The following is a 46,749-nucleotide window of genomic DNA, read 5'->3' as shown; positions in this document are numbered from 1 at the left end:
TGATAAAAAATAAATACGCCGATGTGGCTCAATTGGCAGAGCAGCTGATTTGTAATCAGCAGGTTAACGGTTCGAGTCCGTTCATCGGCTTTCTTGGAAAGAGGAAGTCATTAAGAAAAGCCAAAGATTCAGAAGTCATGAATGATGATTTTGGTGAATCATGGAAAGGCAGTTCACTTTCTAAGTTATAATGGGCAGATTCCCGAGTGGCCAAAGGGGGCAGACTGTAAATCTGTTGGCACCGCCTTCGAAGGTTCGAATCCTTCTCTGCCCAGTATTGCAAACAAGCAAGAAAAGAAATATAATAGAATAACAGCGCGGGGTGGAGCAGTCTGGAAGCTCGCCGGGCTCATAACCCGGAGGTCATAGGTTCAAATCCTATTCCCGCAACTCAATGCCCAGTTAGCTCAGTTGGTAGAGCAGAGGACTGAAAATCCTCGTGTCTCTGGTTCGATTCCGGAACTGGGCATTTGTTATGTGAAACTGTAGATGTTACCCGGTAATGTCTACAGTTTTTCTTTTATCATTTTTATTGTTTTAGAAATGTTTAGAAAAATTAGTTTATATGTTTTGGAGGCGTTGTTAATGTATTTTTTGTATATTTTACTTTGCTAGTTACTTATTAGCATTTATGTTATAATCAAAGTTATGAGTAAAGAGAGTTTATATAGTAAATTAATTGAATATAGCAAAAATGGAAGATATCCATTGCATATGCCAGGACACAAGCGACAGAGAAAATTATTTGATTTTAATAAAGCGTTTGTTGGTGATGAAGATTTTTTTAATAAGCCAGTTGATAACTCGGTTAACGAGTTAAATGAAGATAAAGAAATAAGTGTATATGTTAATAACCAATATGATCCCTTTGATATAGACATAACAGAAATAAATGGTTTTGATGATTTGCATCATCCTGAGGGAATAATAAAAGCTGCTATGGAAAATGCTTCAGATTTTTTTGGAACAAGGGCTACATTTTTTCTTGTTAATGGAAGTTCATGTGGAATTTTATCTGCAATTACCGCGGTTACAAATATAGGCGATACTATTATTTTAGGGAGAAACTGTCACAAATCAGCTTATAATGCTGTTCAGCTAAGAGATTTGAATGTTGAATATGTGTATCCTGAAATAGTTGAAGGGTTTAATATAAGTGGTGGTTATAAACCGGAAGAAATTGAACAAAAATTTGTCGAAGCAGAAAAGAAAAATATAAAAGTTAAAGCTGTTGTAATAACAAGTCCAACTTATGAGGGTATAGTTTCTGATATTAAAAAAATTGCAGAAATTGTTCACGGACACAATAGCATTCTTATTGTTGATGAAGCACATGGTGCTCATATGATTTTAAGTGATGAGTTTCCTACTTCGGCTTACAAATTAGGGGCTGATATTGTTATAGAAAGTGCACACAAAACGCTTCCTGCAATGACACAGACAGCCTTTTTACATATGCATGGGGACAAAGTTTCAGTAAAAGATGTTCAGAGGATGTTATCAGTTTATCAGTCAAGTAGTCCATCTTATGTACTTATGTCCAGCCTTGACAAATGTATAAGAGAGTTACCAACAAAAGGGCAAAAAGATGCTAACGAAATGTTAATAACTCTAAAGAAATTCCATAATAGAGTTAAAAATCTTAAAGTATTAAAAGTGTTAGATCGTAGTATTATAGGAAAAAACAGTGTGTATGATTTTGATATTTCTAAAATTGTTATTTTTCTTAATATGAAGTTGAGGAGTATAGAAAAAGATAATGTAGAATTAAATATTACAAAACTAAATAATACCGTATCAAGCAATACCGTATTAAGTGATACTGTATTAAACAATACCCTATTAAGTAATACAGTATCAGATAAAGCAGAAATAAATAATGCTAAATTAGATAACGCCAAAACAAATAATACTGAATTAAATACCGATAAAATAAATGAAACTTATGATGGAAAATATCTTGAGAGCATTTTAAGAGAAAAATATAATTTCGAAATAGAAATGTGTTCCAAAGATTATGTAATCGGTATGACTTCTATATGTGATAACATGGATGAGATATTAAGACTTGCTGATAATTTAGTGGAAATAGATAATTATATAGCTGATAAAATTAAAGATAAAAGTTTGTTAGAGCAAACAAATACTGAAATTTTATTAGAAAAAACGGAGCAGGTAATGACAATATATGAGGCATTATTATGCAAAAAAGAAAAAATAGATGTTTATAATGCTGTAGGTCGGATAAGTGCAGGATATGTGTATATTTATCCGCCTGAGATACCAATTATTGTACCAGGGGATTTAATTACAAATCAAATGTTGAAAAAAATAATGGAATATAAAATGTCTAATTTAAATATAAAGGGAATTGATAATGAAAAAATTATTGTTATCAAAAGATAAATTTTTTATATTTACATTAATTATTAATTTATGTAAATATTTGATTATTTATTATAAATATTTAATTAATCATTATGAATAATTGATTAGTTACTGTAAATGATTAATTACTTATTATGAACATATAGTAGATACTAAAGGTTAGATAATGAATGTGAAAAATTCTATTATTATAATTATTAGGAATGGTATGGATTATAGTATGCCTGTAAGTTGGAGGAGATATGTCAAAAATATTTTTTGTATTGGGAAAAAGTTGTAGTGGAAAAGATACAATTTTTAGATATTTGAAAAATAATAAGGAATTAAATTTAAAAACAATTGTTGGTTACACAACAAGACCAATGAGAGAAGGGGAACAGGAGGGTGTGGAATACCATTTTGTTAGTAGGGAAAAACTTGCTGAATATAGAAAACAGGGAAAAATTATTGAGTGCAGAGATTATGATACTGTGTACGGAGTGTGGAGTTATTTCACATTAGATGACGGTCAAATTAATTTGGGTGCGGATAATTACATTTATATAGGAACTTTGGAGTCTTACAATGCCATGGTTAAGTATTATGGAAAAGATGTGGTGGTACCTATATATGTAGAAGTAGAAAATGGTGAAAGATTAGAGCGTGCCATAAAAAGAGAGCGCTTGGAGAAAGAGCCAAAATACGCTGAACTTTGTAGAAGATTTCTTGCAGATGAGGAAGATTTTAAGGAAGAAAACATCAAAAATGCCGGTATTGAAAGAAGATACATGAATGATGATTTAGACAGATGTATTGCCGAGATTGTGGAAACAATTAATAAATTATGATATGATAAAAGTTAGGTTTGTGAATAATAAAGTCTTTGTTTGTAAGTTAAAGATTTTAGAGTTTATGTGAAAGAAAGACCGTAATCTGTAAGTTAGAGAATTTTAAAGTTTACGGGAAAAAAGACCGTAATCTGTAAGTTAAAAGATTTTAGAGTTTACAGGAAAAAAGACTGCAATTTGCAGGTTAAAAGATTAGTAGTTTATAAAGTATTAAATTTTGTTGGATATAAAGGATAGTATGGAGTCAGAAAGAATTTTAGGACAAAACCATATAGTAAAACACTTTGAAAATGCCATAAAGATGGGAAAGATTTCTCATGCTTACATTGTTAATGGGGAAAAAGGCACAGGTAAGATGCAGCTTGCAGTGGATTTTGCAAAAGCATTGCAATGTGAGGAGTTTAACGGCAAAGCATGTGGGCATTGTAAGTCGTGTAAGCAGACAGATTCCAAGAATCAGCCGGACATAAAGTATGTTACTTATGAGAAATCCGGAATTGGTGTTGACGAAATAAGAGAACAAATTAATGATGATATAGATATTAAGCCATATAGTAGCAGGTACAAAATATATATTGTTGATGAAAGTGAAAAAATGACTGTGCAGGCACAGAATGCATTGCTTAAAACAATAGAGGAGCCTCCTGAATATGCAATAATAATTTTGTTGACTACAAATGCAGACACATTTTTGCCAACAATTTTGTCAAGATGTGTAGTTCTGAATATTAGACCGGTGAAAGAGGAATTAATTAAAAACAAGTTAATGTCGGAATATGGCATTGGTGCTTATGAGGCATCGGTGGCAGCAGTTTTTAGTGGAGGTAACCCTGGAAAGGCAGTTGAACTGGCAACATCAGAAGATTTTAAGGATTTGAAAAATCATGTTGTTGGGGCATTGTTGTCGCTGGAAAAAGGTGGCATGGATATAATATCAAATAATGTAAAGGAAGCAGCATCTTTTAAGAAGCAGATTGATGAATATTTCAGTCTAATTAGAATATGGTTCAGAGATGTTTTATTATATAAGGCTTCAAAAAGTGATGATAAACTGGTATTTCAGGATGACTATAAGTTAATAGAAGAAATGTCAGAAAAAATAGATTATTATGGTATAAATATTATTTTACAACAGTTAGATAAGGCTCAGAGTAGAATAAAATCAAATGTTAATTTTGATGTAACAATGGAAGTCTTATTTTTAGCAATAAAAGAAAGGATGAATGATGGTAAAGGTAATAGGAGTTAGATTTAGACAGGCGGGAAAAATTTATAATTTTGATCCGCTGGATTTTAAAATAGAAGTTGGCAATCATGTAATTGTTGAGACAGCAAGAGGTATTGAATACGGAAAAGTTGTACAGAGTGTGCAGGAAAAAAACGAAGAAGACGTTATTATGCCTCTTAAACCTGTCATAAGAGTGGCAACTGAGGAAGATGACAAGATTGCCAAGCAAAATAAAGATAAGGAAAAGAAGGCCTTCTTTATTTGTAAAGAGAAGATTAAAAAACATGGTCTTGAAATGAAATTAATAGATACAGAATATACTTTTGATAATAATAAAGTATTGTTTTATTTTACTGCTGATGGACGAATTGACTTTAGAGAATTGGTTAAGGATTTAGCATCAGTGTTCAAAACAAGAATTGAACTTAGACAGGTTGGTGTAAGAGATGAGACAAAAATGCTTGGTGGTATTGGAATTTGTGGAAGACCACTTTGCTGTAGCACATATTTGTCAGAATTTATTCCGGTGTCAATAAAAATGGCGAAGGAACAGAATTTATCTCTTAATCCTACCAAAATATCAGGAATATGTGGAAGACTGATGTGTTGCCTGAAAAATGAGCAGGAAGCATACGAATATTTGAATTCTAACTTACCAAATGTAGGTGAAACAGTTAAAACTTTTGATGGTTTAAAAGGAGAAGTTAAGAGTGTTAATGTTTTACGTCAGAAAGTTAAAATTGTTATTGAGCAAAATGACGAAAGAGAAGAACGTGAATATTCTGTTAATGAATTGAAATTTAAGCCAAAGAAAAAGAAATTTGAGTTAGCTTCTGATGAGTTAAAAGAATTAAAAGGTTTAGAAGATATGGAAGCTTCAAAGTTAGATTAGAAAAATCAAAAGGATAATTATGAATTTAGAAAAAGAAAATAATCTGTTTTTAAAAGAAGGGGAAAGGATAGATGACCTGGAGAGAAACGGATATAAAATAATTCAGGACAGAAAGCGCTTTTGTTTTGGCATGGATGCAGTTCTTTTGTCAGGCTTTGCCCAGGTTAAAGAAAACGAAAAAGTTTTGGATATGGGAACAGGCACAGGAATTATCCCAATATTGCTTGAGGCAAAAACTGTGGGTGAAGATTTTTATGCTTTGGAAATCCAGCAGGACAGTGCTGATATGGCAAAGAGAAGTGTAATTCTTAATCATTTAGAAGAAAAAGTACACATTGTTCAGGGTGACATAAAAGAGGCGTCGGTTATATTTAAGCCGGCTTCTTTTGATGTAGTAACATGCAACCCACCTTATATGACAGAAAATCATGGGATTGAGAATTTTGAAGAGCCTAAGGCAATTGCAAGACATGAAATTAAATGTACTCTTGAGGATGTTATAAGAGAGGCTGCCAAGGTTTTAAAACCCGGTGGAAGATTTTATATGGTTCACAGACCAAGACGTTTGGTAGAAATTATGAATCTTATGAGTGTGTACAAAATTGAACCTAAACGACTTAGAATGGTACATCCTTTTAAGGATAAAGACGCAAACATGCTTTTAATTGAAGGACATAGAGGACGCAAGTCCATGATGAAAGTGGAAGCACCACTAATTGTTTACAAAGAACAGGGTGTGTATACAGACGAAATTTTAGAAATATATGGAAAAAGGTAAATTATGGCAGGAAAGTTATTTTTATGTGCGACACCAATAGGAAATCTGGAAGATATTACTTATAGAGTAGTTAGAACACTAAAAGAGGTTGATTTAATTGGTGCAGAGGATACAAGAAACAGTATAAAATTGTTAAATCATTTTGATATAAAAACGCCAATGACAAGTTATCATGAATTTAATAAATATGATAAAGCAAAGGTGTTGGTTCAGGATATGTTACAGGGAAAAAACATTGCATTAATAACTGATGCAGGAACTCCGGGAATATCTGATCCTGGGGAAGAACTTGTAAGACAGTGCTATGAAGCAGGAATAGAAGTAACTTCTCTTCCAGGAGCTGCAGCATGCATAACAGCACTTACAATGTCAGGTCAGAAAACAAGACGTTTCGTTTTTGAAGCTTTTTTGCCAAAGGATAAAAAAGAAAAGCAGCAGGTACTTGAAAGTTTAAAAAATGAAGTGCGAACTACTATTATTTACGAAGCACCTCATCGTTTAGTTAAAACTTTAAAGGAACTGGAAAAAACAATAGGCAACAGACCGCTGACTATTTGTAGAGAGTTGACAAAGAAATACGAGGAAGCTTTTCAGACAACTATCAGTGAGGCAATTGAATATTATGACAGCAGGGAGCCCAAAGGAGAGTATGTTTTAGTAATTGCAGGAAAGCCAATGGAAGAAATTCAGGCTGAAAAAAGAGAACAGTGGGAATTAATGACCATTGAGGAACACGTTCAATTCTATATGAATCAGGATATAGACAAAAAGACTGCAATGAAAATGGTTGCAAAGGACAGGGGTGTTTCAAAAAGAGACATTTATAATGAGCTTATTAAATAATAAAAATTTATTAAGCAACGAAAGTTTGTGGAGGAGATGGATCTGACTGATTTATATTCCCATTAAAAAGTGCGTAAATTTTAAACTTTTAAAACAGATTAACAAACCTCTATGGGGGCTTTATTTAAGTGAACCTTTTTTCTGAAGGCCAAAGAAAAAAGGCGCACTATTATTTTGGGAAAACAATAAAATATGGTCAAAAAAGGTACTGTGCCCTAACGATTATAAATCGTTAGAACGACAGCCCCTTTTTGGGGGGGGTGTGCGACCTGTTGTCGCTATATGAATTGATTTCTAATTAACAAAGATAATTTTTTAATGATTTTGTAATTTCATCACAATTGTCGTTAGCATGAATGTTAAGTTGTAAAGGTTTTGACAAATCAAAGGCGAATATCCCCATAATTGATTTTGCATCAACATAATTGCGTCCTGATACCAAGTCAAAATCATTTTCATATTTAACAATATCATTAACGAAAGACTTAACTTTCTCGATTGAGTTCAAGTTAACTGTAACTGTTTTCATTGCAAATACCTCCTTTAAAAACTGTCACTACTTGAATGGCACAGTTTCATCCCTCATTCGACATACAATACTAATGCCTAAAACAAATTAAGTCAAGAAAAAGAAAAGGGCAAAAATAACCAAAGTTTATACATTAATATATGAAAAAAATATCGTATTTTTATAGAAAAACCGGAAAGGTTTCCAATAACCTGTAAAAAAATTAGACAAAGTAATTTAATCGCTTTTATAAAATAGCAAAATGTACTATATTTTAGGCAAATATCACTGTTGAAAAAAATTTCGTTCATATAAGAAAAAAATCCTTAATATTATGTATAAATAGGCAAAAAGAGCGGAAAATGTTAAATTATATTTGGACTTTTATGATTATAGTTGGTGTGGTTTATGGTGTGATAACAGGTAATATTGATAAGGTTGGCAACGGAGCAGTAATGTGGGCTGAGGAAGCTGTGAAAATATCAATAACAATGTTGGGAATAATGAGCATGTGGATGGGCTTTATGAATATAGCTGAGAAATCAGGCTTAGTCAAAAAATGTGAAAAAGTAATTAATCCACTTATAAATTGGTTGTTTCCCAATTTGCCATGTAACCATAGTGCAAGACCACACATAATTACAAACATAATTGCAAATGTTTTAGGTTTGGGCTGGGCGGCAACACCGGCTGGCTTAAAAGCTATGGAAGAATTAGCAAAAAATCCAATACCACAAAAGGGAAAAATAATAGAAAGTCATATTTCCACCAACGAGATGTGTACATTTTTAGTATTAAATATCTCATCATTACAATTAATTCCTGTTAGTATGATAGCATACAGAAGCCAGTATAATTCCCACAACCCGGGAGCTATTGTTGCACCGGCAATTATTGCAACCACAATAAGTACCCTGGCAGGAGTGAGTTTTTGCAAAATCATGTGCAGGAGCGTAAGAAAATAAATAATATTAGTGTTTGACACTATAAAGCCATTAGTATAGAATGAGTGTGTCAATAAAGTAAAAACAGTTATGGTCTGGATATATTTTAATTAATTACAATTAAAAAATATTACATAAATTTAATGGTTGTATGTGAATATTAAAATTATTTAGTTTAAGGGAAGTCCGGTGAGAATCCGGCACAGTCTTTCTCTACTGTATAAGGGACGAAATAAGCATTATGTCACGGATGATTTCTGAATTATTTTATATTGACAAAAGGAGGATAAAATGAACAAAGTAACAAAGAAGATTTTAACTTTGTTAATGGCAGTAACATTAGTTGTTGGTATGTTTACTACAACATATGCCGATGAAACAAAGAAAATTAACGTAACATTTACTATTGAAAGATTTACAATTGGACAGGGCTTTTTAGTTGAACCGGTTACAGTTCAGGTAAACGAAGGGGCAGCAGCTAAGGATGTTTTAGAAGAAGTTGCCAAGGAAAAGAATTTAACAATTAATTTATCATCTTATGGATATTACATTGATTCAATCAGTTATGCAGATACAGGCGTTATTAATATTCCTGAAAGTATTCAGAAGATGCCAAGTATTGATGTTGACTATGGTTATGGAAATCAGCATTATGATGCTCCAACAAATACAAGTACAAATGCGTTATTTACAGATGACCAGAAGTTAGGTTCAGGTTCATATAGTAGCTTAGCAGGTTGGATGTATACAGTTAATAATGTTGCACCTGATGTGGCAATGGATTCACATCCTGTAAAAGATGGAGATGTTATCAGACTTCAGTTTAGCGTTTATGCAGGTGGAGCTGATTTAGGTTTTGTAAGTTACTATGAAAATATCGAAAGTGCGAAACTTCCAAATAAAGATGCACTTACTAAATTAGTAGCTAATACACCAGACAACCCTCAGGTAGCAGCAAAGGCAGAAGCTATTAAGGTTCTTGCAAATTATGATGCAACTCAGGAAGATGTAGATGCTGCATACACAAACTTAGAAAAAGTGCAGGTAACTACAACAACACAAAAGACAACTTTAAAAAAAGCAAGCATTAAGTCTTTAAAGAATGTTAAGGGTAAAAAGGTTAAAATTAAAATTAATAAGGTAACAGGTGCAAAAGGTTATCAGATTAAATATGCAACAAATAAAAAATTCAAAAACTGTAAATACAAAAACACAAAGAAAACAACATATACACTTACTAAGCTAAAGAAAAAATCAAAATGCTATGTAAAGGTTAGAGCTTACAAAAAGTCAGGAAACCAGAAAGTATATGGTAAATGGAGTAGTCCAAAATCAGTTAAGATTAAAAAATAGCAGGAAGATTGTCGCAGTAGATTTTTTAGAAATTTGCTGCGATAATTTTTAATGTAATAAGAAATTCTTTCAGAATTTCTTATTACATTAAAACGTTCCATTAGGAATGCACCCTGGGGCGAAAGGAAAAATGTTGCGCGGCAACACGCACTTGGTGCGAAGAATGCCGCAAGCAACATTCTTTTATAATAGAAATCTCAACAAAGATAAAGGTGTAGAAGATGAGAGAAAAAGTTTTAAGTACAATAAAAAAATTAATATTTATATTTTTAATAATGTTGTGTGTTGTATCACAATCTACTTCTACACAATGTAAAACAGTATTAAATAAGAAACAAACGGAAAGCTATTTACAGAAAATTTCCAAATATGAAATGTCTACAATTCAAAATCCCCAGTACGGAAGTGTAGGTGGCGAATGGTTGATAATTGGATTGGCACGTTTTGAAAAAGTTCCATCATCTTATGTAGAAATTTATTTAAACAATTTAAAAGAATATGTGAAAAAGTGCGATGGAGTTTTATCAACAAGAAAATATACAGAGTATTCGAGAGTTGTTTTAGCTTTAACTTCATTAGGTATTGATCCTAAAAATTTTGAAGGCTATGACTTATTAAAATCTTTGGCAGAATTTGATAATGTAAACAAGCTTGGAATCAATGGACCAACTTATGCATTAATAGCTTTAGACAGTGGAGATTATGCAATTCCTGAACCGGCAAAAAGTTATGATGGAAAAGTTACAACAAGAGAAAAATTGGTTGGTTTACTTGTAAATGCACAAAACGACGATGGCGGTTGGTCATATATGGGTGGCAAGTCAGATGTTGATGTGACAGCCATGGTAATGCAGGCGTTGGCAAATTATAAGAAACAAAGTAAGGTGGAAAAAGCATTAGAAAAAGGAATTGAATACCTGTCCAAAAAGCAGAATAAAACAGGGGCTTATTCCACATCTAATAGTGAAAACTGTGAAAGTACAGCACAGGTTTTAACAGCAATGTCAATGCTTAATATTAGCGTAAAAGACAGTAGATTTATAAAAAATAGAAATACAGTATTAGACGGTTTGTTGCAATTTTATTCAAATGGTGCCTTTAAGCACACTAAGGATACTTTTGTAAATCAAATGGCAACAGAACAGGGCATGTATGGACTTGTTGCGTACTACAGGAATTTAGATGACGACAGTAATCTGTATGATATGGGTGATGCCAAAAAGAATAATAATTATGGCACAGATAAGAAAACTAATAAAAAATCTTATGGAAAAAAGGGCAGTAAAACATCAGAAAATAAAAAGAACAATAGCCTAGGTAATACTACAGACAATAGCACAGGTAGCAAGTCAAAGAGTAATAGTGTAAGTTCCGGAAATAGCAAAAAATCAAATGCATCAGTGAATTCAAATAAGAATATTTCAGGCACAAATAGTGATACGAAAAACAAGTCAAAAAATAGTAAAAGCAAAAAAAGTAGCAACAATAAAGATAACAATAGCAAAATTAGTAATATAGAAGATTCAGGAAATACAGCAGAATCCGTAAATGTATCAGAGAATGAAGCCCACAAAGCTATAAATCAGAAACAGAAAGAAAAATCCGTAAAAAATTGTATAATACTAATTTTAATAATTGCTGCATTAGCGACAGCTACAGGTATAGGAATTTTTGTAAGAAAGAAAAAGAAAACTACTAAGCTAACAATGGTTGCATTATTTTTGTTAGTTACAGTAACAATGTCAGGTTGTGGTAAAAGTAATGCACCACAAAAGGAAGCCGGAAACTGCACCATTTTGGTAGAGTGTTCAACAATTTATGACAACATAAAAGATTTAGACAAAGGGTTGAAAAATCATATACCAAAAGACGGCATTATATTAAAAAGTCAGAAAGTAAAATTTTATGAAAGAGATACTGTTTACGATGTTCTAAAAAGACAGCTTGATAAAAACAGCATTCTTATGGAGGCATCTTTTACGGGAAAAAGTGCGTATGTAGAGGGCATTGATAATATTTATGAGTTCTCCTGCGGGAAGAAATCAGGTTGGATGTACAGTGTAAATGACAAATATCCACAGGTAAGTTGTAGTGAGTACACTGTAAAAGATGGCGATGTAATAAAGTGGCGATACACATGTGATTTAGGCGAGGATGTAAAATAGTGACAGATGAATTTTCAAGATACCACCCAGTTGTAAATTTAATATTTTATTTACTTGTATTAGGAACAACAATGTTTCAAATGAGTGTAGGGTTAGTTTTTATTTCTCTTTTTTCGGCAGTAGTCTATTTTTTTATGCTGAAAAAAACAGAGGGATTAAAGTATTGCGCAGTAGTTGTAGGTATAATTATTGTCTCTGCAATTATAAACCCATTGTTTTCTCATAAAGGTGGAACGTTGTTGTTTTATCTGTTTACGGGAAATCCTGTAACTTTGGAATCTATTATTTACGGATTAATATCTGCAATTATAATAGGGGCAATGTTGTTGTGGTTTTCAACTTTTAATCAGGTAATGGGAGTGGAAAGAATTTTAGGTGCAATAGGAAAAGTGCTACCAAACGTGTCTCTTTTAATAACCATGATAATGAGATTTATACCCCAGTATATAAGGCACCAACGTAAAGTTTCAATGGTAAATAAAGTCAATAAAAGAAATTATGGCGAGAAAATAAATCTTTTAAATAGAGAAAAAACTGAAAAAGAAAATGTTATAGAAGCATGCAAAAAACAAAAAAAGAAAAATGGTATAGATAAGATAATTGATAACATAAAAGAAGGCAGCAGAACTTTCTCAATAACCACCACCTGGGCGTTGGAAAATTCAATTTACACAGCGGACTCCATGAAAGCAAGGGGTTTTGGAACAGGAAGAAGAACAAATTACAGCAATTATAAATTTCAAAAAAGAGATTATTTGCTAATAGGCTGGCTGGTTATTTTATGGTTGGTTGTTGTTTTTTCATTAGAGAGAGAAAAAGTTTACACATACTATTATCCTTTTATACAAGTAAAGAATAATGTGGTTGTGTATTTGATATACGGTTTGTTGTGCTTGACACCTGTATTAATTAACGTAAAGGAGGAAATAAGATGGCTCATATTGAAATCAAGAATTTAAGTTTTAAATACAAGACGTCAGAAAAAAATAGTTTGTCAGATGTTTCCTTTACAATTAATAAGGGGGATTTTGTTGTATTATGTGGAAAATCAGGTTGTGGAAAAACAACATTGCTTAGATGTTTAAAGCCTAATATTATGCCGGCTGGAAAAACTGAAGGCGAAATATTGTTAGAGAGTAGAAACATAGAAAGTTTAACTGACAGAGAGCAGGCAAAAAAAATAGGTTTTGTAATGCAAAATCCTGAATATCAGATTGTCACGGACAAAGTTTGGCATGAACTGGCATTTGGCTTGGAGAGTATGGGTGAAAAGAACGAAATTATAAGAAGTAAAGTGGCAGAAATTGCTGAATATTTTGGCATAACTGACTTGTATAATGAGAATACAGACAATCTTTCCGGGGGTCAGAAGCAGCTTGTAAACCTTGCAGCTGTAATGATAATGAATCCTGAAATTTTGGTGTTGGATGAACCGACATCTCAATTAGATCCAATTGCAGCAGAACGGTTTATGGATATTGTAAGCAAAATTAACGAAGATTTTGGAATTACAGTTATTATTTCAGAACATAGACTGGATTATCTTCTTAAATATGCAAACAAATTAGTTGTTATGGAAGATGGCAAGTTAGTACAGTGCGGTTGTCCACAGGAGGTTTTAAGGGAAGCGTTGAATATGGAAGTAAGTCCTTTAATGCCAATACCAAGTAGGATTTTTAATGGGCATAAGGGCGCAGGACAAATTCCTATATCCACGAAAGAGGGAAGAAGCTGGCTTATAAATTATATAAGTGACAGTAAAGATGAGTCATTTTTTTCAAAAAGAAATTTTGCTGAAGAAAAATCCAGTGAATATAAATCTTACAAAAAAGATGAAAATTTGAGTGAATGTAAATCTTATAAAAAAGATGGAGATTCAAATGAAAGGAAATCTTTAAATTGGGGATGCCCTACATCATATAAAAATGAAAAGAATATGAGTGTAGTTAACGTGAAAGACGTGTGGTTTAGATACGAAAAAACCAGCAGAGATATTATAAAAGGTCTAAATCTGCATATAAATAAAGGAGAAATATTCTCAATTATTGGTGGTAACGGAACAGGAAAAACAACTACAACAATGTTGCTTAGTGGTATTCTTAAACCTTACAGGGGCAAAATCAAGGTGAAGGGTAAAATAGGATTCTTGCCACAGGACGTGCAAATTCTCTTTGAACAGGAATCTGTAATGGAAGAATTGAAAAAAGTGGACAAGTCATTGATTGAAAAAATGAACTTGCAAAAGCTTCTAAATATGCACCCTTATGATTTAAGTGGTGGGGAGCAGCAGAAGGTTGCCTTGGCTAAAGTCCTTGGAGAAAAGCCGGCTGTTTTGTTACTGGATGAGCCTACAAAGGGAATCGACAATATTTACAAAGAACAACTGGGAATTCTATTAAGGGATTTGGCTGAAAATGGAAAAACAATTATTTTAGTAAGCCACGATTTAGATTTTTGTGGAGAGTATTCAGACAGATGTGGCTTGTTTGCTCAGGGAAGTTTAATTAGTGAGGACACTGCCAGAGAATTTTTTCTGAACAATAGATTTTATACTACTACAATTGCAAAATTAGCAAGGGGGATTATTGATGGTGCATACAAAATGGAGGACATGTTATGATAAGACATTATTACATAGTATCCATACTTATAATTGTGGCGGCAATGGGAATTTTTGTGTGGTCATTTGAAAAAAGAAAACCCAAAACAAGAGAAATAGTAACCCTTAGTGTTCTAACAGGCATGGCGATTGTGGGTAGGGTTATATTTTTTATGACACCACAATTTAAACCATGCGCAGCCATAATAATAATTACAGGAATTATGCTGGGTAAACAATCAGGATTTTTATGTGGCTGTTTAACTGCGTTTATTTCAGACTTCTTTTTCGGTCAGGGACCATGGACCCCTTGGCAGATGATTGCTTTTGGTTTAATAGGTGTACTTTCGGCAATTGTATTTAGTGGAAAAAGACAAAAGCATGCAGAAAAAAGAGTTCTAATTAGTATATATGGTTTTTTTGTAACATTTGTACTGTACGGACTAATTCTTGATACGGCCACAGTTGTTATGTACACAGACAAGCCAAGATTGTCTACGTTTCTGGCAACTTACGGTGCAGGTATATTTTTTAACTTTGTACATGGTTTATCCACTTTTGTTTTTCTAATGATTTTGTCTCAGGAAATGTTTAGAAAAATAAAAAGAATAAAAGTTAAATTCGATATGTTTAGTTAGGTAGTATATAAAAATATTTTAAATTGGCAATTTAAATAAAAGTTTAATTTAACATATATGATAAATATGTTATAATGAGCTGTAAAAAATAATAAGAAGAGAGGTATAAATTGTGCTTAAAGCAGAAAATTTATCACTTTATGTAGATGATGAAGGGGAAGAAAAGTGTCTCCTTAATGATATTTCATTTCAGGTTGATGATGGGGAAATGCTTGTTATTACAGGTCCAAACGGAGGTGGAAAGTCCACTTTAGCCAAAACATTAATGGGTATTAACCATTTGAATAGTGGAAAAATTATATTAGACGGTGAGGATATAACAGATTTTGACATTAATCATAGGGCAAATGCAGGAATTGGCTATGCATTTCAGCAACCACCAAGATTTAAAGGTATGACAGTTTTAAGACTTTTAAAACTTGCGTCAGGAGAAAATCTTTCAGATGAAGAATGTTGTAATCTATTGAAAGCCGTTGGTCTTTGTGCAAAGGATTATATTCACAGACAGATAGACGGAACACTTTCAGGTGGAGAGATGAAGAGAATTGAGATTGCATCTGTTCTGGCTAAGGAACACTCACTTTGCATTTTCGATGAACCGGAGGCAGGAATTGATTTGTGGAGTTTCTCAATGCTTATACACAAGTTTGAAGAAATCCATACAGAGAAAAAACAAAGTCTTATTGTAATTTCACATCAGGAAAAAATTATTAATATGGCAGATAAAATCATGATTATTGATAATGGAAAGATAAAAAAAATAGGCACTAAAGATGAGGTTCTACCATATCTTACCGGTGTGCAGGAATGTCATAAATGTGCAGAAGAATTGGAGGGAAGAGCGTAATGGTGAAGCTTAACAATGTAACTGAAGAAGTTTTAAATGTTATTAACGATAATGAATTTAGCCAAAGCGGTGCCTTCAATCTTAGAGAAAATGGCGTATCTATTTGTCATGGAGACAGTGAACACATTAAGATTAGAAAAAAAGAAGACAATCCGGGAATAAACATTTATATTGACGGAAAAACAAACGGTGAATCAGTATATATACCGGTGGTTGTTAGTGTTTCAGGTATGATTGATCTTGTTTATAATGATTTTTACATTGAAGATGGGGCAAACGTAAACATAATTGCCGGCTGTGGAATTCATAATAGTGGTTGCAATGAAAGCAGACATGATGGTATTCATACTTTCCACGTTGGAAAAAATGCAAATGTACGCTACGTGGAGAAACACTATGGCGAAGGTAATGGAACAGGCGCAAGAGTTTTAAATCCTGTTACAAATATCATTGTGGGAGATAATTCTGTTTTTACTTTGGATACAGCGCAGATTGAGGGTGTAGATTCAACTGTTAGAGAGACAAATGTTGAACTTGGAAAAGAAGCCAAGCTATATGTAACTGAGCGTCTTATGACAAGTGGTGAGCAGAAGGCAGAGTCAAATATTGAAGTTCAGCTTAACGGCGAAAACAGTTCGGCACAGATAGTTTCAAGATCCGTTGGAAAAGGAAATTCAGTACAGACATTCCATCCAAATGCCATTGGAAATAACAAATGTCAGGCCCATATACAGTGTGATTCAATTATTATGGACAAGGCTGAGGTTGGTTCAATACCGGAAATTAGAGCAAAAAACATAGATGCGGCAATTATTCATGAAGCTGCAATAGGAAGAATTAATGATGAACAGCTTCTTAAGTTAAGAACATTAGGTTTAACAGAGGAAGAGGCTGAAGCAGTTATTATACAAAACTTTTTAAATTAAAAAATATAGTGTCAAAAGGTCATAACCCAAATTGTGTAAAAACAGGTGGAGTTATGACCTTTTAATGTTGTAGTTTTGATTACAGAGATTGTTATGTGTTACGTACTTTTATAAACCCACAAAAAACTTAAATTTATTAGTTGAATTTACTAAAATAAGGTGTTATTATGATTCAGGTTGTAAAATAAATTTTACATAACTATATTCTAAATACATAGAAAAGAGGTCGTGAAAATGGAAGAATATGGATATCTATGGCAACTTGCTTTAATATTAGCAAGCACTAAACTTTTTGGTTTGGTAACAAAGAGATTCAAAATGCCACAAGTAGTAGGCGCGTTATTAGCAGGACTTATTTTAGGACCGGCAATTTTAGGTAACTTGTTAAATGGTGTTATGGTTGGGGGACACGATTTAGGTGCTTTAACATTATATCAGACATCATTTATTGATCATATGGCAGAAATAGGCGTAATTGTTCTTATGTTCTGTGCAGGTCTTGAAACTGATATTAACGAATTAAAAAAATGCGGTTTAGCGTCATTTGTAATAGCAGTTGTAGGCGTAATCGTACCATTAATTGGTGGTGGATTATTTACATATTGGTTCTTAGAAGCAGGCTGGATTGAACCTGCAAAGGCTTCATCATTATTTATGCAGGCTGTTTTCGTAGGTGTAATTCTTACTGCAACATCAGTTAGTATTACAGTTGAAACATTGCAGGAAATGGGCAAGTTAAAAACAGCTTCAGGTAATGCAATTTTAGGTGCAGCCATTATTGATGATATTTTAGGTATTATTGCACTTACAATTGTAATCAGTTTAGGTGGAGAAAGCGGAAAGGGTGCAGAAACAACACCACTTGGAATGGTATTATTAAAGATAGTATTATTCTTTGTATTTGTTGCTGTATTCGGATTTATTGTTTACAAATTATACAAGAAATGGTGTGAACATGACGGAAAAGGAATGCACAGACATGCTATTATGGCGTTTGTAATCTGTCTTCTTATGTCATTTGCAGCAGAATATTTCTTTGGTGTTGCAGATATTACAGGTGCCTTCTTTGCAGGTGTAATTATTTCAATGACACAGAAAGATCAGTTTATTGCATCAAAATTTGATGTTGTAGCATATATGCTTTTAAGCCCAATCTTCTTTGCAAGTATTGGCCTTAAGGTAGATGGTAAGGCAGTTGCAAGTATGGGAATTTTAATTGTTGTATATGCAATTGTATTAACAATTATTGCCATTATTACAAAGATTGTTGGTTGTGGACTTGGTGCAAAAGTATGTGGATATAAAAATTACCAGTGCCTAAGAATTGGTGTCGGTATGGTATCCAGAGGTGAAGTTGCATTAATCGTTGCAAACAAAGGTATCGAGGCAGGACTTATGAGTTCTGAACTTGTAGCACCTGTAATTATCGTTGTTATTGCAACAACAATCATTACACCTATTGTACTTAAACCTGTATTTTTGAAGACAGGTCAGGATGTTGTAAAAGAAAGTAAGTTAGTCGAAAACATTGAGAACAGAGATAAGTACAACAGACCAATAGAAGGCTAAAATATTTAATAAATACAAGTTATATACCTCTTTATCGGATGCCCGGTAAAGAGGTTTTCCTTTTTTGTTCTCGAATAAAATTTCTATGCATAGATTTATAAAAAAGACAGGGTTTCGTATGGAGATTTTAGTTAAACTATCTTCTTTTATAATTCCGGGAGTAATGCTTTTTATTACAATATACGGAATTAAAAGTAAGAGAAATATATATGATGATTTTGTTTCGGGAGCAGCAGATGGGTTAAAAACAGTGGTAAAAGTTTTGCCAACGTTAATTGGACTTATGGTTGCTGTAGGTGTTTTAAGTGAATCCGGCTTTATGGAATTTTTAGGAAAATGGTTGGGAAAAATAACTAATCCTTTAGGTTTTCCGGGAGAACTTATGCCGGTTACAATTGTAAAAATATTCTCTTCATCGGCAGCAACGGGTATGGTTCTTGATATTTTTAAAAGATATGGCCCTGATTCATATCTTGGTATAGTTACTTCATTAATGATGAGTTGTACGGAAACTATATTTTATACAATGTCTGTATATTACATAACTGCAAAAGTAACGAAAACAAGATGGACTTTGCCTGGTGCAATTTTGGCAACAATTGCTGGAACAATTGCCAGTGTAATACTTGCAAAATTAATGTAAATACTATATATTTTGATTAGATATTTGTCAGAAAAATAAAATATATAGGAGGCAAAAATGATTTATACAGTTACATTTAATCCATCTATTGACTACATTGTTTCAGTGGATGATTTAAAGTTAGGATTGGTAAACAGAACATCAGAAGAGCTTTTGTTCCCGGGTGGAAAGGGAATTAATGTATCAATGGTTTTAAGTAATCTTGGGTTTGAAAATACAGCTCTTGGATTTTTAGCAGGATTTACAGGTGAAGCTATTGAAAGCATGTTAAAGAGCAACAGAGTAAATGCTGATTTTATACAGGTTGCAGAAGGCATTACAAGAATTAACGTTAAGATTCGTGCTCAGCAGGAAAGCGAAATTAACGGTATGGGACCTGCAATTAAGAAAGAAAACATTGACGAATTATATAAGAAATTAGATCAGTTGCAGGATGGTGATATTTTAGTTTTAGCGGGAAGTATCCCAAGTGTTATGCCGGAAACAATGTACAGTGACATTATGGAATATTTACAGAACAAGGATGTTAAGATTGTTGTTGATGCAACTAAGGATTTATTACTTAACGTTCTTAAATATAAACCATTCTTTGTTAAGCCAAACAATCATGAATTAGGTGAAATTTATGGTGTTGAATTAAAGACAAGAGAAGATGTTGTTCCGTATGCAAAGAAGATGCAGGAAGAAGGCGCAAGAAACGTTCTTGTATCAATGGCTGGCGAAGGTGCTGTATTAGTTGCTGAAGATGGACAGGTTTACAAGAGTCCATGTCCAAAGGGCAAGGTTAAAAATTCTGTAGGTGCAGGAGACTCAATGGTAGCCGGATTTATTGCAGGTTATTTAGAAACAGGCGACTATAAGGAAGCACTTAGAAAAGGTTTATTAACAGGTAGTGCAAGTGCATTTAGTGATAATTTAGCAACTAAGGAAGAAGTTGAAGAATTAGGCAAGACTTTCCAGTTAGACTAAGTATTAAACAGAATTAGAGAGTCTGATTAATAAAATAATTAATAAATAAAATCACTCTGAAGTATAATATTTTAGTTTATGGGTGAAATTTAATTAAACTAAAGCTTGGTAAAATTTAATATATTAATTTATAAAATGAGCAGAAACTCTAATTAGAAGTTGGGTGTGTTGACATTCAACTATAATTTGGAATTTCTGCTTATTTGCTTATGTAATGTTAATAATAATATTCTAACCACTTCTCAACTACATCAAAGCTTGTAGGTCCAATAGTTAGAAAACTATTATGAAATCTTTTTGTATCGAATTCTACTCCAAATTTTTTCGTGAATTTATTCTTTAGATTAATAATTTCTAAATAGCCAACATAGTATTGCAAATAATTTGCAGGCTCTTCAATTACAGCCTCGTAAATTGAATTACAGGCATTGTCATCAAAAATACTATAAGTTGACAGAAACTTTTTTGTGCCCTTACGGTTCCAACCTTCATAGTTAATTCCAATATCACAAAGAGAATAGAGAGCCAATGAGTATGAAGTGTTACAACTTAAAGCTCTGGCAACAATAGAGTCTTTGTATTGATATTTATAGGAAAAAATTTCCGTATAAGTTGCCCAACCTTCGGAATAGCCACCAAAATTTAATATGTGCCTAATGGGAGAAGGATTAGTTGAGGCAAAAAAATTGTTTTGATACATATGTCCCGGTATTCCTTCGTGTGCTAAAGTGGCATAAAGATTTTGCCCTTTATTCTTTTTTGAATTATTAATATAAATATTGTTTTTGTTCTTACTGTCAATTGCCGGTGACAAATAAAAAGCAGGACTTAAGTGTTTTTCTAAGGTTTTATCAACATACTTAATATTAAAAGAGTAATTTTGTTTTATTTGAAAATCCCCGGAACTTTTTTTCGTAAGTTCTTTTAAAATATCTTTTGGAGATTTAGCCACTGACAAACGTTCAGCAGCGTCCAACTTCTTATCTAATGAAGGACTTATGCTGTACAAAGAATAGAGACTTTTCATATCCTTTGTTATCTGTTCCTGAATCATTGCTTTTATCTCTAATATGTTTCTGTTACTACCGGTATAGGTTTTAACCAGATACTCGTAATAATTTTTGCCGTTTGGCAAATTACATAGACCACCTTGGTTTTTACAATAGCCCTGCTTCATTAGAGAGGAGAGAGTACTAATAATGAGATTGTAACCTGAGATTACACTGTTTTGTAAATATTTTTTATTTTGTGCAATAAAAGCCTGTTTTTGTGACCCACTTAAAAAAGAACATTCATTGATTTTTTGTACAAAAGATTTGTGTAGAAGGTTATTTTCAGGGACTTTGTCACCAACAAAATCCTGACATTGGTTAATTATGTTTTTGCAACAAAATGAGCTGATAAACACATTTTCCTTTGCTTTCAGTTTTTGAAAATCACAAATGTCCTTAAAGTAGTCGTAAACCTGGGACAAAAGCTTTAAATATGTGGTAATGTCCTGCTTGTTTTTAAAAGTATATTCAGAAAAAAGTATGGGAAGTTGGGACTGAAGACCTGTTGTGGGACTTAATATTTCTGAGCATAAGCATAAATCAGCAAAATCAAGCTGATTATTAAAATAACCGGCTAAGGTATCGTATGTTATTTTCTGTTTAACAGATAATTGATTATAATTGAATTTTTTTAAAATATTAATTTGGTTTATGTAGAATTTCTGACTATCCATCATGGATTGATAACTGTATTCTCCGAGAGTTGGTTCTTTCACATTAATATTCCATTTTTCCGGGTGTTCCAAATAAAAATGCAAACTTAAGTAGTCATTAGACAGATTAATTTTAAAAAGCTGATTAGTATACAAGTCAAAATTATACTGATCCTGATTTTTGTAATGGGGTGTTGAATCCGCATAATCGTTACTTGGGGAATGATTATAAAAAGCTGCAAAAAAGTAAGTTATGAAGATAAAAGTAACTAAACCAATAATAAAAACAGCTAAAAATTTTTTTGATTTTAACATTGAGTTTATATTTTTCATTTGAGGCTCACCGAAAAACTAATTATTATAGAATATGGAAAGTCGCGTAAAATTATGATATTTTAGAATAGTATGATAAAATATCATTTAGTAAAGGGAAGAAAGAGGTGGATTATGTCAATTTTAATGTTACATCCAGTATTTAAGGATGCCATTTGGGGCGGTAAACTATTAAAAAACTTTGGATACGAAGAAGCCGGGGATAATGCAGGCGAGTGTTGGGGAATCAGTGCTCATCAAAACGGAGACTGCACAGTTGCAAATGGAGAATTTGCAGGCAAAAAGCTTTCATGGTGTTATGAAAATCATAGAGAATTGTTTGGAAACATAAAAGAAGATGTTTTTCCTTTATTAATTAAAATAATTGGAGCAGAGGATGATTTAAGTATACAGGTTCATCCTAACAACGAATATGCAGCAGAACATGAAAACGGTGCATTAGGAAAAACAGAATGTTGGTATATTTTAGATTGCAAAGAAGATGCTACTATTGTTATTGGTCACAATGCCAAGGACAAAGCAGAGTTAGAAGACATGATTAGAAACAAAAAATGGAACGACTTAATCCGAGTTATTCCAATTAAGAAGGGAGATTTCTTCCAGATTAATCCGGGATGTCTTCATGCTATAAAAGGTGGAACTTTATTAATAGAAACACAGCAAAGCAGTGATGTTACTTACAGAGTTTATGACTATGACAGACTTCAGAATGGTAAGCCAAGGGAACTTCACGTTCAGCAGAGTATTGACTGCATTACTGCACCACATGTTGACTATAACGAAGAAAAAGTTGTAGAAAAACATGATGGCATGACTAGCGAAAAATTAGTTACATGCCCATATTACACATTGGAAAAATGGGACGTTGATGGAGAATATGAATTCAAGATGGACAAGCCATTTTTAAACGTAAGTGTAATTGACGGTAAGGGAGAAGCTGACGGAATTAAAGTTAAGAAGGGGGATCACTTTATAGTTCCTGCAACAATGGACAGTTGCGGTTTTTCAGGAAAAATGACAGTAATGGTATCTTACTGCTAAAGAAAAAAGAAAGTTGGGGAATATATGTTATCAGAAAGAGGACTTCAGATAATTGAAAAGTTAATAGATAACAATCGTGTGTCGATTACATCAAAGACTCTTGCATTATATCTAGGGGTGTCAGAAAGAAGTGTAAAAACTTACATTAAGGAAGTGTCTGATTTTTGCGAAGAACACAAGATGATATTAGAAAGAAAGCCGGGCATAGGTTTTGTTGCTAATTTTACAGACGAGCAAATCAGTCAGATTAATGAATTAAAGAGAGACAAGAAAATCGTAATGTCTAAACGCCAGAGAATGGGATATATTATGTATATTCTTTTAAGTGGCTGGGACACATATACGTTATCATTATTTTCAGAGGAATTAAATGTCAGCAAAAAAATGATTGGTGACGACATTAATTCCATATCAAAAGAATTAAAAAAATACGGAATCAAAATTAACAGAGTGGCAGGACATGGTGTTTTTATAACAGGAGATGAATTTTCCATTAGAAAAGCCATGAAAACATGCTGCACATACGCAATCGGAAGCAAGGTAATAGAGGAAACTTACGATTACCGAATGAACATAGAAGAAGAGGAACTTTGGATAAATAACTTTGGAAAAGATAATTTTGAAAAATCAATAGAAGTTATTCATGCGGTAGAAGAAAAGTTTGACGTGGCATATACGGACTATAGTTTCAGAATGTTGGCAGAATATTTGTCTATTCAGTTGTTCAGAACAAGAATGGGAAATGTAATAACTGAGGACATTTATATTCCTGAAACATTTAATAGAAATGAGAGTCTTGTAAATATGGTTGTGGAACATTTTGAACAGCTAGGAAAAGTAAATCTAAACGAATATGAGAAGCAGTATATTGATATTTTATTTGCTTCAGCAGCAGTGCAAACTGCGGAAAATGCAAATAAAGTCCACATGATTTCAGAATTTGAAGAAAAAAATAAAGAAATCTGCGAGGAAATGCTGGAATATCTTTCAGAAATTTTGAATATAAATCTTTTAGACAATGAATTATTAAGGACAAGTTTGGAAGGTTTTATACCGGCATCAATTGTTAGAACAGCTTATGGAATTGAAGTTAAGAATCCGTTCTTATCAGATATAAGGGAAATGTATTCGGGAATTTTCGCCACATGTTTTACATTAGGAAAATTCTATGAGGAATACAGTAAATCCATACCTACAGATCATGAAATATCATTTATTGCCCTATATTTAGGTGGTGCTTTGCACAGAAATGTTAAAAATGTGAAAGCTGTTTTAATTGGAACAAGCGGTATTGCAGCAGCAAATATTGTCGCCAGAAAAATAGAAAGTAAAATATCTGATATTAAGATTGTAGCCATACTTTCATCAGGCAAAATAGATTGTATTGACGATTATGAATTTGATATTGTATTATCAATGCTTCCAAACTTCAAATACAATGACAAAGTTGTTTATATTTCACCAATTGTAAGTAAAACTGACGAGAAAAATATAAAGGATGCCTGCTTTGAGACTCTGTCACATCCGAAGCTTGAAAAAGATAATTTTACGGATATGATAGACAAAGATCATATTCTTTACGTTGAGGAGAAGGTCGATAGAGATTTTGTCTTAAAAGCAGCCTGTAAACAATTAGTAAACGAGGGATATGTTACTAAAGAGTTTTACAATGATGTTCTAAAAAGAGAAAACATTGAGCCTACTGCAATTGGTAACGGCGTAGCAATTCCTCATGGAATGCCGGGAAATGTTATTAAGCCAAAAGTATATGTTATTAGTTTAAAGCATCCACTTAATTGGGGTGGGAAAATGGTAAACGTTATGTTTTTACTTGCATTAAACTTCAATAACGTAACAACAACAAAGGCATTTTTCTCAGATTTTGCACGAATTGTCGGTTCGGAAGAGAAACTTGAGAAGTTCAAAAAATTAGACAATGTTCAAAAAATGGAGCAAAATCTTAAAGAAGAGTTGCATTGGAAGTAAAAAATATAAGACAATTAAAAATGTTTCAATCCCAGTGGATAAAAAGCTTATTGAAAATTGCACTAACTTTAGTGCAATTTTCTTTTTTTGCGACAATTGAAAAAAAATAAATATGTAGCTAGAATAAAATCACGCAGAGGTGATAACTTAAAGAGAAGGAGGACAAAATTTTGGCTAAAGAACTTATGAACGAAGCAATCGTAATGTTCGATGTTGAAGCTAATAGTGCTGAGGAGGTAATCAGACTTATAGCTGATGCAATGGACAAGGACGACAGACTTATTGACAAGGAAGGATATGTAGCGGACGTTTTGGCTAGAGAGGCAAGCTCAAGTACAGCAGTAGGTTTCTCAGTTGCTACACCTCATTCAAAGTCAGTACATGTTAAGGAACCATCACTTGCATTTGTTCGTCTTGCTAAACCAATGAAGTGGGATGATTCAGAAGAAGTTGATATGGTATTCCAGATAGGTGTTCCATCACCAGGACAGGGTGACAGACATCTTGAAATTTTAGCTGGTTTGTTTAGAAAAGTTATGCATGATGACTTTAGAGAACAGCTTGCTAATGCAAAAACAGCCGATGAGGTTATTAATCTTATAGGCGCAGTTTAAAACCTAAATAGGTAAAAGATTATGTGATAGGAGAAAAGTTATGAAAGAATTAGTTGATATTTTAAAACACACTAAAACACATCTTATGAATGGTGTATCTTACATGATTCCAGTTGTTGTTGGTGGTGGTATTTTAATGGCTATTGCCGTTTTATTAACAGGTCAAGGAGTAGCTCCAGTATGGGGTTCAGGAATTCCTTACTGGTTATGGACAATCGGATCTGATGCTCTTGGATTAATGTGTCCTGTATTCGCAGCATACATTGCTTATTCAATCGCTGACAGACCTGGTATTGCAGTAGGTATGGCAGGTGGATTTATGGCATTGAACATTCCTACAGGTTTTGCTGATGGCGCTGTTAAAACAGCTTCAGCAGGATTTATCGGAGCAGCTATTGCTGGTTTACTTGGTGGTATTATTGCTCATTACTTAAAGAAGATTCCACTTCCTAAGTCAATGCAGTCACTTAAGTCAATTATCATCATTCCAGTAATTGGTGTATTGGTAGTTGGTATTATAATGTTTGCATGCGGAACACCTATTGCAGCATTCATGACATGGTTAGAAGATGTTATGAGAAACATGGCTCACGGAGATCATGGAAACTTAGCACTTGCAGGTATTAGTGCTTTAGCAGCACTTATGATTGCAACAGACCTTGGTGGTCCTGTAAATAAAGTTGCTTACTCAATCTTAATGGTAGCATTTGTAGGTACAGGTATTTATACATTTGCAGCTCCAGTTGGTATTGCTATTTGTGTACCTCCAATTGGATGTGGTGTTGCATCATTACTTTTAAAGAAGAAGTTCTCAAAAGAAGAACAGGATGCAGGTATCGGTGCTATAGCAATGGGCTTCTGTGGTATCACAGAAGGTGCTATTTCATATACAGCAGCAGATCCTGCAAGAATGATTCCTATTAATATGATTTCATCAGCAATTGCCGGTGGTATCGCAGGATTCCTTGGAGTTGGTGCTAAGATGTCAGCTTGCTGGGGAGGTTTAATCGTAGCTCCTGTTATTCAGGGTGAAAGCTTCTTAGCTGGTTGGCCATTTTACATTATTTGTATCTTAATTGGTGTTGCAGTTTATGTACTTCTTTGTGCATTACTTAAGAAAGATTATGTAGCTCCAGAACCAGAAGATATGGGAGATATTGATATCTCATTTGAATAAGATAAAGTTTTTGAATTACAACTGAACACTAAATGAGAACCACTTTTTAGTGGTTCTCATAAATTAAAAAAATAAAATTATTGTATGAAAGAGAGTGATTAGATATGAAATTTTTAGCAGTTACAGCTTGCCCATCAGGGGTAGCACATACTTATATGGCAGCTGAAGCAATTCAGCAGGCATGTGAAAAAGCAGGAGTTGAATGCAAGGTTGAAACACAGGGTTCAATCGGAATTGAAAATCAGATTACAAAGGCAGATGTAGAATCAGCAGATGCTGTTATTCTTACAACAGATATGCCTATTAAGAACGTTGAAAGATTTGACAACCTTAAGAAAGTAAAAATTGGAATCAGCCCAGCAATTAAGCAGGCAGATGCTATTGTAGCTAAAATGATTTCAATGCTTAATGCATAAATAAAGTTTATAAAGGATTAGCCAAAATCCTGCTTTTATGAAGCGTTATTACTTGATCGATTATAGGCATTTATGATCATAGAAATGATATAAGGCAGGTAGTTATTGCCTGCCTTATAAAAAAATATAAAGCACATGAAAGACTTTAATAATGATATAGGAACGATTAATTAAAGTAGAAAATTATTGCATAAGCAATTAACATATATGAATTATTAAAGAAAAAAGAGAGAGATTTTTAAATTAGGAGGAAATTAAAATGGTAAGTAGAACATTAACAGTAAACAATCCGGAAGGATTACACATGAGACCAGCAGGAGTTGTAGCAAAGGAAATGGGAAAATTCGCATGTGATGTTACAATCGTATTTGGAGATAAGAGAATCAACGCAAAGAGCCTTATTAATATTATTTCAGCTTGCATTAAGAAAGGTGCAGAAGTAACTTTCGAATGTGATGGAGCTGACGAAGAAGAAGCAATGGCAAAAGTTGTTGAATTAGAAAGCCAGAATTTTGGTGAATAAGAGGTAAGATTATGTACAAGGGTATTGCAGGTTCTGAGGGAATCGGAATCGGAAAAGTTGTTATAATTGAAGAACATGAAATTAACATTGAAAATAAGAAAGTAACAGATACTGATAATGAAATTAAACGTCTTCAGGATGCCATTGAGAAGTTTGTAGAAATTACAAATCAGATGGCAGAAAAAATGGATGTTACAGTTGGCAAAAAAGATGCAGATATTCTTAGAGGACATATCCAGATGCTTCAGGATCCTATGATTGAGGAGCAGATTTCTACTCTTTTAGTAGCTGAAAAGATTACAGCAGAAATGGCTGTAGACCAGGTTTTAGAGCAGACAGCAGAAATGTTTGCACAGATTCCTGATGAATTACTTCAGCAAAGAGCAACAGATTTTAGAGATATTAAAACAAGAATGATTAAAATTCTTCTAGGTATTGAAGAAGTCGATATATCACAGGTACCAGCAAATACTGTTTTGGTTGCCAGAGATTTAACACCATCAATGACAGCAGGAATTAACCCTGATAATATTGCAGGAATTTTAACAGAAGTAGGTGGTAGAACGTCACATTCAGCAATTCTTGCAAGAGCAATGGAGATTCCAGCCGTACTTAGTATCGAAGGTATTTGCAGTATTGTTAAAAACGGTGACGTAGTTGCGATAGACGGTACAAGTGGAGAAGCAATTGTAAATCCTGATGAGGATACTGTAAAAGAATATGAACAGAAATTAGCTGATTACAAGAAAGAAAAAGCTTTACTTGCAGAGTATGCCGGAAAACCATCAGTAACAAAGGATGGTACAAAGGTTGAATTAGTTTGCAACATTGGAAAACCAGAAGATGCAAAGAAAGCTGTTGAATGTGATGGCGAAGGAATTGGTTTATTCAGAACTGAATTCTTATTTATGGATAGAGACAGTGTTCCAACAGAAGAGGAACAGTTTGAAGCTTACAAGTCAGTAGCTGAAACAATGAAGGGTAAACCGGTAATCATCAGAACATTAGATATTGGTGGTGACAAGGCTATTCCTTATTTAGGATTAGAAGAAGAGGAAAATCCATTTTTAGGATTTAGAGCTATTCGTTATTGTTTACAGAGAACTGATTTATATAAGACACAGCTTAGAGCTTTAGTAAGAGCAAGTGCATTTGGAAAGATTAAAATAATGGTTCCATTAGTAACTTGTGTGGACGAGCTTCGTAGCGTTAAGGCAATGGTTGCTGATATTATGAAAGAACTTGATGGTGAAGGAATTGCATATAACAAGAATCTTGAGATTGGTGTTATGATGGAAACTTCAGCAGCATGTATGATTGCTGATATCTTAGCAAAAGAAGCAGCATTCTTTAGTATTGGAACTAATGACTTAACAGGTTATACAATGGCAGTTGACAGAGGAAATGCTAAGGTTGCATATCTTTACTCAACATACCAGCCGGCTGTACTTCGTTCAATTAAGAGAATCATTGAATGTGGTAAGAAGGAAGGCATTATGGTAGGTATGTGTGGTGAAGCAGCAGCAGATTCTAAGTTAATTCCATTACTACTTGCATTTGGTCTTGATGAGTTTAGTGTAAGCGCAACAAGCGTATTAAAGACAAGAAAGACGATTTCAAATTGTACAGTAGAAGAATGCAAGGCATTAGCTGACAAGGTAATGCAGTGCAATACTGAAGAAGAGGTTTTAGATATTTTAAAATAAAGTTAGCATAGCATAAACTCCCCCGGCGCGTGTACCAGATAGTTAATTGAAGGTGCACGCGCTTTGGAGGATTTTTGTATTTATAAGGTAAATATGCTAATATGAGTAATGGTTCATAAATGCAGGAAGTTATTTTTTATACTATGAAATTACGTGCTAAATTAATGTGTGCTTTGTGTTAGGAGTAGCATAAACTACATGTTACATTAAATAACCAACCTTGCAGGATATGATAATATACAAAATATACACAATAGGCAGGAGGATAAGATGGACATTAAACTTATTGCAACAGATGTAGATGGAACTTTAGTAGGGGCAGACCATATGGTAATTCCAAAGGTAAACATAGAAGCAATGAATATGGCCAAGGAAAAAGGAATTATTAACGTTATCAGTACAGGTCGTTCACTAAGTTTGACAGCAGGTGAAATCGAAAAATTAGGTTGTATTGACTATGCTGTAATTTCAAATGGTGCGGCAGTTGTAGACTTAAAAGACAACAGTGTGATGACAAGCTGCTATTTAGATAAGAAAAAAGTAGAAGAAATTGTAAATATTTTTAATAAATATCCATTAGTATATGAAATTTATGCTGATAAAAAAGGGTTTATAAGCCAATATACATATGATAATTTCAGAAAATGTTCATTACCAAATGAATTCATGGATTATTATAAAACAAAAATGGAAATGTATGATGATCCAATGGATGTTGTTAGAAACACTAATGTTGAAAAGTTTAATGTGGATTACACACCCGAAGAATGTATTGAAGATTTATATAAGGATTTAGAAAAAGTAACAGATATAGTTATAACAGCCGGCTTTAAGGGAAATGTTGAAATTACAGCAGTTGGTGCAGACAAGGGAAAAGCACTTAAGTTCCTTTGTGACGAGATTGGTGTAGACATGAAGAATGTAATGGCATTCGGTGATTCAGGAAATGATGTAACAATGTTGACAGAAGCCGAAGAGTCCTACGCTATGGTATCAGGAAACGAACTTGCAAAAAAAGCGGCAAAGTATGTAACAAAACTTTCTAATGAAGATGGTGGTGTTGGAGAAACAATAAAAGAGTATTTGACAAATACTGAAAAATAAATGAAAATAGAACTATCAATACTAAGGAGGAAATTATGCTAGCTAGGGAAAGACAAAATAAAATTGTAGAGATGGTGAATGCTAATGGTTCTGTCTTAGTAAAAGAATTAAGTGAAATGTTCGAAGTCACTGAAGATAGTATTAGAAAAGATTTATCATTATTAGAAAAGAAAGAACTGCTTAAGAAAACATACGGTGGAGCAGTAAGAAACAGAGTCAATACTCATGAACTCTATGTTTCTCAACGTAAAGGAAAAAACGTTGAGGAAAAAAAGAAAATTGCAAAAAAAGCATTTGAGTTAATAGAAGAAGGAGATTTTATTTTCTTAGATATCTCAACTATTAATATAGAGTTGATTAAGTTAATTGTTGAAGCTAACCTTAATGTTACTGTTGCAACTAACATGATTGATGTAATGCTTGGTTTTACAGCATCTTTAGATACCAATTTGATTTTCGTAGGTGGTAAGTTGAACAGAGGACGTGATGGCTTTATTGGTTCATATACTAATAAACAAATTGGCGAATTCAGTTTTGACAAGGCATTCATGGGAGTTGTAGGTGTAGACATTAAGAGAAACAAAGTTTACACATATACAACAGACGATGCATTAACCAAAAAAGTCATTATGGAAAATAGTGAGAAATGCTATATGCTAATGGAAAGCACTAAGTTTGCAAGAGAAGGTAATTACAGATATTCTTCAATAGATGAATTTGAAGGAATTATTTTAGATGAAGAACCAAGTGAAGAAGTACAAAAGCATTTGTCAGACAAGAAAGTAACAGTTTTATATTAGGAAAACTACAACTACAAATTAAGATAAGACGTTGCATTAATGAATTTGATTTAGTGAAAAAATCAGATTAATTAATGTGACGTTTTTCTTTTAAAACAATGTAGATTTTTGTATAATATTGACTATAAGATAAGAGCGGAAAAATATAAAAATAAAAAAGTATATGATGGAAAAAAATACATATTTTCCATACAAAACATAATAAATGTATAAAAAATGGGACTTTTTTTAACTAGAAACAATAAAAAACAATAAAAAGTAATAAAAAACAATAAAAAATCGTTGACTTAGGTTAAACAGGGATGTACAATTAAATTATCAAATAGGAGGTGGAACTATGAGTGATTTAATCAAAACAGATAGAATTGAAACATTGAAGAATAGAATGTTATCTCTTCCTAGATATGCTTCAATAGAGCAGGCAAAAATTATTACAGACACATACAAAGAGCATGAGGGAGAACCAAGAATTATGCAGAGAGCATATTCACTTAAGAATGCTCTTGAGAAAATAAACATAAGCGTTGAACCAGAAGAATTAATTGTTGGAAATAGAACAGCAGGAGTTAGATATGGAGTAGTATTCCCAGAGAGCGGTAGCACATGGGTAGATAAGGAATTTGAAACTCTTCCAACAAGACCCCAGGACAAATTTAACGTAAATGAAGATGACATTAAATATTTTAGAGATGTTATTTATCCATATTGGCAGGGAAAATCATTAGAGGATGTTCTCAGATCAAGATATGGTGAAGAAATTGATGAAATTGCAAAGGTTGTTAAGATTAACCAGAAAGACCATGCACAGGGACATATTAACCCTGACTGTGAAGGTTGGTTAAAGAAAGGGCCGGCTGGATTAAAGGCTGAGGCTGAAGAACATTATGCAAAGGAAACAGACGAAGATAAGAAACTTTTCTATAAGAGTGTTGTAACTGTTATGGAAGGAACAATTAATTTTATACAGAGATATCGTGACCTTTTAAACGAGCAGGCTGATGAAAATCCTGAATGGGCTGATAACATGAGAAATGTTGCAAAGATTTGCGATAACATTTCAAAGAGACCGGCAGAAACATTTCATGAAGCAGCTCAGGCATTATGGTTCTTATTCGTTATTTTACAGATGGAATCAAATGCATCATCTTTCTCACCGGGAAGAGCCGATAATTTTATGTATCCATATTATAAGCATGATATTGATGCAGGAATCGCGGACAATCAGTCAATACTTGAAATTATCGAAAGCTTATGGCTTAAGTTCAATGAGATTGTTTATATGAGAAATAAAAACAGTGCCAAGTTCTTCGCAGGTTTCCCAATTGGATTTAATATTGCAGTTGGTGGTCAGGATGAAAACGGAGAAGCTTTTGAAAATGAATTATCATATTTATTCTTAAAGGCACAGGAGCACATTGGTCTTCCACAACCTAACCTTTCAGTAAGATTGTGTGAAAAGACAAGTGATAAATTATTGAAACAGGCAATTAAAGTTGTTTCTTTAGGAAGTGGTATGCCACAGTTCTTTAATGACAAGGCTATCGTTCCAGCAATGATTGAAAATTTAGGCGTTGAAGAAAAGGATGCCAGAAATTATGCAATTGTTGGTTGTGTAGAACTTACAACACAGGGAGATAACTTAGGCTGGTCTGACGCAGCAATGTTTAACTTAAACAAGGCATTAGAACTTACATTAAATAATGGTAAGTGCTTAATAACAGGAAAACAGTTGGCACCTGACAGAGGTAACTTAACAACATTTGATACATTTGAAGATTTAGAGAAAGCGTTCAAGGAAAACATCGATTACTTTATGGATAAGATGATTCTCGCATGTGAACAGGTTGAACAGGCTCATATGGATCTTCTTCCAACACCTTTCTTATCATCAGTAATCAAAAACTGTATGGATAAGGGAATGGATGTAACAAAAGGTGGAGCAAAATACAACTTATCAGGCATTCAGATGATTCAGATTGCAAACCTTGCAGATAGTTTGGCAGCAATTAAACAGTTAGTATATGATGAAGGAAAAGTTAGCAAGGAAAGATTGTTAAAAGCCCTTCAGACAAACTATAAAGACGATGAAATCCTTAGAACAATGCTTCTTAACAAAGTTCCAAAATACGGAAATGACGTAGAATGGGTTGATGAATTAGGAGCAAAATGGGCAGGATATTTCAGAGAAAGAATTGGAAATTTCAAAAACTATCGTGGTGGAAAATATCATACAGGAATGTATACAGTTTCTGCGCATGTACCTATGGGTGAAAATGTTGGTGCATCTCCTGATGGAAGATATTCAGGAACACCATTAGCAGATGGTGGTATGTCACCGGTATATGGTCGTGACGAACATGGCCCTACAGCAGTTCTTAAATCAGTATCAAGACTTGATAAGAACTGGACAACAAACGGTGGACTTCTTAATATGAAGTTTTTACCTGAATTCTTTAAGACAGAGAACGGAATTGATAAGTTTGCTAAGATGCTTAGAACATTTGTAGATTTAGAAATTCCACATATTCAGTTCAACGTAGTTAATAAAGAAGACTTGTTAGCAGCTAAGAAGAATCCTGAACAGTATAGAAACTTAACAGTTCGTGTTGCAGGTTATACAGCATATTTCGTAGAACTTGCAGGAGAATTACAGGATGAAATTATTGCAAGAACAAGTTATAACGATATCTAAAAAACTCCGGTGGTTGAACCACCGGAGATAACATAAAAGTGTTTGGAAGGGATGAGTCATATGAAAGGATATGTTTTTGATTTTAAAAGATTTTCAACACATGATGGTAATGGAATACGAACTACAATTTTTTTAAAAGGGTGTACTCTTAATTGTGTATGGTGTCAGAATCCGGAAGGCATTTCCATAAAGCAAAGACCACTATATTTTCCAAACAAGTGTATTCATTGTAAGACTTGTGTTCACCTGTCAGAAAATGGTGGTGTAACAGAAGAAGAGGGCAAGATTAAATTAGATGTTTCTAAGGAAGAAGATTGGGAACATATAATTGATAGTTGTCCGGCAGTTGCATTGACAATGGATTCAAGGAAAATGACAGTAGAGGAAGTTGTAGAAGAGGCCAGCAAAGATGCACCATTTTTTAAGTACGGTGGTGGAGTTACTCTTTCGGGCGGTGAACCTTTATACCAGCATGAGTTTGCAATTGAAGTTTTAAAAGAATTAAAGAAAAAGAACATTGCTACAACAATTGAAACTGCTTCTCACATACCAACAAGAATATATCAGGAAGCAATGAAGTATATTGATCATGTTTTTGCGGATTTGAAAATTATTGATTCAGCAGACCATAAGAAATATACCGGTGTGGACAATGAACTTATAAAACAGAATTTGGAATGGTTGTTATCCTCAAAGAAAGCGAAGGATGTAATTATAAGAACACCTTTGATTCCGGGAATGACTACCAGTGAAGAAAACATTGCAGGAATTGCAAGATTCATATCAGATATTTATCCTGATGTTAAGTACGAGATACTTAATTACAATCCATTAGCACAGGCAAAATATGATATGGTTGACAAGCAGTTCTGTTTTGAAGATAACCCACCGTTATATAGCGATGAACAAATGAGAGCATTTGGAAAAATTGCTACAGATAATGGAGTAAAAAATCTCATTTTAGAAATATAGTGTAAGTGCAGAAGACAAAGGTCACAATATCTAAAATAAATTACAGATAAAAATTGAAATTAAAGATTAATATGTACCTAATTAACTTAATGTTAATTTAAATAAACAATAAAGAAAGAGAAAATTTGGAGGTATCAAAATGAAATTTATTATTGATGATGCAAACATAGCTAAGGTTAAGGAAATTTGGGATTTATATCCATGTGATGGTGTAACAACTAACCCATCAATTCTTGCAAAAAGCGGAAGAAATCCTTACGAAGTTTTATCAGAACTTAGAGAAATCGTTGGAAAAGATGGCGAGCTTCACGTACAGGTAGTATCAAAAGATGCTGAAGGAATGATTAAAGAAGCTGGCGTTATTAGAGAAAAATTAGGAGAAAATACATTTGTAAAGATTCCTACAACTCCACAGGGCTTAAAGGCTATGAAGACTTTAGCACCACAGGGAGTAAATATTACAGCTACTGCTATTTACACACCAATGCAGGCATTCTTAGCTGCAAAGGCTGGAGCTAAATACACAGCACCTTACATTAATAGAATAGATAACTTTGGATACAATGGCGTACAGGTTGCTATGGATATCCAGGATATTTTTGAAAATAACAATCTTCCATGTGAAGTTCTTGCAGCAAGCTTTAAGAACTCACAGCAGGTACTTGAACTTACAAAATACGGAATTGGTGCAGCAACAATTGGTTGCGAAGTTATTGAAAACCTTATTAAGAATAAGGCAATTGATGCAGCAATCGATGTATTCAATTCAGATTTTGCTTCAATTACAGGCGAAGGGAAGACAATGGCTGATTGCTAATTCACAATCTCTTTCTAATAGGCGGGTTTCACCTACGGGTGGCCCGCTGTTTTTTTTATATAATAAGAAATTCCTTTAGAATTTCTTATTATATAAAAAACGTTCCACTAGGGAAGCACACTCGTGCGAAAGGAAAAATGTTGCTTTCCAATTAAAAATCCCAGTCACTATAACTATCATAGCTACTATATCCGCCTAAACTATTAGAAATAGATGAACCTACCATTGATGCAGCCATTGAAGCTACAATCGCAACGGCAACAATAGTTAAAACAAAAGAAATTAATAAAGCATATCCTTTTTTGTCAGAGCTAATATCAGCTAAATCAATATAGCTAATTATAAACATTAAGGATGCATATATCATTCCGACATATAAAACTAACATTCCCAAAAGCGGAATAATCATCATTAATATAACTGAAACCACAAGTACGATAGTATTAATAAAAGCATTAACACCTACTAATGAAACAGCATCGCTGAATTTCATCGAACCTTTAAAGAATGTACTTGTTGTTAAAACGAGTAAACCAGCCAATGCAAAATAGTAAGCTGCAAATATTAAAGCAAACATAAGTGAGACTGAAAAAGCAGAATTACTTATAAGCGAACCCAAAATAGGTATACGGTATAAAGCTGTTGCACTTGTACTAATAAGTATAAAAAACATAAGAAATGTTACGATTATATTTGTGCAAATCATTAAGATGCCGTAGGTAGAATCTTTCTTATCTGCGAATTCTTTTGCAATACCTGTTGGTGATTTAAAGAAACTTGTGAATTTTGAAAAGATGAATTTAAACTTTTCAAAAACAGCATTTGCTTTACCAGCTTCGAAAGTTGCTTTAGTATCTGAGGAGTTACTGTTTGCATTTTCATTAGTTGCTGACTGTGAATTGCTATTCTGATTTTTATCTTTATTGCTTGAAGAATTATTATTTTCAGAAGCAATGGAGCTCTCTGCATTTACAGAATTAATGTCAGATTCTGGGTTGCAAGTGTTTGGGTTTGTAGTTTCATTATTAGAGTTTTGTGCATTTGGATTAGTTGTTACATTATCCTGGCAGTTGCACACTTCGCCGTCTTCTAGCGGTTTACCGCAGTGGATACAAAATTTTGCCATTGTTATCCCCCTCCTAAATTATTATTAAAATATATTTAAACAGATTATTATATGAAAAGAATTATAAGAATCTGATTAAACGTTACATAAACTTAGATAATTGTACAAAAAAAAGGAGTAATATGTCAAATTATGCAAAAAGCTCATAGGATAAATACAAAAAAATAGTGTAGGTAGTCAATAAATATTTTAAAATATTAGAAAAATAAGGTCGAAAAGATTCATAAATAATGATAAAATAAAGATTATATGAAAAATTGTACAGACAAAAGGATAAATGTAAAAAAGTGTTCAGGAGAAAGGAATCTGTATGCATATAGTAGTGTGTGATGACGATAAAGGTTGTTGTACAAAAATAGAAAAATGGGTGAAGGAATACAAAACTATAGAAAGTGTCGATATAACAGTGGACGTTTTTTATAGTGCAGAGACTTTAATTGAAAAAATGAAAACAGGATATTTTTTCGACATGATATTTCTAGATATAGAATTACCGAAAAAAACAGGAATTGATTTAGGAAAAATTATTGTAGAAAAATATGATGAACGCTTAGTAAGTATAGTATTTATTTCAGGTAAAAATATTTATTGCGAAAAGCTGTTTGATTTGGAACCGCAGAATTTTCACTTGAAACCTATAGAAAAAGAAATGGTTTTCAATGATTTGAAAAAATATGTGGATAGAAATAGAAACAATAGAGCAATTTTAAAGTACAATGAAAACGGTGTGAAGAAGGGTATATACATTGGAGATATAATTTATATTGAGGCTCGTGAGAAAAATCTGGATGTATATACTAATGATGGAAAGATGACACAAATTCGAGGAAGCATCAAGAACATAGAAGATGAATTTGGCATGTATTACATAGTTAAGTGTCATAAATCCTATGCAGTAAATGCAAAGTATATAGAACGTTATGTTAATAAAAATCTTATATTGAGTAATGGAAAAACTATAGCTGTTGGCAGAAAATATGTACAAAAAATAAAAGAAATATGGTCTAAGTACGAGGAGGATTCGTTTAGATAATGGAAACTATAATTTTTTTAGCAACAGGAATTTTACAGGTATATGAAATAGATATATTATGTAAAGGTTTTTTCAAAGAACAGAGAACTAATAGGATACAATCTTATATGGCATATTTTATAACATATTGTCTCATATCTTTTCCATATTTACTATTTAATATTCCGGTATTAAATACAGTATGCTCTTTTTTAGGAATTATCGTAACGGCTATTACATATAAAGGAACAGTTAAGAAACAAATAGCATCTGTATTTCTATTTATGGCGACAATGTGTTTGTCTGAAGGGATAGTGGCATTTGGTGTAGGAGCCTTTACCCCGGAAGTATTCCAACGAAATGAGTATTATTCATTAACAGGAACAGTGTGCCTTCCAATCGTTCAGCTTGTTGTAGTATTGTTGTTGAGAAACTTTAGCAACATACGTGACGGAGAACATATTTCAGCAGTATATTGGATAATATCAATATTCCTACCAATATCATCAATAGTAATGTTTTATCTATTTTGTAGAAATATAACACACAATGATGTTGCAATTATAACTTGTGTAATTATTTTGATTGTTATAAATGTTTTCGTTTTCTACTTATATGATGAGGTGGCGAAAAATTACAAGTTAGAAAGTAAAAGTAGAGAGCTGGAGTTACAAACAAAATATCAGGAACAACAGTTGAAAACAATGAATGATTCTGTTGAAAAAATCAGAGCATTAAAACATGAATTCAAGAAACATTTTTCCATGCTGGAAACTTTAAGTGAAAGTAAAAATTATGAGGAACTTAACAAGTATTTGCAGGAAATTAATGCAGGCTTTAATCAGGCAAACAAATATATAGAGTCCGGAAATATAGTAATTGACAGCATACTAAATTACAAACTTCAGGAAATGTATGAAAAGGACATAAAAGTAGACACAGAAATTGTACTGCTGGAAAAACTGGACATATCATTTTATGATTTCAATATTATTCTGGGAAATCTCCTTGATAACAGCATTGAGGCAGCAGAACAAACAGAAGAAAAGTACATAAAAATTTATATAACCTATAGAAAACACAAATTAGACATTGAGATACATAATACTACAAATAATAAAGTGGATATGAACAATGTAAAGACAACCAAAAAAGATACAGTAAATCATGGGTATGGAATCAAAAACATAAAAGAAATTTTGAATAAGTACGAAAGTGTATATGATGCAGAGCAGGATGGAAATATGTTCAAAACAAAAATGTGCATTTTCATGTAAAAAGATAACCTTAAAAAGTTTTTATTTTGAAAAGCTGCTTAAATTTTATTATTAGGATATTTAAGTAGCTTTTTCTATATGATAGGAAGTCCTTTTATGCTACTTATAAATCTACAAATTCCGAGAAAAAACAAGAAAAATTTCTTAAATTGCAAGAAAAAAGTGTCGTTCATTCCCAAAAAACTACCGTTTATCGCAAAAGTGAACTTTTGGGGCAAAAATGTGCTATCGTATAAGGCATAAAAAGGAAAGGAGGAAAAACATTATGAAAAAGGAAAAATTTATAAAAGGCTTTGCAAATGTTTTAGCTGCTGTAGCTGTTACAGTAACATCTGGTGTTGCAACAACAGGTTGTTTTGCTTTTTTACATCAGCCGGAACTTCCAAAGGGAGCAGAAAAACTTAGAAAATTCAAATAGGAAAAATTTAATTGGTAAGATTTAAAAATTACCATGAAGTAACAAATGAAAAGAACTACAAAGGAAATAGATAAAATGACAAACATGCTAACTAATTTTATTATTCAGCATAGCGATGTTAAAAGGGAAGACGCAGACATAATCGCATTCGGCGTAAAATATGGATTAATTACATTGGCAGAAATATTGGGAATGGTTGTTATATCTTTTCTTATGAGAGAACTTATTCCGGGAGCGGTTATATTAATCGCTTTTATTTCTATTAGAGTTTATGCAGGTGGCTATCATGCGAAAACTTTACCAAGATGTGTCGTAATGTCCACCATTTTGTTTACATTGATAATTCTTGGTTACAAAATGTTATACTTGCCGATAATTGTTAAGGGACTAATTGCATTATTTTTGGGAGTATTAATATTGATATTTAGTCCGGTTGAAAATGATAATAGAAGATTATCTGAAAACGAGAAAAAAGTATTTAAAAACAGAGCGCTTCTTTTCTATAGCATAAGCTTGATAATTTTTATGTTAATCAAAAAATTATCCAACATATTAGTGTGGGCGTATTTGATGATTCTTGTAGTGTTAATTTGGGGCATTGTAAAAGAGAGAATGAAAATGACTAGCGAGCGCTAGGTTGAAAATGAAGAACAAAAGAAAGGAATCAACAGGCAGAGGATGGCGGCTTTGGCGCTTTGAATAAACACTGGCAGTTGGTTTTGTGAAAAGCTTCAAAAAATCTAGGAGGATAGGTTTTTTGAGGCTTTTTTGATAAAATAAGAAAAAAAAGAATAACAGAAAAATAGCAAATAGTTTTTGATAATAAGAAGGAATTAAAAAAATGGGGAGTTGATATAGGAGACAGCAAAGAAGGAAAAGATGACTTTTTGTGTTATTCTTTTGGGTATGAAATTAAAAGAATATATCATAGCAAATATAATCCGGATAGAGAGTGGGATAATATTTTTTAAATAACATTACACAGGAAAGGGGCATTTTATGTCTAAGAAAAGAATTCTTATAGGTATAATAATTTTATGCCTAATGACAGTGGCAATATTTTGTATAAATGACTACAGACATCAGGAATATTATCACGACATAGAAAAAATAGTATCAGAATCTATAAAGGGAAATATAGATAGTGATGCCATAGACAGTGAGGCTGGGAAGAAATTATATGATTATGTACAAGATATGTATAAGGAATATGATGGCTTAGACGTAAAAGAAGCTGAAGGTTTATGGGATGAAGCAGACTGGAATGAAAAAACAGTTTGGATTAATGAAACTTTTAGTGGAAAGTTAAAGAATTCCTCAAAATCAGAAAAGACTGAGAATGCAGAGAGCTTTAAGATATTTTTTATTATAAAAAACGGCAATGTGTATATCAAAAAAGCAGGTGTATCTGTTAGCGAGGAAGGTGAATATATTTCTGATTTGGATAAATAGGTTCGTTTAATACAACCATGAAGATATAATAAAATTTATACAGGAAAGATAGGTAAAAATTATGGAGATATGTCTTGCATTAATCGCAATGATTGTAATAATTCTTATTTGCTTTATTGTGAAAAAGGTTACAAAAAATAAAAAAAGACCAATATCAATTTTATTAATTATAATCGGCGTTATAGTTGTTAGTGCTGTAGGCATTGGTTTTGTAAAATTCTCAAATGATGAGCAGTATGTTGTGGTCAATGAAAATAATCAGGAAGTATCAATAAAGTTAAAGAATCATAAAGATTATTTTGGATACAAGTTTTATAGATTTAGCAGTTTTGATTCAGAAGAAAGCGTGCTTAAGGAACTTAAAGAAAATGGTTATAATGCATATTATGATGAAGATACAAAGAAAATTTTAATAGAGTATGAGAATGACACTTTTGAGATTAAAAAGGAGAAATCAGAAAAATTGTTGTTTGTAAATCGATACAGCTATATTTTTTGTAAAAATAATGGAAATTAGTGTAAGTATAAATCCAGCTAAAATTCCACGATTTTACTAAATACATAATTGACAAACTACCTATAAAATAATAGAATTAGTGGGTATGACAAACGCGTTGAAAGGAAGAGTAAACTCTAACAAAGCTAACAGAGAGTTCTGGTTGGTGAAAAGGAACAGTGGAGTGAAAGTTGAAGATGGCCCTGGAGCGGTGAAGGTGAGTATAGTATATGAGCCGTCAACGGTTACACCCGTTATAGTGTTAATGAGGTCTGAAAGTTTAACATATTTCATTGAAGATATTTTGATGATTGATTATGAATAGATAATGAAATTTCAGATAAAGTAAAGTGGTACCACGAAGTCAACCCTCTCGTCTTTACAAGAAGACGGGAGGGATTTTTTTCATATAAAAGGAAATTCTATTAGATAAATTTCACAGTTAGACTGTAGAGAGTGTAGAAATAAAATGGGATTTCAGAAAAATAGTAGAAGGAGAAGTAAAATGAGCAAAACATATTATTTAACAACAGCAATTGCGTACACATCAGGCAAGCCACATATTGGCAATACTTACGAAGCAATTTTGGCAGACAGTATTGTACGTTTTAAAAGACAGCAGGGATATGACGTAAGATTTCAGACAGGAACAGATGAACATGGACAGAAAATCGAAATAAAGGCAGCAGAAGCAGGAGTAACACCAAAGGAATTTGTTGACAAAACAGCAGGTGTTATTAAAGAAATCTGGGATCAGATGAACACATCATACGACAGATTTATTAGAACAACTGATCCTGACCATGAAAAACAGGTTCAGAAGATTTTTAAGAAATTATATGACCAGGGCGATATTTACAAGGGTTACTATGAAGGTATGTACTGTACACCTTGCGAATCATTTTTTACAGAATCACAGTTAGTTGATGGAAAATGTCCTGATTGTGGTAGAGAAGTAACTCCGGCAAAGGAAGAAGCTTACTTCTTTAGAATGAGCAAATATGCAGACAGATTAATTGAACACATTAACACACATCCTGAATTTATACAGCCTGAATCAAGAAAGAACGAAATGATGAACAACTTCCTTCTTCCGGGACTTCAGGATTTATGCGTTTCAAGAACATCATTCAAATGGGGAATTCCAGTAGACTTTGATCCTGACCACGTAGTTTATGTATGGATTGACGCATTATCAAACTATATTACAGGATTAGGATTTGACCTTGATGGAAACAGTGATCCAATGTTTGAAAAATATTGGCCTGCAGACCTTCATTTAATTGGAAAAGATATTTTAAGATTCCATACAATTTATTGGCCAATTATGCTTATGGCACTTGATCTTCCACTTCCAAAGCAGGTATTTGGACATCCTTGGTTATTACAGGGTGATGGTAAGATGAGTAAGTCAAAGGGTAACGTAATTTATGCTGATGATTTAGCAAGTATTTTTGGCGTAGATGCAGTTAGATACTTTGTACTTCATGAAATGCCATTTGAAAATGATGGAACTATTACATGGGATTTAATGGTTGAGAGAATGAACTCAGACCTTGCAAATACATTAGGAAACCTTGTAAACAGAACAATTTCAATGTCAAATAAATATTTTGGTGGCGTTGTTGAAAACAAGGGTGTAGAAGGTGACGTTGACGCAGACTTTAAGAAAGTTGTATTAGAAGCACCTGTTAAAGCAGCAGAAAAAATGGATAAATTACGTGTTGCAGATGCAATTACAGAAATTTTTGCATTATTTAAGAGAAGTAACAAATATATTGATGAAACAATGCCTTGGGCTTTGGCAAAGGACGAGACACAGCAGGACAGACTTGCAACAGTTCTTTACAATTTAATTGAAGCAATTAATATTGGTGCAAGTTTACTTGAGCCATTTATGCCTGAAACATCAGCAAAGATTTTAGCACAGATTAACGGTGTGCCAAGAGCTTTTGATGATATGACTGAATTTGGTAAATACCAGTCAGGAAACAAGGTTGTAGAAAAGCCTGAAATTCTTTTTGCCAGAATGGACCAGAAGGAAGTAATGGAAAAAGTTAAGGAAATCGAGGAAGCACAGAAGGCAGAAGTTCAGGGAGAAAAATATCCTGAAGTTGAAAAGAAGCCTGAAATTACAATTGATGACTTTGACAAAATCCAGATTCAGGTTGGTGAAGTTATTAAGTGCGAGCCTGTTAAGAAGGCAAAGAAACTTTTAGTTTCACAGATTAAGATTGGCACAGAAACAAGACAGATTGTTTCCGGTATTGCAAAATACTATAAGCCTGAAGAAATGGTTGGAAAGAAAGTGGCTGTTATTACTAACTTAAAACCATGTAAACTTTGTGGTGTTGAATCACAGGGTATGATTCTTGCAGCAGGAGATGATGAAGGAAATCTTTCTGTTGTAACAGTTGATAAGGATATTGTAGCAGGAAGTGAAATCTGCTAAAGTTATATGTAGGTTCGGGGCTTTGCCCCTGAGCCCATTAAAGCAATAGTGCTTTAGCATCAGGAGGAAATAAAATGATTTTTGATACACATGCTCACTATGATGACGAGGCTTTTGATGACGACAGAGAGCAACTTTTAGAGAGAATGAGAAACAGAGGAGTTGAGTATATTGTTAATGTTGGAGCTTCAATGGCATCATGTAAAAGCACAATAGGTTTAATTAGAAGATTTCCATATGTATACGGAGCGTTGGGAGTACATCCTGACGAAGTGGCTGAGCTAACTGACGATGATTATAATTGGTTAGCTAAGAGCGTGTATAAACCTAAGATTGTAGCTGTTGGTGAAATTGGATTGGATTATCATTGGAATGACAATAGGGAGCAGCAGATTGCAGCTTTTGAAAGACAGATGGACATTGCAAGAAAAGCAGAACTTCCAATTATTATTCACAGTAGAGATGCTGCAAAAGATACATACGATGTAATGAAGTCAAATAAGGCAGATGAAATTGGCGGAGTTATTCATTGTTTCTCATATACTAAAGAAATGGCAAAGCAGTTTTTAGATATGGGATTTTATCTTGGAATTGGCGGCGTTGTTACTTTTAATAATGCAAAAAAACTTCAGGAAGTTGTGGAGTATATGCCTATGGACAGAATGGTTATAGAAACAGATTGTCCATATCTTGCACCTGTTCCAAACAGAGGTAAGAGAAATGATTCCTTTAATCTCCCTTATGTTGTAAGTAAAATTGCTGAAATTAAAGGTATAAGTTCCGATGAGGTAATTGACATAACAAGCGAAAATGCAAAGAAGTTATACGGAATTGTACAAAATCAAATATAAATTTGATTAGTGAATTAAAGCAAATTAAAGTTTTAAATTAATTTTATATTAATTATAGAAGTAATTAGTGAGGTATTATATGGCATATTTAGGTTCGCCTAGTGCAACTAAAGAAATTATTAATAAATACAGTTTTGCTTTTCAAAAAAAATTTGGACAAAACTTTCTAATTGATTCTAATATATTAGAGAGCATTGTAAGTGCGGCTGATATTACAAAGGATGATTTCGTCCTTGAAATTGGACCTGGAATAGGAACAATGACACAGTATTTATGTGAGGCAGCGCGTCAGGTAGTGGCTGTTGAAATTGATAAAATGCTTATTCCAATTTTAAAAGATACATTGTCTGAATATGATAATGTAGAAGTGATTAATCAGGATGTTTTAAAACTGGATATTAAAGCTCTTGCACAGGAAAAGAACAATGGAAAGCCAATTAAGGTTGTAGCTAATTTGCCATATTATATTACAACACCAATTATTATGGGCTTGTTTGAAAGCAAGGTCCCTATTGAAAGTATTACCATTATGGTACAAAAGGAAGTTGCCGACAGAATGCAGACAGGTCCCGGTTCAAAAGATTATGGTGCTTTATCTCTTGCGGTTCAGTATTACGCAGATGCTAAGGTGCAGTTAAATGTATCAGCGTCATGTTTTATGCCAAGACCTAATGTGGATTCTGCAGTAATCAAATTAACTGCTCATGAAAAGCCGGTGGTTGATGTTGACGAAACATTAATGTTTAAAGTAATTAGAGCAAGCTTCAATCAGAGAAGAAAAACGTTAGTCAATGGCTTGAAAAATTCTTCCGAATTGGACTACACAAAGGAAGAAATAGTTCAGGCAATTAAAGCAATTGGCAAAGAAGAAAACATCCGCGGAGAAAAGTTGACTTTAGAAGAATTTGCTGCATTAAGTAATAGCTTGAAGGTGGTAAGGGAGAAATAAAAATAAATGAAAACCTATTGGATAGAAAGAATATCTGATAGGTTTTCTTTTATTTGGAAGTTTGCTGATTTGATATAGTAGATGGTATAATAAATAAGGATTGACGAGTGAGCAGGTTTTAAGTATACCGTAACGATATAATTATTTTAAAGGAGGGCGAGTTATGATTTACTAAAATTAAAGAAAAGTGCATTTGTTGTTGGAACGATGACGGAAACTGTTAGAGGATGGCTTTAAACGAATTGATGTGCCGGAAAACGATTTAAAATTATTAAATTCGTTAATAAATTAATCGATAATATAAAAAATATTTTAACGGAGTTGTATTGTGATATCAGTATAGCTTCTTTTTTTTATACAATAAGTGTAACACGCATTTTTGATGTTTCAAAAACATATAATTTACAAAAATAGGAACTGCTCTATTGGTAAAACATGATATCAGTAAAAAGTTATAAAAAAATGGAAATTTTCATGGCGATTATTCTGCTTGTTTCCGTAACTGCAATTGCCTGTAACATGGAAAAAGTAGTGAAAGAGCCGACAAAAGAAAATGGCGAAGTAGTAACCACAAAAAATTTTAATGGAAAAACTGTTGTAATTGATCCGGGGCATGGAGGTTGTAGATAACGCAAGTGATGAAAACAACGAAAATACAAGGAGAAAGGCAACTGTTGTACCTATTAAAATAGAATATGTGTGAGAGGACAAGC

42 protein-coding genes, 4 tRNA genes and 1 other annotated feature are annotated in these 46,749 nt (G+C 33.0%); of the genes, 43 read left to right on the top strand and 3 right to left on the bottom strand.

All coding sequences use genetic code 11. The annotated features are described in order from the left end of the window. The first annotated feature begins 17 nt into the window (after positions 1 to 17). From ACZM4J_RS08995 to rsmI, 10 genes are all read left to right on the top strand, one after another. Positions 18 to 90 (top strand) — tRNA-Thr (locus tag ACZM4J_RS08995). Between the two features lie 102 nt (positions 91 to 192). Next, positions 193 to 274, top strand: a tRNA-Tyr gene (locus tag ACZM4J_RS08990). A gap of 42 nt (positions 275 to 316) precedes the next feature. Further along, positions 317 to 390, top strand: a tRNA-Met gene (locus tag ACZM4J_RS08985). Between the two features lie 6 nt (positions 391 to 396). Next, a tRNA-Phe gene (locus tag ACZM4J_RS08980) sits at positions 397 to 469 on the top strand. Between the two features lie 245 nt (positions 470 to 714). Beyond that, entirely contained in the window at positions 715 to 2,406 is a 1,692-nt protein-coding gene (locus ACZM4J_RS08975; protein ID WP_428245063.1) for an aminotransferase class I/II-fold pyridoxal phosphate-dependent enzyme, read from the top strand. A gap of 224 nt (positions 2,407 to 2,630) precedes the next feature. After that, positions 2,631 to 3,215: a nucleoside/nucleotide kinase family protein gene (locus tag ACZM4J_RS08970; RefSeq protein WP_022164748.1), complete on the top strand. Its 585-nt coding sequence runs from the start codon at positions 2,631 to 2,633 to the stop codon at positions 3,213 to 3,215. A gap of 238 nt (positions 3,216 to 3,453) precedes the next feature. Beyond that, the gene (locus tag ACZM4J_RS08965; RefSeq protein WP_428245062.1) at positions 3,454 to 4,464 is read left to right on the top strand and encodes a DNA polymerase III subunit; all 1,011 of its coding nucleotides are present in this window, start codon (positions 3,454 to 3,456) and stop codon (positions 4,462 to 4,464) included. Beyond that, positions 4,442 to 5,335: a PSP1 domain-containing protein gene (locus ACZM4J_RS08960; protein WP_117999229.1), complete on the top strand. Its 894-nt coding sequence runs from the start codon at positions 4,442 to 4,444 to the stop codon at positions 5,333 to 5,335. The genes ACZM4J_RS08965 and ACZM4J_RS08960 overlap by 23 nt, the downstream gene beginning before the upstream one ends. A gap of 19 nt (positions 5,336 to 5,354) precedes the next feature. Further along, the gene (locus tag ACZM4J_RS08955; protein ID WP_022164745.1) at positions 5,355 to 6,113 is read left to right on the top strand and encodes a tRNA1(Val) (adenine(37)-N6)-methyltransferase; all 759 of its coding nucleotides are present in this window, start codon (positions 5,355 to 5,357) and stop codon (positions 6,111 to 6,113) included. A gap of 3 nt (positions 6,114 to 6,116) precedes the next feature. Continuing rightward, on the top strand, positions 6,117 to 6,956 hold the full coding sequence (gene rsmI, locus ACZM4J_RS08950) for a 16S rRNA (cytidine(1402)-2'-O)-methyltransferase (RefSeq protein WP_022164744.1): 840 nt from the start codon (positions 6,117 to 6,119) through the stop codon (positions 6,954 to 6,956). 298 nt (positions 6,957 to 7,254) lie between these two features. Here rsmI and ACZM4J_RS08945 read toward each other — a convergent pair whose 3' ends face one another. Continuing rightward, complete coding sequence (locus ACZM4J_RS08945; protein ID WP_022164743.1) at positions 7,255 to 7,485, bottom strand: hypothetical protein; 231 nt, start codon at positions 7,483 to 7,485, stop codon at positions 7,255 to 7,257. 341 nt (positions 7,486 to 7,826) lie between these two features. On the opposite strand from ACZM4J_RS08945, the gene ACZM4J_RS08940 reads away from it, so the two are divergent. The 11 genes from ACZM4J_RS08940 to pfkB all read left to right on the top strand — a co-directional run bounded on the left by ACZM4J_RS08940 (position 7,827) and on the right by pfkB (position 20,117). Beyond that, on the top strand, positions 7,827 to 8,429 hold the full coding sequence (locus ACZM4J_RS08940) for a nucleoside recognition domain-containing protein (RefSeq protein WP_022164742.1): 603 nt from the start codon (positions 7,827 to 7,829) through the stop codon (positions 8,427 to 8,429). Positions 8,430 to 8,699: 270 nt separating this feature from the next. Beyond that, entirely contained in the window at positions 8,700 to 9,761 is a 1,062-nt protein-coding gene (locus ACZM4J_RS08935) for a DUF4430 domain-containing protein (protein WP_022164741.1), read from the top strand. A gap of 221 nt (positions 9,762 to 9,982) precedes the next feature. Continuing rightward, positions 9,983 to 11,926, top strand: coding sequence for a DUF4430 domain-containing protein (locus ACZM4J_RS08930; protein ID WP_022164740.1), 1,944 nt, complete (start codon positions 9,983 to 9,985; stop codon positions 11,924 to 11,926). Then, positions 11,926 to 12,885 (top strand): energy-coupling factor transporter transmembrane component T, encoded by a 960-nt coding sequence (locus ACZM4J_RS08925; protein ID WP_022164739.1) that lies wholly within the window; start codon positions 11,926 to 11,928, stop codon positions 12,883 to 12,885. The genes ACZM4J_RS08930 and ACZM4J_RS08925 overlap by 1 nt, the downstream gene beginning before the upstream one ends. Further along, on the top strand, positions 12,858 to 14,546 hold the full coding sequence (locus ACZM4J_RS08920; protein ID WP_428245061.1) for an ABC transporter ATP-binding protein: 1,689 nt from the start codon (positions 12,858 to 12,860) through the stop codon (positions 14,544 to 14,546). Before ACZM4J_RS08925 ends, ACZM4J_RS08920 begins: the two co-directional genes overlap by 28 nt. Next, positions 14,543 to 15,163 (top strand): ECF transporter S component, encoded by a 621-nt coding sequence (locus tag ACZM4J_RS08915; protein WP_302689733.1) that lies wholly within the window; start codon positions 14,543 to 14,545, stop codon positions 15,161 to 15,163. The genes ACZM4J_RS08920 and ACZM4J_RS08915 overlap by 4 nt, the downstream gene beginning before the upstream one ends. Positions 15,164 to 15,275: 112 nt before the next feature. Continuing rightward, positions 15,276 to 16,010, top strand: a complete 735-nt coding sequence (locus ACZM4J_RS08910) for an ABC transporter ATP-binding protein (protein ID WP_118435513.1) — start codon at positions 15,276 to 15,278, stop codon at positions 16,008 to 16,010. After that, the gene (locus ACZM4J_RS08905; RefSeq protein WP_412623115.1) at positions 15,980 to 16,936 is read left to right on the top strand and encodes a SufB/SufD family protein; all 957 of its coding nucleotides are present in this window, start codon (positions 15,980 to 15,982) and stop codon (positions 16,934 to 16,936) included. Before ACZM4J_RS08910 ends, ACZM4J_RS08905 begins: the two co-directional genes overlap by 31 nt. Before the next feature lie 234 nt (positions 16,937 to 17,170). Next, positions 17,171 to 18,505: a cation:proton antiporter gene (locus tag ACZM4J_RS08900; RefSeq protein ID WP_022165988.1), complete on the top strand. Its 1,335-nt coding sequence runs from the start codon at positions 17,171 to 17,173 to the stop codon at positions 18,503 to 18,505. A 118-nt stretch (positions 18,506 to 18,623) separates the two neighbouring features. Next, on the top strand, positions 18,624 to 19,148 hold the full coding sequence (locus ACZM4J_RS08895) for a spore maturation protein (RefSeq protein ID WP_022165987.1): 525 nt from the start codon (positions 18,624 to 18,626) through the stop codon (positions 19,146 to 19,148). Positions 19,149 to 19,205: 57 nt separating this feature from the next. Next, complete coding sequence (gene pfkB, locus ACZM4J_RS08890; RefSeq protein WP_022165986.1) at positions 19,206 to 20,117, top strand: 1-phosphofructokinase; 912 nt, start codon at positions 19,206 to 19,208, stop codon at positions 20,115 to 20,117. 217 nt (positions 20,118 to 20,334) lie between these two features. Here the strand turns inward: pfkB and ACZM4J_RS08885 are convergent, their stop codons facing one another. Then, entirely contained in the window at positions 20,335 to 22,155 is a 1,821-nt protein-coding gene (locus ACZM4J_RS08885; RefSeq protein ID WP_428245059.1) for a DUF885 domain-containing protein, read from the bottom strand. A 114-nt stretch (positions 22,156 to 22,269) separates the two neighbouring features. Between ACZM4J_RS08885 and manA the strand changes: the two genes are divergently transcribed. The 12 genes from manA to ACZM4J_RS08825 all read left to right on the top strand — a co-directional run bounded on the left by manA (position 22,270) and on the right by ACZM4J_RS08825 (position 36,003). Then, complete coding sequence (gene manA / locus ACZM4J_RS08880; RefSeq protein WP_022165984.1) at positions 22,270 to 23,196, top strand: mannose-6-phosphate isomerase, class I; 927 nt, start codon at positions 22,270 to 22,272, stop codon at positions 23,194 to 23,196. A gap of 24 nt (positions 23,197 to 23,220) precedes the next feature. Beyond that, the gene (locus ACZM4J_RS08875; RefSeq protein WP_428245058.1) at positions 23,221 to 25,182 is read left to right on the top strand and encodes a BglG family transcription antiterminator; all 1,962 of its coding nucleotides are present in this window, start codon (positions 23,221 to 23,223) and stop codon (positions 25,180 to 25,182) included. 170 nt (positions 25,183 to 25,352) lie between these two features. Beyond that, positions 25,353 to 25,796, top strand: a complete 444-nt coding sequence (locus ACZM4J_RS08870) for a PTS sugar transporter subunit IIA (protein WP_022165982.1) — start codon at positions 25,353 to 25,355, stop codon at positions 25,794 to 25,796. Between the two features lie 40 nt (positions 25,797 to 25,836). Beyond that, positions 25,837 to 26,973, top strand: coding sequence for a PTS fructose transporter subunit IIC (locus tag ACZM4J_RS08865; protein ID WP_489485992.1), 1,137 nt, complete (start codon positions 25,837 to 25,839; stop codon positions 26,971 to 26,973). 104 nt (positions 26,974 to 27,077) lie between these two features. Continuing rightward, the gene (locus tag ACZM4J_RS08860) at positions 27,078 to 27,389 is read left to right on the top strand and encodes a PTS fructose-like transporter subunit IIB (RefSeq protein WP_022165980.1); all 312 of its coding nucleotides are present in this window, start codon (positions 27,078 to 27,080) and stop codon (positions 27,387 to 27,389) included. A 259-nt stretch (positions 27,390 to 27,648) separates the two neighbouring features. Beyond that, a complete protein-coding gene (locus tag ACZM4J_RS08855; protein ID WP_022165979.1) occupies positions 27,649 to 27,912 on the top strand; it encodes an HPr family phosphocarrier protein in 264 nt (87 codons plus the stop codon). Between the two features lie 11 nt (positions 27,913 to 27,923). Beyond that, on the top strand, positions 27,924 to 29,618 hold the full coding sequence (ptsP, locus tag ACZM4J_RS08850; protein ID WP_022165978.1) for a phosphoenolpyruvate--protein phosphotransferase: 1,695 nt from the start codon (positions 27,924 to 27,926) through the stop codon (positions 29,616 to 29,618). Between the two features lie 270 nt (positions 29,619 to 29,888). Next, positions 29,889 to 30,722 carry a Cof-type HAD-IIB family hydrolase gene (locus ACZM4J_RS08845; RefSeq protein ID WP_022165977.1) on the top strand — a complete coding sequence of 278 codons (834 nt, stop codon included), beginning with the start codon at positions 29,889 to 29,891 and terminating at the stop codon, positions 30,720 to 30,722. A 35-nt stretch (positions 30,723 to 30,757) separates the two neighbouring features. After that, a complete protein-coding gene (locus ACZM4J_RS08840; RefSeq protein ID WP_022165976.1) occupies positions 30,758 to 31,522 on the top strand; it encodes a DeoR/GlpR family DNA-binding transcription regulator in 765 nt (254 codons plus the stop codon). Between the two features lie 337 nt (positions 31,523 to 31,859). Beyond that, positions 31,860 to 34,214 (top strand): glycyl radical protein, encoded by a 2,355-nt coding sequence (locus ACZM4J_RS08835; RefSeq protein ID WP_022165975.1) that lies wholly within the window; start codon positions 31,860 to 31,862, stop codon positions 34,212 to 34,214. 60 nt (positions 34,215 to 34,274) lie between these two features. Further along, positions 34,275 to 35,186, top strand: a complete 912-nt coding sequence (locus ACZM4J_RS08830) for a glycyl-radical enzyme activating protein (protein ID WP_022165974.1) — start codon at positions 34,275 to 34,277, stop codon at positions 35,184 to 35,186. Between the two features lie 139 nt (positions 35,187 to 35,325). Next, on the top strand, positions 35,326 to 36,003 hold the full coding sequence (locus ACZM4J_RS08825; protein WP_022165973.1) for a transaldolase family protein: 678 nt from the start codon (positions 35,326 to 35,328) through the stop codon (positions 36,001 to 36,003). A 151-nt stretch (positions 36,004 to 36,154) separates the two neighbouring features. Here ACZM4J_RS08825 and ACZM4J_RS08820 read toward each other — a convergent pair whose 3' ends face one another. After that, entirely contained in the window at positions 36,155 to 37,129 is a 975-nt protein-coding gene (locus ACZM4J_RS08820) for a Yip1 family protein (RefSeq protein ID WP_022165972.1), read from the bottom strand. A gap of 310 nt (positions 37,130 to 37,439) precedes the next feature. Here ACZM4J_RS08820 and ACZM4J_RS08815 point away from each other — a divergent pair, with 310 nt between their 5' ends. From ACZM4J_RS08815 to ACZM4J_RS08770, 10 genes are all read left to right on the top strand, one after another. Beyond that, positions 37,440 to 38,162, top strand: coding sequence for a LytR/AlgR family response regulator transcription factor (locus ACZM4J_RS08815; protein ID WP_022165971.1), 723 nt, complete (start codon positions 37,440 to 37,442; stop codon positions 38,160 to 38,162). Next, the gene (locus tag ACZM4J_RS08810) at positions 38,162 to 39,418 is read left to right on the top strand and encodes a sensor histidine kinase (RefSeq protein WP_022165970.1); all 1,257 of its coding nucleotides are present in this window, start codon (positions 38,162 to 38,164) and stop codon (positions 39,416 to 39,418) included. The genes ACZM4J_RS08815 and ACZM4J_RS08810 overlap by 1 nt, the downstream gene beginning before the upstream one ends. A 265-nt stretch (positions 39,419 to 39,683) precedes the next feature. Next, positions 39,684 to 39,836, top strand: a complete 153-nt coding sequence (locus tag ACZM4J_RS08805) for a cyclic lactone autoinducer peptide (protein ID WP_022165969.1) — start codon at positions 39,684 to 39,686, stop codon at positions 39,834 to 39,836. 45 nt (positions 39,837 to 39,881) lie between these two features. Continuing rightward, positions 39,882 to 40,472, top strand: coding sequence for an accessory gene regulator ArgB-like protein (locus ACZM4J_RS08800; RefSeq protein WP_022165968.1), 591 nt, complete (start codon positions 39,882 to 39,884; stop codon positions 40,470 to 40,472). Positions 40,473 to 40,835: 363 nt separating this feature from the next. Further along, positions 40,836 to 41,288: a hypothetical protein gene (locus ACZM4J_RS08795; protein WP_022165967.1), complete on the top strand. Its 453-nt coding sequence runs from the start codon at positions 40,836 to 40,838 to the stop codon at positions 41,286 to 41,288. A 61-nt stretch (positions 41,289 to 41,349) separates the two neighbouring features. Beyond that, positions 41,350 to 41,805, top strand: coding sequence for a hypothetical protein (locus ACZM4J_RS08790; RefSeq protein WP_302689722.1), 456 nt, complete (start codon positions 41,350 to 41,352; stop codon positions 41,803 to 41,805). Between the two features lie 88 nt (positions 41,806 to 41,893). Further along, positions 41,894 to 42,168, top strand: a binding site (T-box leader). 121 nt (positions 42,169 to 42,289) lie between these two features. After that, a complete protein-coding gene (metG, locus tag ACZM4J_RS08785; RefSeq protein ID WP_489485989.1) occupies positions 42,290 to 44,236 on the top strand; it encodes a methionine--tRNA ligase in 1,947 nt (648 codons plus the stop codon). A gap of 74 nt (positions 44,237 to 44,310) precedes the next feature. Continuing rightward, a complete protein-coding gene (locus ACZM4J_RS08780) occupies positions 44,311 to 45,087 on the top strand; it encodes a TatD family hydrolase (RefSeq protein WP_022165963.1) in 777 nt (258 codons plus the stop codon). Between the two features lie 79 nt (positions 45,088 to 45,166). Then, entirely contained in the window at positions 45,167 to 46,036 is an 870-nt protein-coding gene (gene rsmA / locus ACZM4J_RS08775) for a 16S rRNA (adenine(1518)-N(6)/adenine(1519)-N(6))-dimethyltransferase RsmA (RefSeq protein WP_022165962.1), read from the top strand. Positions 46,037 to 46,510: 474 nt separating this feature from the next. Next, the gene (locus tag ACZM4J_RS08770; RefSeq protein ID WP_489485987.1) at positions 46,511 to 46,666 is read left to right on the top strand and encodes a hypothetical protein; all 156 of its coding nucleotides are present in this window, start codon (positions 46,511 to 46,513) and stop codon (positions 46,664 to 46,666) included. The last annotated feature ends 83 nt before the right edge of the window (positions 46,667 to 46,749 follow it).

The organism is Eubacterium sp. (assembly GCF_057858645.1).
Note: the sequence above shows the minus strand (reverse complement) of the source record. Positions and strands in the feature narration are given on the sequence as shown.

Excerpts from the sequence above, each read along its gene's own strand:
- ACZM4J_RS08795 (WP_022165967.1), top strand. The coding sequence starts at position 40,836 with ATGTCTAAGAAAAGAATTCTTATAGGTATAATAATTTTATGCCTAATG.
- ACZM4J_RS08875 (WP_428245058.1), top strand. The coding sequence starts at position 23,221 with ATGTTATCAGAAAGAGGACTTCAGATAATTGAAAAGTTAATAGATAAC.
- ACZM4J_RS08855 (WP_022165979.1), top strand. The coding sequence starts at position 27,649 with ATGGTAAGTAGAACATTAACAGTAAACAATCCGGAAGGATTACACATG.
- metG (WP_489485989.1), top strand. The coding sequence starts at position 42,290 with ATGAGCAAAACATATTATTTAACAACAGCAATTGCGTACACATCAGGC.
- ACZM4J_RS08935 (WP_022164741.1), top strand. The coding sequence starts at position 8,700 with ATGAACAAAGTAACAAAGAAGATTTTAACTTTGTTAATGGCAGTAACA.
- ACZM4J_RS08905 (WP_412623115.1), top strand. The coding sequence starts at position 15,980 with ATGTGCAGAAGAATTGGAGGGAAGAGCGTAATGGTGAAGCTTAACAAT.
- ACZM4J_RS08920 (WP_428245061.1), top strand. The coding sequence starts at position 12,858 with ATGGCTCATATTGAAATCAAGAATTTAAGTTTTAAATACAAGACGTCA.
- ACZM4J_RS08805 (WP_022165969.1), top strand. The coding sequence starts at position 39,684 with ATGAAAAAGGAAAAATTTATAAAAGGCTTTGCAAATGTTTTAGCTGCT.
- ACZM4J_RS08780 (WP_022165963.1), top strand. The coding sequence starts at position 44,311 with ATGATTTTTGATACACATGCTCACTATGATGACGAGGCTTTTGATGAC.
- ACZM4J_RS08945 (WP_022164743.1), bottom strand. The coding sequence starts at position 7,485 with ATGAAAACAGTTACAGTTAACTTGAACTCAATCGAGAAAGTTAAGTCT.
- ACZM4J_RS08895 (WP_022165987.1), top strand. The coding sequence starts at position 18,624 with ATGGAGATTTTAGTTAAACTATCTTCTTTTATAATTCCGGGAGTAATG.
- ACZM4J_RS08915 (WP_302689733.1), top strand. The coding sequence starts at position 14,543 with ATGATAAGACATTATTACATAGTATCCATACTTATAATTGTGGCGGCA.
- rsmI (WP_022164744.1), top strand. The coding sequence starts at position 6,117 with ATGGCAGGAAAGTTATTTTTATGTGCGACACCAATAGGAAATCTGGAA.
- ACZM4J_RS08820 (WP_022165972.1), bottom strand. The coding sequence starts at position 37,129 with ATGGCAAAATTTTGTATCCACTGCGGTAAACCGCTAGAAGACGGCGAA.
- pfkB (WP_022165986.1), top strand. The coding sequence starts at position 19,206 with ATGATTTATACAGTTACATTTAATCCATCTATTGACTACATTGTTTCA.
- ACZM4J_RS08860 (WP_022165980.1), top strand. The coding sequence starts at position 27,078 with ATGAAATTTTTAGCAGTTACAGCTTGCCCATCAGGGGTAGCACATACT.
- manA (WP_022165984.1), top strand. The coding sequence starts at position 22,270 with ATGTCAATTTTAATGTTACATCCAGTATTTAAGGATGCCATTTGGGGC.
- ACZM4J_RS08845 (WP_022165977.1), top strand. The coding sequence starts at position 29,889 with ATGGACATTAAACTTATTGCAACAGATGTAGATGGAACTTTAGTAGGG.
- ACZM4J_RS08790 (WP_302689722.1), top strand. The coding sequence starts at position 41,350 with ATGGAGATATGTCTTGCATTAATCGCAATGATTGTAATAATTCTTATT.
- ACZM4J_RS08955 (WP_022164745.1), top strand. The coding sequence starts at position 5,355 with ATGAATTTAGAAAAAGAAAATAATCTGTTTTTAAAAGAAGGGGAAAGG.
- ACZM4J_RS08970 (WP_022164748.1), top strand. The coding sequence starts at position 2,631 with ATGTCAAAAATATTTTTTGTATTGGGAAAAAGTTGTAGTGGAAAAGAT.
- ACZM4J_RS08835 (WP_022165975.1), top strand. The coding sequence starts at position 31,860 with ATGAGTGATTTAATCAAAACAGATAGAATTGAAACATTGAAGAATAGA.
- ACZM4J_RS08960 (WP_117999229.1), top strand. The coding sequence starts at position 4,442 with ATGGTAAAGGTAATAGGAGTTAGATTTAGACAGGCGGGAAAAATTTAT.
- ACZM4J_RS08830 (WP_022165974.1), top strand. The coding sequence starts at position 34,275 with ATGAAAGGATATGTTTTTGATTTTAAAAGATTTTCAACACATGATGGT.
- rsmA (WP_022165962.1), top strand. The coding sequence starts at position 45,167 with ATGGCATATTTAGGTTCGCCTAGTGCAACTAAAGAAATTATTAATAAA.
- ACZM4J_RS08975 (WP_428245063.1), top strand. The coding sequence starts at position 715 with ATGCCAGGACACAAGCGACAGAGAAAATTATTTGATTTTAATAAAGCG.
- ACZM4J_RS08825 (WP_022165973.1), top strand. The coding sequence starts at position 35,326 with ATGAAATTTATTATTGATGATGCAAACATAGCTAAGGTTAAGGAAATT.
- ACZM4J_RS08770 (WP_489485987.1), top strand. The coding sequence starts at position 46,511 with ATGGCGATTATTCTGCTTGTTTCCGTAACTGCAATTGCCTGTAACATG.
- ACZM4J_RS08965 (WP_428245062.1), top strand. The coding sequence starts at position 3,454 with ATGGAGTCAGAAAGAATTTTAGGACAAAACCATATAGTAAAACACTTT.
- ACZM4J_RS08900 (WP_022165988.1), top strand. The coding sequence starts at position 17,171 with ATGGAAGAATATGGATATCTATGGCAACTTGCTTTAATATTAGCAAGC.
- ACZM4J_RS08940 (WP_022164742.1), top strand. The coding sequence starts at position 7,827 with ATGTTAAATTATATTTGGACTTTTATGATTATAGTTGGTGTGGTTTAT.
- ACZM4J_RS08815 (WP_022165971.1), top strand. The coding sequence starts at position 37,440 with ATGCATATAGTAGTGTGTGATGACGATAAAGGTTGTTGTACAAAAATA.
- ACZM4J_RS08840 (WP_022165976.1), top strand. The coding sequence starts at position 30,758 with ATGCTAGCTAGGGAAAGACAAAATAAAATTGTAGAGATGGTGAATGCT.
- ACZM4J_RS08800 (WP_022165968.1), top strand. The coding sequence starts at position 39,882 with ATGAAAAGAACTACAAAGGAAATAGATAAAATGACAAACATGCTAACT.
- ACZM4J_RS08865 (WP_489485992.1), top strand. The coding sequence starts at position 25,837 with ATGAAAGAATTAGTTGATATTTTAAAACACACTAAAACACATCTTATG.
- ACZM4J_RS08810 (WP_022165970.1), top strand. The coding sequence starts at position 38,162 with ATGGAAACTATAATTTTTTTAGCAACAGGAATTTTACAGGTATATGAA.
- ptsP (WP_022165978.1), top strand. The coding sequence starts at position 27,924 with ATGTACAAGGGTATTGCAGGTTCTGAGGGAATCGGAATCGGAAAAGTT.
- ACZM4J_RS08885 (WP_428245059.1), bottom strand. The coding sequence starts at position 22,155 with ATGAAAAATATAAACTCAATGTTAAAATCAAAAAAATTTTTAGCTGTT.
- ACZM4J_RS08930 (WP_022164740.1), top strand. The coding sequence starts at position 9,983 with ATGAGAGAAAAAGTTTTAAGTACAATAAAAAAATTAATATTTATATTT.